Origin of the sequence: Staphylococcus sp. HMSC034C12 (genome assembly GCF_001835895.1) — a bacterium.
Lineage (GTDB): Bacteria > Bacillota > Bacilli > Staphylococcales > Staphylococcaceae > Staphylococcus > Staphylococcus hominis.
In genome coordinates this window covers 1-57671 of sequence record NZ_KV826323.1, presented here as the reverse complement: position 1 = coordinate 57671, position 57671 = coordinate 1, and the positions used below count along the sequence as shown (strand labels likewise).

Below are 57671 nucleotides of genomic sequence, written 5' to 3'. Positions count from 1 at the left end.
GCTCTAAAATTCAGTAACTTGGCACTTTAATTACAACTTATTCTTCACCTTCGCCTGTAGCTTCTGAATCAGTAGATTCTGTATCCACAGTGAAAGTGCTGATCGCATGTTTGTAAATCAAATGTTGTTTGCCTTGAGAAACTAAGCTAATCATGTATTTATCAAAGTCTTCAATAACACCTTTCATTTGAAAACCATTTAAGAAAAATACAGTAATTTCCGTTTGTTCTGCTTTAAAGTTCTCTAGTGCTTGATCTTGGATGTTTTGGTTTGCAATCATGTTTAGAACTCCTTTTATTTATTTGGGTTGTAATCTCATCTAACATCATTTGAAGTGACATTGTCTCTCTATCAAACCATTGAACATTCATTTTGTTTTTAAACCATGTGAGTTGTCTTTTCGCATATTGCCTTGAATGTTGTTTTAATAATTCTACAGCTGGTTCTAATTCCATTTCTCCTTTTATAACAGGGACAAGTTCTTTGTAACCAATTGCTTGCATACTCTGACTAGATTCAAAACCTTGTTCAACTAGTGCTTTCACTTCATTAAATAATCCGTGGCCCAACATAATATCAACACGTTTATTTATTCTTGTATATAATGTTTTGCGCGACATTTCAATCCCTACTAATAATGTATCATAATTTTCTGTAAATTGTTGAACTTTCTTTCGAGAACTTAAAAGTTTTTTTGTTTTTAAGTAATATTCAATCGCTCTAAGTACTCTTTTTCTATTATTTGGATGAATATCTTTAGCTGATGTTTCATCAAACGATGCTAAGTAACGATGTAAGTCATCATTATTCAATTGATTTAATGCATCTAATTTTTCTTTTACTCTTAATTCTTTTTCTACTGATACATTTTCATCATCAAATGGATAATCGTAAATTAAAGACTGAATATATAAACCTGTACCTCCTGCAATAATAGGTACTTTACCTCTTTTTGTAATATCTTCAATAAGCACTTCTGCTCTTTTTTTAAATTCGTATGCAGAAAATGATTCATCAGGATTTAAGATATCTATTAAATAATGGGGTATCCCTTCCATTTCTGTTTCTGTTACCTTTGCAGTACCTATATTCATTTGACGGTATACTTGCATCGAATCGCCACTAATGATTTCTCCATTCATTTTTTTAGCTAATTCGATACTCAATTCTGTTTTACCCGAAGCTGTCGGTCCTACAATAACTACTAGAAAAGGTTTTTTTGATGCTTGCAATGATTACGCCTCACTCTGATTATTTTTCAATACTTGTTTTTGAATCCAATCAAACATATGATTCCATATCATTTGTTGATCAACTTCAAATAATATTTCATGTCTTCTATTTGCATAAAGTTGTACCGTAATATGTTTAATACCAGCTTTTGTAAATTTTCTGGCCAAGGATTTAACACCTCTGCCATACTCTCCAAAAGGATCATTTTTTCCTGAAATCATCAATATTGGTAACTGTTTATTCATTTTTTTTAATTGAGTATAATTTGCAGTACGTGTCATATGTTTTACTGTTTCATAAATTAATTGGTTTGAAACTAAAAAGCCGGTATACTCATCGTTTACAAATTTATCAACTTCTGTAGATTGTGATGAAAGCCAGTCACTTTCAGTTCGTGGTTGATCAATCTTTTTGTTAAATGATTTGTAAACGAGTTGATTGACCCATTTTAAACGATTGCGCTTCCCAGTAAAAATAGAAATTAATTTCAAACTGATTCTTGCAGGAATTCCTTTCCATTTCGGATATTGTCCTGTTCCAGTTAATATCAATCCATTAGCAAAATTTGGATAAGTTTCAACAAATAAACGTGCAATAATAGATCCCATTGAATGGCCTAATACAATATAGGGTAATCCTTTCTCACTATCATATAATGTTTGTGCAATTTCAAACGCATCTTGAACAACTTGATTCATACTGTCGTAATGTCCACGTTCTTTCTCATCAATCTCTTTCCCATGTCCTCTATGATTATGTCTAATCACATCATAGCCTTGATGCGTTAAAGCATTAACAAGTGTTTCGTATCGATCCATATGTTCAGCCATACCATGAAATATATGTATAATACCATAAGTCGCTATGTTTGCTTTATCTACTTTAACTTCTAAAGTTGTTCCATCTTCTACAGTTATTTTATAAGCACTTTGCCCCATAGATATGCCTCCAATCTCTTTCTTTAATGGTATGTTAACAACGTACTATTCCTACTAATATACCTATACTCTTTAATGTTATCAAATAGTTTGTTACTTTTTAATAGGTTATATATACTTTAAATTTAAAAATTTTATCAAAATATAAAAAACTGAGATTGAGTACTTTTACCCAATCTCAGTTGCTATACTATTTTAACTATATTTATTTTTCTGCAGGTTGATGATTACCATGTGTTGCTTCTTCAATAGCTTCATCAACTTCTTTAGAAAATTCATTTTTCTGTTCAGCAGTATAATTTAATAATTTATCTAATTCATCAATAATTGCTTGTTTATATTGTTTAACTGTATTGATGTCAAAGTATAATTTACCAGTACGACGAATTAAGAAATCAGTTGGTTTATATACCATTTCGTTTTGTACACTATAAACTAATTGAACGTATAATTCTAATGGCATATTTAAATCTTTTTCATTCGTTAATTGTGCAATTGCGAATAATTTATCTACATTTGAACCGTATTTTGAAGCTAAATTATGTGCCACATCTGTGCTTAATCCAAGTGCTTTACCTTCTTGAACTTTACGATTTACGTAATTTTCAAAGTTTTTACTACCACCAACATCTCCACCAGAAATAGGTGTATTTTTAGTTTTGCTATCCGCAAATTTTAGACTATATTCTTGTTTTAAACGCTTAGCTAATAAATCAACAATTTCTAATGCCATATGACGATATCCAGTTAATTTACCACCAGCAATGGTTAATAATCCTGATTTACCTTCCCAAATTTCATCTTTACGTGAAATTTCTGAAGGATCTTTTCCATCTTCTAAAATTAATGGACGTACGCCAGCCCAAGTTGATTCAATATCAGCATCAGTAACATGTACATCAGGGAACATATAATTGATTGCATCAATTAAATAGTCTCTATCTTCTTGATTAGTTAAAGGTTTTGTTTTTTCATTATTATAGAATGTATCAGTAGTACCTACATATGCTTTACCTTCACGAGGAATAGCAAAAATCATACGACCATCTTTTTCAGTATCAAAGTAAACCGCTTGACGTAATGGGAATTTTGATTGATCGATAACTACGTGAACACCTTTTGTTAAACGTAATTGTTTATTGTTACGTGTATAATCTTTCTTTCTCACTTCGTCTACCCATGGACCAGCAGCATTGATTACTTTTTTAGCATTGATTTGATACTCTTCACCTGTAAGCATATCTTTTACTTTAATACCACTTACTTTATTTTTAGCATCGTATACGAAGTCAGTAGATTTAGTGTGATTAATGACTTCAGCGCCTTTTTCAGCAGCACGTTTCATCACTTCAATTGTTAAGCGAGCATCATCAGTACGATATTCTACGTAGTATCCGCCACCTTTTAAACCATCTTTTTTCACAAGAGGTTCTTTATTTAAAGTAGCTTGTTTTGATAACATTTTTTTACGTTCATGACGTTTAACGCCTGCTAAACGATCATACATTGTTAACCCGATGTTAGTTGTGAATTTACCAAATGTCCCCCCTTTATGCATCGGTAATAACATCCATTCAGGAGTTGTTACGTGGGGACCATTTTCATAAACTATTGCACGTTCTTTACCTGTTTCAGCAACAACTTTGATTTGTGCTTGTTTCAAGTAACGTAAACCACCATGTACTAATTTAGTTGAGCGAGAACTTGTACCTTGCGCAAAGTCTTGCATTTCTACTAAAGCTACTTTCATACCACGTTGTGTAGCATCTAATGCAATACCTGCACCAGTAATTCCTCCACCAATAACTACAACGTCAAATTCTTTATTTCTTAAATTCTTTTTAATTAAGTTCCTGTTAAAAGTAGATAATGCCATAATATACCCTCCAAAATTTATATTAAAAAAAGAGAGACCTATACACACAGAAGCATACTGCATGATAACAGGTCTCTCAAATCTCGACTAATGTATTAACTTAATTACATCATAACATATTCTTTGTAACTAAGCCATAATTAAAAATTAATCTTCTAATTTAAAGACTTGAGTAGCTTCTACTGCTTTCTTCCAACCTTTATATAACTTAGTTCTTGTTTCTTCAGACATTTCTGGATTAAATTCTGTTTCTAATTTCCATCTATCAGCAATGTCTTTTTTATCTTCCCAAAAGTCTACAGCCAAACCTGCTAGATAAGCAGCTCCAAGTGCTGTTGTTTCTTGAACTTCCGGACGTTCAACTGATGTATCAACAATATCTGCTTGGAATTGCATTATAAAGTTATTTTTTACTGCGCCACCATCAACACGTAAATTATTTACTTCAATTCCTGAATCTTTAGACATTGCTTCCATAACATCGCGTGTTTGATAACATAAAGATTCTAATGTTGCACGAATGAAATGTTCTTTTTCAGTACCACGAGTTAATCCGAAAATCGCACCACGTGCTTCAGAATCCCAATATGGTGTACCAAGTCCTACGAATGCAGGAACAAAGTAGACATTATCAGTAGAATTAACACGTGTTGCATAGTTTTCAGTTTGCGGTGCAGAATTAATAATTCTTAAACCGTCACGTAACCATTGAATTGCTGATCCAGATACGAAAATTGATCCTTCAAGTGCATAGTTTACTTTACCGTCAAGACCATAAGCAATTGTAGTTAACAATCCACTTTCAGACGTTACAGGTTCTTCACCAGTGTTCATTAACATGAATCCGCCAGTACCATACGTATTTTTCACATCACCACGTTCGAAACAAGCTTGACCAAACAATGCTGCTTGTTGGTCACCAGCAATACCAGCAATTGGTACTTCTTGACCAAAGAAATGATAATCTTTAGTATGTGCATAGATTTCACTAGATTCTTTAACTTCTGGAAGTATTGCTTTAGGAATGTCTAGTAATTCTAATAATTCATCATCCCATTTAAGTTCATGAATGTTATACATTAATGTACGACTGGCATTTGAATAGTCTGTAATATGTGCTTCTCCACCAGATAGTTTCCACACTAACCAAGTATCGATAGTTCCGAATAATAAATCCCCATTTTCGGCTTTCTCTCTTGCACCTTTAACATTATCTAATATCCATCTTACTTTTGTTCCAGAAAAGTAAGGGTCTAATAATAAACCTGTTTTATTACGAAATGTTTTTTCGTGGCCTTGTTCTTTTAATTCATTACAAATATGTTGTGTTTGACGAGATTGCCAAACAATTGCATGATAAATTGGGCGACCTGTTTTCTTATCCCAAATGACCGTAGTTTCACGTTGGTTAGTAATACCAATACCTTTAATTTGTTCAGGATCAATTTCATTTTCATTTATCACTTCAGCCATTACTGCTAATACTGATGTCCAAATTTCATTAGCGTCATGCTCTACCCAACCAGATTTAGGAAAATATTGTTTAAATTCTCTTTGCGCAACGCCTTGAATTTGTCCTTCTTTATCAAATAAAATTGCTCTAGAGCTAGTTGTGCCCTGGTCTATTGACATGATGTATTGTTCCATAATTTTTCTCCTTCTTTCATTCTGACTGTATGTGTTAAGTATCCTTTGAATCACATAGTCAATATATTATATGATTTAAAACTAAAATTTTTCTTTTAATAAATCGATTCAATATCTTTATGTTTATTTGATTTATTAAGCGCTAAACCAATCAGTAATGTAACAATCAAAACTACAATGCTAACACCACTCATAAAAGTAAATTCATTTTTATAAAAAACCTGATAAATCACAGCACCTAGCATACCGCCAGCAATTGGTCCTAGTACTGGTACAATAGCATACCACCAATTAGATCCTCCTTTACCAGCAATTGGTAAAATCGCATGTGCAATTCTTGGTCCTAAGTCACGAGCTGGATTAATGGCATAACCTGTAGGCCCACCTAAACTTAAACCTATTGCAATAATTAAACTACCCACAATTAATGGGTTTAATCCATCTGCAATTTTATTTACCCCAATAAATAAAATCCCTAAACTTAAAATAGCAGTTCCAATAATTTCACTTAAAAAGTTAGCAAAATAATTTTTAATAGCAGGTGCAGTAGAGAATACGCCTAATTTTGCACCTTGATCTTTAGTTGCTTTCCAATGTGGTAAATACATTAACCAAACAAGTGTAGCTCCTACAATTCCTCCTAACATTTGACAAACAATATATCCTGGTACTTTTATCCAACTAAAACTTCCCTCAACTGCTAAAGCAATTGACACAGCTGGATTTAAATGGGCTCCAGAAAATTGTCCTACTGCATAAACTCCCATAGTTACAGCTAAGCCCCATCCAGCGGCAATAACGATCCAATCAGATTCTTGTCCAGCGCTACGTTTTAAATTTACATTTGCACATACGCCTCCACCGAACAAAATAAGAATGGCCGTGCCTAAAAACTCTGCTAAATAAGCATTCATGTTTTAACCTCCTACAAGGCAAAGAGACTTCTACAAACTATATAATTAGGGTTGCAGAAATCTCTTCATCTCTCATTCAAATATTAACTTGTATAAATCATACAAAATAATTGTAAGCGTTGTCAATGATTTTTGTAAAAAAATTGTCACAATTTATTTTATAGATTAAAAGAGCGTATTATAATTATTTTTGATCAATACATAAAAAAACCTGAGACATCAATTTTGTCTCAGGTTAAAAATATAATTTCTACCATAATTTTCTGTTACTTGTGGTTACATAACTTGCACCACTATTAATTGCATCATTCACTTCTTTTTCTTCTTCGATTAGCCCACCTGCTATAATTTTAGCAGTCGTTGCTTCTCTTACATTTTCAACAATTTTATGAGCAATACCTGGTAGTACTTCAACATAATCTGGGTCCACTTTCTTTATGAGTTGTATACTACGATTGAGTGCTTGACTATCAATAATAAAAACTCTAAAAATAGTAAGTACATTTAATGATTTTGCTTTTTGAATAACTTTTGTTTTTGTTGAAACAATCCCTTTTGGTTTATAAGTTTGAATGATATATTCACATGCATATTCATCATGTGCCATTCCTTTAATTAAATCAATATGAATATATGCTTCAATGTCATGTTTTTTAAGTAACTCTATAATGCTTCTTAAATGACCTACATGCATATCTAAAAGGACACACACTTTATAATCCGTTTGAATTAATTTCTCTAAATCTTTCATATTTCGAATTGCTGGTAGTACGTGTTCTTTCATTTCTATGCATCCCTTCTACATTACTCGTTTAAATAATTTCTCTAATTCATAATTTGAAAAGTTAATAATAATTGGTCTACCATGAGGACAAGTAAATGGATCTTCCGCTTCTCTTAATTGATCAATTAAATCTGCCATTTCATTCTTTTTTAAATAATGATTTGCTTTAATTGACTTCTTACAACTCATCATAATAGCTGCGTCTTCACGCATTTTTTTAACGTCAATTTTTTTATGATTTAATACGAGTTCAATCATATCTTTAATAATTTCCTCTGCTTCCACTTTAGGAAACCATACTGGATAACTATTTACAATATAGTCATATCCACCAAAATGTTCTAAATGGACCCCTACTTTATCAAGTTCTTCTCGATATTGATCAATAATTAATTGCTCGTCTTTTGAGAAGTGAAATGTTAAAGGAATTAACAAATCTTGTACTTCATTTGATACTTCGCCTATCTTTTCTCTGAAATATTCGTATTTAATACGTTCTTGTGCAGCATGTTGATCTATCATAAACATTCCATTTTCATTTTGAGCAATAATATAGGTACCGTGTACTTGGCCAACTACTTCCATATATGGCACACGTCGAGACGGTGTTGAACTTACTTTACCTTTAATATCTTGTTCTTCTTGATTTGTAACATTCTCTTGAAAGTCATCATTTTCATCATAATTATAAATATTGGTTTCATCATGTCGAGTGTTATCGATTGAAGATTCGGCACGATCTAAACTATTTAAAATATCTTTTTGAATGTCGAAGTAATCTTTATCCATACTACGTTTATTATTATAGACACTAGAATTTTCGTTATCTTCTCTAGTGTAAGAATCATCAGAGGTATGTGCTTCATCATATTGATGACTTATTGTTGAAAAGGTATTGTTAGTCGAAATGTTGGGGTCATTTTTATTTTCTAATTGTTTTGTCTCATTTGAAATATTTTGTTGTTTTTGTTCAAAATCGATTTTTTGTTGTTCAAATGTATGCAATACTTTATTTTTTTTAGGTGTTCGATCTAAATCGTTTTTAGGAATTAATATTCTATCTTTAAATGCATGTCTAATTTTTTCAATAATTAAATTATAAAGTTGTTCTTCTTTTGAAAGTCTAACTTCAAGTTTCGTTGGATGCACATTGACATCTACTAAAATTGGATCCATTTCTATATTGATATAGCAAATAGGGTAACGACCTATGGTTAGAAGTGTATGATATCCTTCAGTAATAGCTTTATTTAAAGCGAAATTTTTGATATATCGACCATTAATAAAAATTGAAATATAATGTTTATTACTACGAGAATGTTCCGGTTTAGCAACAAATCCTTCTAAATGATAGTCACTAGTATCGCCAGAAATGTGAACTAAATCTTTTGCAACTTTAATACCATATATTTCAGCCATCACTTCATTTGTTCTTCCAGAACCATTCGTTTTTAACATCGTTTTTCCATCAGATATAAGTGAAAAGCGAATGTTTGGATGACTCATTGCCATTCGATTAACAATATCTGTAATTTTTCCTAATTCTGTATATAAACTTTTAATATATTTTAACCGAGCTGGCGTATTATAAAATAATGATTCTACTTTAATATCTGTTCCTTTTTTGGCTTTTGCTGGTTTTTGAGATAATATTTCACCATTTTCAGCATAAATTTCGTGACCATTTTCATTATCTGTACACGTTTTAAGTGTCACTTTAGCTACAGATGAAATACTGGCCAGTGCTTCACCTCGAAACCCTAATGTTCTGATATGAAACAAATCGTCATCATCATTTATTTTACTGGTAGCATGGCGATGAAAAACAAGTTGCAAATCATCTTGCTCAATTCCAGTTCCATTGTCGACTACACGAATTGAGGAAATACCTGATTGTTCTACTTCTATATTAATTTCAGTCGCCTTAGCATCAATTGCATTTTCAAGTAATTCTTTTACTACTGAACTAGGACGTTCAACCACTTCTCCTGCAGCAATTTTATTTGCTAAAGATGTTTGTAATTCTTTAATTTTACCCATGTATTAACACCTCTATCTTAACTGATTTTGTAATTCGCTTAACTTAAGTAATGCTTCAATAGGTGTCATATTTGAAATATTTAAATTTTTAATTTGTGCTTCTATTTCACTTTGTGTTTCATTCGAATTAAATAAGTCAAAACTTGTTTGTTCAAACACATCTGTTTGTTTAATAGTTGAGTGTTCTTCCTTATTATTTAAATGATTCTTATTTTCAATATCTTTAGAGTTGTCATTATAATGTTGACGATGGACATTCTCATCTAATACTCCATTTTGTTCAAACGCATTTAAAATAACTTGAGCTCTTTCAATTACTTTCTCAGGAAGATTTGCTAATTTAGCAACTTGAATACCATAACTATCATCAACGGCACCCTCTTTAACTTTATGAAGGAAAATAAGTTCACCTTGATACTCATCTGCTGCTACATGTACATTTTTTAAACTAGATAGCTGTTGATCTAATGTTGTTAATTCATGATAATGGGTTGAAAAAAGCGTCTTAGCATGTGATGTTTCAGATACATATTCAATCATAGCTTGCGCTAGAGATAAGCCATCATATGTTGACGTTCCTCGTCCGATTTCATCAAAGATGATTAAACTATCTGCTGTTGCGTATGTTAATGCTTTTTGTGCTTCTAACATTTCAACCATAAAGGTACTTTTACCGGATACTAAATCATCTGCTGCACCAATTCTTGTGAAAATTTGATCAAAAATCGGTAATATTGCATTATCACATGGTACATAAGCTCCCATTTGTGCCATGATACTAATGATTGCCACTTGTCGCATATAAGTTGATTTACCGGACATATTTGGGCCAGTAATCAAATAAATAAAGTTATTTTGATCAAGATAACAATCATTTGGTACATAATCATTATAATCCATCACACGTTCTACAACAGGATGTCTAGAATTTTCTAAGTTCAATGTTTTATCATCACTAAATTTTGGTCTAACATAGTTATATTTTTGTGCAATTTCTGCAAAACTTTGTAAACAATCAAGCTCTGATATCACTTTTGCTTGTCTTTGTAATCTTTCAGTATATGATTTAACATGCTCTCTCAATCGAATAAACAGTTGATATTCTAATTCAATTGCTTTATCTTCTGCACCTAAAATAATATCTTCTTTTTCTTTTAATTCGTCTGTAATAAATCTTTCTGCATTAGATAAAGTTTGTTTACGATGATAGCCATGCTCGCTTGGTTCGAATCCTTGAAGATTAGCACGTGTGATTTCAATAAAGTAACCAAAAACTTTATTGTAGCTAATTTTTAAAGATTTGATACCTGTTCTTTCACGTTCTTTCGCTTGAAGTTGTGCGAGCCAATCTTTTCCATTTTTAGATGCTTCTAAATACTCATCTAGTTGTTTACTGAATCCTTGTTTGAACAGCCCCCCATCTTTAACTGAAATAGGTGGTTCTTCTACTAAACTATCTTCCAAGACTGTCAGTAAATCTTCTAATGGTTCTAATGTGCTAAACTGCGTTGTTGTCACACTATTCATTTGTTCAAGAAGTGATTTAATATTTGGAATTTCAGAAATAGAATGTTTGAGTTGAATCAAATCACGAGCATTTACATTTCCATAACTTACTCGTCCTACTAATCTTTCAATATCATATACTTGATTAAGGTAACCTCTTAGAGTATCTCTTTCTATAAAATGATCAATAAATGATTCTACGATATCTAATCGTTGTTCAATATTGTCTTTATGAATAAGTGGGCGATCAATCCACTGTTTCAAGCGTCTTGCACCCATAGGTGTTTTTGTTTCATCCATTAACCATAACAATGTTCCTTTTTTACTTTTTAAACGTATGCTTTCAGTAAGCTCTAAATTGCGTTTTGCATAATAATCCATTTTCATAAAGTCAATCGCCGCATAGGTTATCACGTCTTCAATATGAGACAAATCTCTTTTTTGAGTATGATGAATATAATCTAACAATAATTGTGTTGTCAAAAACATTAAATTATTTTCTAATGTATTGACACTATATTCCATATCAGAAATTTCTTCTCTAACTGTAATCGTTTCTGTAGTAAGTGAAATTTGTTTTTTTAAATCTTCATTTATGTCTTCTCGTACTACAATTTCATTTGGGTTAATCGTAATGATTTCATTAATTAACGTGCTTTCATCTTCAAAATTGGTAGCTTTTAATTCACCAGTAGAAACATCACAATAACTTAATGCGTATCCATTTTCATTCTGAATGAAGCTAAGAATATAATTATTTTGATTTTCATCCATTCCGCCTTGTTCCATCATTGTTCCAGGTGTGACTACTTTAACTACTTCTCTTTTAACCATGCCTTTAGTTTGTTTTGGATCTTCCATCTGTTCACAAATAGCAACTTTATATCCATTGTTAATAAGTGTTTCAATATAGCTATTTGCTGAGTGATACGGAACACCACACATTGGAATTGGATTTTCTTTTTTAGCATCTCTTTTAGTTAAAGTAATTTCTAATACTCTAGATGCTTCTTTAGCATCTTCAAAGAACATTTCATAAAAATCACCTAATCTAAAAAACAATAAGCAATCTTGATATTGAGATTTTATTTTTAAATATTGTTGCATCATAGGTGTCACATTAGCCATATTTTTTTCACAACCTTACTGATATATACTTGTTTCTCACATTTTAACTTGTATATTTTAACATATGTCATACTGAAGCGCTCGTTATCTAAATTAGAATATTATTCTACAACTTAAAAATAAAAGATTATCATCTCTTTATTCCGCTTAATAAACACTAAACTTATTAAGCGTATGAAATGATAATCTTAAATAAAATATTTATTTGAATTTATCTAATAATCCACGTTTTTTTAACACTATAAGTAAGATATAACTAATCGCCGCACCAAGGAAACTTGAAACTAAAAATACAAGCATTAATGGTTTGATAAAGAAATGTTGCAAACCTAATATCCAAGATAGTGGAATGCACATTAAACTACCAATGATTCCAGTTCCAATCACTTCTCCAACTGCAGCCATAAATATGTGCTTTCTATACATATAGAAGATGCTAGCTAGAAACACACCAATCATACTACCAGGAAAGGCAAATGCACTGCCAGTTCCAAATATTATTCTTATTAAAGAAGAAATCAAAGCCTGTGCTAAACCATACCATGGTCCTACAAAAACAGCACATAGTACATTTACAAAATGTTGTACTGGGGCTGCTTTTACTGGACCTAAAGGTATAATAATAAAACTACTAAATACGACATTAAAAGCAATGAGTAAAGCTGTAATGGTAAGTTTTTTAGTTTTCATCTTTGAATATTCCCTTCTGTTTATGAGTCATGATGTGCTTTTTCATTATGCTTATTTAAACTTTGTTCCATAGTAGAAACCATCAATTGCAACAACTCATTTGCTTCAAATTGCGCTGACCGAAACTCTTCAACAATAGGTAATGCATTGATTTCTTTTTCAAGTTGAGAAATTTCTTTTTCAGATTTTTGATAAGCCTGATGCTTGCCATAATTTTGAAAATTTACTGACTGTTTTTGTTGCAATTTTAATTGTTTCATTTTTTGGTCAATTGATGAATTCTCATGAATTTGTTGCTCTACATTTTGATATTGTTTAATCAATTCTAGTCCCTTTATTTTGTTCGATACACTATCTGCTTGTTTTAGAATATCTTCTTTCTCATACATATTAATTAGTCACCATAACTTGATTATGAAAATGTAAAAATTCACCATTTAATGAGTATTGTTTTGCTTCTTTAACTTTAACATCAACAAGTTGACCAATGGCTTCACGTGGTCCTTTAAAGTTAACTAATTTATTTTTTTCAGTATAACCTGCTAGAACTGTTTCATCTTTTTTACTTGTTCCTTCACATAAAACAGTAACAACTTGTCCTTCATAATGTTGCATTGCTTTTTCTGAATATTGACCAACTTTTTTATTTAAACGTTGCAAGCGATCTTTTTTCACTTCAGTTGGAACATTATCTTTCATTTTAGCAGCAGGCGTACCATCTCTTTGTGAATACAAATACGTATAAGCATGTTCAAATTGAACTTCATCGTATAATGAAAGTGTTTCTTCAAATTGTTCTTCTGTTTCGTTAGGATATCCTACTATTATGTCAGTAGTAAGGGCGACATTAGGAATAGCTTCTTTAATTCTATCAACTAAATCCAAGTAACTTTCACGTGAATATTTACGTCCCATTATTTTTAATACAGCATTATTTCCAGATTGCACAGGTAAATGAATGTGAGGAACGATATTTCCACCTTTTGCAATCACTTCAATCATTCTATCTGTAAAATCCCAAGGATGACTCGTTGTAAAACGTACACGTGGAATGTCAATTTTAGAAATATTCTCTAATAAATCACCTAGACCATAATCTAAATCTTTAATATCTTTTCCATATGAATTAACGTTTTGTCCTAGAAGCGTAATTTCCTTATAACCTTCACGAGCGAGACCTCGAACTTCTTCAATGATATCTTGTGGTCTACGACTGCGTTCTTTTCCTCGTGTAAAAGGTACAATACAATATGTACAGAATTTATCACATCCATACATAATATTAACCCATGCTTTTGTACTTCCTTCACGCACTTTAGGTAGGTTTTCAATAACGTCGCCTTCTTTAGACCAAACCTCAACGACCATGGCTTTTGATAAATATGCTTCTTCTAAAATTTCAGGTAATTTATGGATATTATGCGTTCCAAAAATCATATCCACATTTTGATATGATTTTAAGATTTTATTTACAACAGATTCTTCTTGTGACATACAACCGCATACACCAATTAATGTTTCAGGTCTATTTTTCTTTAAATGTTTTAAATTACCTATTTCACTAAATACTTTATTTTCAGCATTTTCACGAATAGCACATGTATTAATTAATATAACATCCGCTTCATTAATATCATCAGTTGCTTGATAGTCTAAAGCTTGCAAAATTCCTGCCATTACTTCAGTATCATGTGCATTCATTTGACAACCATATGTTTTAATTAAAAATGTTCGTCCTTTCCCCATACCTTTATATTTATCTTCAATATGAAAATCTCGGTTATATTGAACATCTTGTTTACCACGCTTTTTTGCTTCTTTAAGATTAGGTGGTTGATAAACATGTTCGAAATATTTACTATAGTCTTTTTCTGCTTTTTTATTACGTTCGTTTAAAATATCTATCGTACCAGCTTTTCTTTGCTCTTCATTCACTTTACAAAAATCCTTTCTATATGCCCTAATATCATTAGTACATTATATTAAAATTAGCATTAAAGTGCAAAAAGAGTTTACAAATTAATATATTCTATTATTAAATATTGAATAAAAAAGTGGAATAGATGTCATCTTGAATCTTACTCCACTTTAACTAAACTTCATTTAACTTTAACATATGTTATGCTTCATCATATTTACCAGTTAGAGTTTCAATAGATATCCCTTCTGGCACATGATAAAACTTCACTTGGCTAATAATACTAGGACATTCTAATTCAACCATTCTTTCATTCAATTTTTGAATTAAAATTAAGCATTCACTCATATCACCTTGGACAGTCGTTTCAAGAGGACCTACTCTGTAATGTAGCCCCGACTGATCGATAATTTTAATAGCTTCATCTACATAAGGAATAACATCATCATTATTAGGTGTTTTAGGAACTATTTGTACACTCATTAACGTATCTTGCATAAATTTCACCTCTATGATTTATTTATAATTTTATTTTATCATGATTATCTTTATAAATCTGAGTTATTCTATATTTTCTATTGCAGATTTTATGGCTTTTGCAAAGTCGTACATTAATTTATCCCAATTTGACTGATTTTCTCTACTTTTTCGATTTATTTTATTATTTTTGAAAAAAGCCTTACGTAATGAGGTAGTTAACTCAATTTGTACACCTCTACCTCTAGTTGTACAATTAACAATATTATTATCCTGTTGACCTGAAATATGACTTGGTGCTTCTTTTGCTTTTATACCAATATGATTTAATTGTTCTTTGATGAGTGATTTTAGACGTTCATCTTTTCCACCAACATAAGCAATGCTCTCGTTCCCTTCACAACCATGAATAGCAATAGCTTGGTTACTTTCAGTTACCAGATTCATTGCATCTTTATTATCATAACGTGTAGAAGTTACGTGCAATTCTTTATTTCCTTTACTACGTAAACCTTCGAAAATAAAGTAATTATATCCTCCTTCATCAGCAATTATACTTGCTAATTCAGTTGTAGCAGGTTCAATGCCTCCACCATGAATTGCTAATATTGAAACACTACTATTTCGATTTCTAGTTATTATTTTCCAGTCTTCATTTTCTATCGTTTCTTTTTCCAATTCTTGCATTGATTTAAATTTGTCCAACATCCCCACTCCTTTTATTTACTATATTATTTTCTTCCCTAATAAAAATAAATAAATGAAGTTTAACAAGATTTTTATAAATTTAAACTTAAATTAAAAGACATTCTTGAAGTCATATGATACTTTCAAGAATGCCTTTAAAAAAATTATACAAATTGAGCAGTTAAGTCATTAAACTCTTGTTCAGAAAGATGGATATCTCTTTTAGTTAATGCACTTTCATCTAATTCTTCAATTTGTGATTCATATGAAGGTGTTGTTGTGTCTTGATATACAATACCTTTAACTAGTGATTCATGTTCTAATACAGTTTTCATCGCTAATTGTTTATCTGTTGGATCATAATTTTCAATATCTTCTATACTAGTTAAGTGTTCTTTAAACCAATCATACGTATTCACTTTATTATATGTTACACATGGAGAAAACACATTTACAAATGAAAAACCATCATGATTAATTGCATCTTCAATTAATTTCGTCAATGCTTTAATATCACTTGAAAAACCTTGTGCTACAAATGTAGCACCTGATGATAGTGCTAATTCTAATGGCGCAACATTTTTTTCTATATTTCCTTTAGGTGTTGATTTAGTTACAAATCCAACAGCAGAAGATGGGGACGTTTGACCTTTAGTTAGGCCATAAATTTGGTTATCCATAACAATATAAGTAATATTCATATTGCGACGTAATGCATGAATTGTATGACCCATGCCAATCGCATAACCATCTCCGTCGCCACCTGAAGCAATGACTGTTAAGTCTTTATTAGCCATTTTCACTCCCTGTGCAAGAGGTAATGCACGACCATGAATACCATGTACCCCATAAGAGTTAATATAACCTGATAAACGACCTGAACAACCTATTCCAGTAATTAATGCCACTTCTTCAGGTTCTAAACCTAAATTTGCTGCCGCTTTTTGGATTGCAGCTTGTACTGAAAAGTCTCCACACCCTGGGCACCAGTTTGGCTTCACACTGTTTCTAAAATCTTTAAATGTAGCCAATTACATCATCTCCTTCATATCTTTAGCTACTGAAAGTCCTTTTTCTTCTATTTCATGTGGTAAAAAAGGTGTACCATCATATTTAGTTTGATTAACTAATTTGTCTTGAATGGCAGTATTCATTTTTAAGATATTTGATAATTGGCCTTGATAGTTATGCTCAGCTACTATGACGCTTGAAGCTTTATCAATAGCTTGTTGAATAATATCTTTTGGTAATGGGTGAAGTTGGCGAATTTGCATCGTATTAACTTTAATACCATTATTATTTAATCGTTTACTTCCTTCTTCAATTGCACCTTTACTTGAAATAAATCCAATATATAAAATATCTGCTTTCTCATGTTTCTCATCATAATCAACAGGTGTTTCAATAAGTAAGTTCGCAGTTTTACTCATACGTTTTTCCATTTGTTCACGTCTGTTGTCAGCAGCTTCACTTGGCTTACCTTCTTGATTATGTTCAACACCAGTAACATGGTGAATACCACCTTTAACACCAGGGATTGGACGTTGTGAAATTCCAGATGTTGTAAGTGCATAACGTTTAAAGTATGATCTATCACCTTCATCACGTTCAATATCTGATTGAATAAGCTCTCCACGTTTAATTTGAATTCTATTGTAATCGAGTTGTTTTACTGTTTGTTTACCTAATGACAATTGCAAATCGCTTAATACGATAACTGGACATTGATATTCTTCAGCTAAATTAAAAGCTTCCATAGTTAAATAAAAAGCATCTTCAGCATCAGTTGGTGCTACTACTATCTTAGGAATATCTCCATGTGTTCCATATATCATTTGCATTAAATCTGACTGTTCTTGTTTTGTAGGTAATCCAGTTGAAGGGCCTCCACGTTGCGTATTAACAATAACTAGTGGTGTTTCAGTCATACCTGATAAACCAATGGCTTCCATCATTAAAGATAAACCTGGTCCCGCACTCGCAGTAAATGCTCTAACTCCTGCATAGTTCGCACCAATTGCCATATTCGCTGCAGCAATTTCATCTTCAGTTTGTACTACAGTTCCTCCTACTTTTGGAACATTTGCAATCATATACTCCATAATTTCTGAAGCGGGCGTAATTGGATAAGCTGCCATAAATCTTGAACCAGCCGAAATCGCGCCTAATCCAATTGCATCGTTACCAATCATGTATAAATGTGGTGTACCCTCACTATCTTCTAGTAAATAATCACCATTTACTGTATCTAATTTATCCTTCATCAACTCATAACCCTGATGAAGCGCTTCTATATTCATTTCAACAACTTTTTGACCTTTTTTAGTAAACATATTTGTAATTAACGTTTTGAAAGTTGTTGTATCTAATTTCATTACTGCGCAAGTTGCACCAATCGCTACCATATTTTTCATCAGTGCAGTACCTAATTCTTTAGCTGTTAATGTTAACGGTAATTCAATCAGTTGAGCGCGACAATGTTCTGGTTTAGAAGGTTTAGCTTTAGCATCTGCAATAATAATACTATCTTCTCTCATTTCATGATGATTTAATTCAATTGTCTCTTGATCAAATGCAACTAAAATATCTAAATCATCACTAATTGCATGAACTGGAGAAGTTGAGACTCTTATTTTATTATTTGTATGACCGCCTTTAATTCGGCTTGAGAAATGTCGATATCCATATAAATAATAACCTTTTCGATTCATTGCAGTAGCAAATATTTCTCCAGTTGACTCAATACCTTCACCTTGTTGTCCGCCCACTTTCCATGATATTTGTGGTTTCATATCATTAGCCTCCTGTGGAATTAATTCATACTAAATCATAACAAAAATAACCACCGTCTTACTATGTCAACAGTGGCTTTTATTTAAATTCATACTAATGGACTATACACTATTTATCAAAAGGATGATCCTCATTGATTAAAATGCGTTCTATGAGTTTGGTTCTTCCATTTTTATCTAAATCTATAATAACACCTGAAAGTACACTTCTACCATTATCAGGCACTACATGTCGTTGTGGCAAACTTGTAATAAAACGCTTAATAACTTCCTCGCGATTAATCCCTAGTATTCCATCATAATAACCAGTCATACCTACATCTGTAATATAGCCTGTACCATTGGGCAAAATACGCTCATCAGATGTTTGAATATGAGTATGTGTGCCTACAACAGCGCTGACTCTTCCATCTAAATACCAACCCATTGCATTTTTCTCTGAAGTAGTTTCTGCATGAAAATCTACAAAAATATAATTAGTTTCTTTTTTAGCTTCTTCAATCAATTGATCTGCTTTTTTAAATGGATCATCAATATCTTGCATAAATGAGCGTCCTTGCAAGTTAATGATGGCAACTTTAATATCATTAACCTGAATAAAACGCATACCAACACCTGGCGCTTCACTCGGAAAATTAGCAGGTCTTATCATTCTTTTAGCATCATCAATAAAGTCATAAATTTCTCTTTGACCATAAGTATGATTACCCATTGTCATAAAATCCACGCCATCTCTAAGCAATTGTTTATATAATTTTTCAGTTAAACCTTTTCCATGAGCAGCATTTTCTGCATTAACAATGCTCAACGTAGGCTTATAAGCTTGCTTTAATTTAGGCAAATATTCAGCAATGGTATTTCTCCCTACTTTTCCTACGATATCTCCAATAAATAAAATTCGCATTAATGTTCATCCTCTCACAATATAGTGTAATTGAAATAACTATATAATTAAAGGTAGAGTTTCATATTTTTTAAAATTACACAGTCTTAACTTTAGCATGCATACAGCATATGTTATTATAATATTATAAAAATTTAGGAGTTGTATAATTAAATGTCTATTAATATCGATCCAGAAAAATTTGCAGAACTAGTTGTAAAAGCAAACCCATCAAAATCAGAAGATGCAGAAGATATGGCCAAAGAAAGCTTAGAATTATATATTAACGCATACCGTTTAGCAGAAAGATATTCTAATATTGCTACAAATTGTTATGATACAGCTGAAATTCTTTCTGAAATCAAAAAAACTGATTTACAACTTAAATAATGAAAAACCTGAGACATTTTAAACATGTCTCAGGTTTTTTAGTACTCAGTGAGTCCCTATTTAATTTTAAAAATTACTTCGCATACTCTACTGCTCTAGTCTCTCTAACAACTGTCACTTTAATATGTCCTGGATATTGTAATTCTTCTTCAATTTGATTTTTTATATCTCTAGCTAATCGGTAAGATTTTAAATCATCTATTTCTTCAGGAGAAACAATAACTCTAATCTCTCTACCAGCTTGAATTGCGAACGCTTTTTCAACACCTTCATAACTTTCTGAAAGAGTTTCTAAGCGTTCTAATCTACGAATATAATTTTCAAGTGTTTCTTTACGTGCTCCTGGACGCGCGGCCGATAATGCATCTGCAGCAGCTACTAGAATTGAAATTATAGATGTTGGTTCAACATCTCCATGATGTGAATGAATCGCATTAATAACAGTTTCAACTTCACCGTATTTTTTAGCTAATTCAACACCAATTTCAACATGGCTACCTTCAACTTCATGATCAATTGCTTTACCTACATCATGTAGTAATCCAGCTCTTTTTGCTAAACTAACATCCTCGCCTAATTCAGCAGCTAACATTCCAGAAAGATGTGCGACTTCCATAGAATGTTTTAAGACATTTTGGCCGTAACTTGTTCTATAGTTTAAACGGCCTAAAATTTTCACTAAATCTGGATGCATATTGTGAACATTGATTTCAAATGTTGCTTGTTCACCTGCATCTCTAATGATGTCATCTACTTCTTTTCTAGCTTTATCTACCATTTCTTCGATACGACCTGGATGAATTCTTCCATCAGAGACCAAATTCACTAATGCAGTCCTAGCGATTTCACGTCTAATTGGATCAAATCCAGATAAAATCACTGCTTCAGGAGTATCATCAATAATCAAGTCGATACCTGTTAACGTTTCTAAAGTACGAATATTTCTACCTTCTCTACCAATAATTCGACCTTTCATCTCATCATTTGGTAAATTAACTACTGAAACAGTAGATTCCGTTGTATGATCAGCAGCTAATCTTTGTACAGTAGTAGCTAACAATTCTTTTGCTGATTTGTTAACTTTTTCTTTAGCTTCTCTTTCTTTTTCCTTAACAAGCACTGCAATATCTTGTGACAGTTCTTCTTCCACTCTATGAAGTTGTTCATTAACTGCTTCCTCTTGAGTGAGACCGGAGATGCGTTCTAATTCTTGTTCATGCTTCATTATTAACGTCTGAACACTACTCTCTTTTGCATCTACTTGTTGTTGTCTTTCTTCAATTTTGGATTCTTTTTGATCTAAAATCTCATCTTTTTTATCCAATAATTCTGATTTACGATCTAAATTTTCCTCTTTTTGAAGATTTCGGGCTTCTTGTCTTTGAAGCTCACTACGTCTTTCACGTAGCTCTGTTTCAACTTGTTCTCTAATGATTTGATTTTCTTCTTTTGCCTCTAATAATTTCTCTTTTTTGATATTATCTGCTTCTTTTTGTCCTTGTTTGATAATATCATTAGCAGTTTGTCTAGCTTGAATTTGCTTTTGATGTAATATATTTCGGGCTAAAAAATACCCTACAACAACCCCTAGAATAATCCCCAGCAAAATGAGTAGGAGGTCTAATAAATTCACATAAACACCTCCTTTTTCTAGGTATTTGCTTGTATATTAAAATCTCTATGATTTTTTATAAATTGTATAAATAATATACATATTAATTGTACGTTTATGTACTCAGTAGTGTCAAGATATGAAATTTCACTTCAATTTCACTACACATACTTATAAAAGAAAGAGAGTGACATTGAATTCATTTCGAACTCATCATTCACTCTCACACAAAATAATTTTAATATTTTTAAGTATATTCTAGTTAAAGCATTAAAAATTTAACATTATTCTTCATCGAATAATGTTTGTGATGATTTATCTTCATTTTCTTCAACATCACCATCGAAAATGCCTAATTTTTCACGTAATTTGCGATCGATTTCATCTTTAATTTGAGGGTTTTCTTTAAGATATGTTTTAACATTTTCCTTACCTTGACCCATTCTCTCACCATTATATGAGTACCAAGCACCAGATTTATCGACAATATCATTTTCTACACCTAAGTCAATTAATTCGCCCTCTTTTGAAATACCTTGACCATACATGATATCTACTTCAGCAATTCTAAATGGTGGTGCTACTTTATTTTTAACAACTTTAATTTTAGTTCTGTTACCTACAATATCTTGACCTTGTTTTAATTGTTCTGCACGACGCACTTCTAAACGTACTGAGCTATAGAATTTTAATGCTCTACCACCTGGTGTAGTTTCTGGATTACCAAACATTACTCCAACTTTTTCACGAATTTGGTTAATAAATATAGCTGTAGTATTTGATTTTGAAATTGCACCTGAAAGTTTACGCAAAGCCTGAGACATTAAACGTGCTTGAAGACCAACATGTGTATCTCCCATTTCACCTTCAATTTCAGCTTTAGGAGTCAAAGCAGCAACTGAGTCTACAACAACAATGTCAACTGCTCCACTTCTTACGAAAGCTTCTGCTATTTCTAAACCTTGTTCACCATGGTCGGGTTGAGAAAGATATAAATTATCTATATCAACACCTAATGCTTCAGCATATACTGGATCAAGTGCATGTTCAGCATCGATAAACGCAGCAACGCCTCCATTTTTTTGTACTTCAGCAATGGCATGAAGTGCTACTGTTGTTTTACCGGAACTTTCAGGACCATATATTTCAATAATTCTTCCTTTAGGATAACCACCTACACCTAGTGCATTATCTAAAGTAACTGAACCACTTGATACACTAGATACACGACGACCTTTATTATCGCCTAATTTCATTACTGCACCCTTACCAAAGGATTTTTCCATATTTTTTATAACTGTATCTAAAGCTTTTTGACGATCATTATCCAAAGCGAAACCTCCTATATGAGATAGTTATCTATTTAATATTATATATATATTATACTCTTAACCATATTCAAACACAAGTATTTTGCGAATATTTGTTCGTATAAAAAAGAACAATGAATACAAAATCGAACAAATGTGCCCGAAAATTATAACCATTTTTTAATTTAAGTACATTTTAGTGCCAATTTAATAATCTTATTAATACATAATTTTGACTTCTGTTGGGCAGTATATTTCTTGATTGTGTTATCTTAAATGTAGTCATTTTAAAATCATCTTTTGTATTAATTGCTAGATAAACTTCCTCTTTCTCATGTAATATTGCTATACCCATTTCAGTTTTATATAAATCTTTTACATATGAAGAGGCGTCTCTTAATTGCATTTCAATACTTGAATGATGATTTAAAAATATATCATTATCTGGTAATATTCCTTTTAATATATTTTGTTTATCAAAGCGTTTTAAACGAGTATAAATCGCTCCATCCGTTACCCCGTCATATATACTTACTGTAGAATTCATTTGTTCCATTACAGATTGTTCTAACAATGTGTCATCTGAACCATAATAAAATTGACCAATTCGTTCTAGTATTTCTTCTTTTATAGGTTGAATCAATGTTTTACATTCACTTTGTGTAGAAGCATTTGCTGTTAATCTAATATATACTTCATGTTTCCCTGCTAACGGAGCTATCGTAGGATTAGTTTGTTTTTCAATTAAATCCATAAGTTCTGTTTCAACTTTCGATTCTCCAATTCCTGCAAATCTCAGTTGCTCTGAAAAAATAGTATTGTCATTATCTATAAGTAATGGAAGCAACTCATTTTTAGCCATAGGTTGCATTTCACTCGGAGGACCAGGTAACAGAATTACTTTTTTATTATCCATTTCAATAAACATACCTGGAGCCATACCATAATGATTTTTTAATACTTTCGCTCCCTCTACTACAAGTGCTTGTTGTTTATTATTAGGTGTCATTTCTTGCCCTTGTTCTTTGAAAAAATCTTCAATATAATTTAATGCTTCTTCATTAGTCACTAAGTTTTTATTTAATACTTTTGCTACTGTCTGTTTAGTTAAATCGTCTTTAGTTGGGCCCAATCCACCAGTGAGCACTAATGTGTCAAATCTTTTTAGTCCTTCTCTAATAATAAATTCTAAACGATCAGGATTATCACCGATAACTGTATGTTCAACTATATTCTTTCCAATTTGATTGAAAAGTTTTGATAAATATTGGCCATTTGTATTTGCTATTTGACCTAATAATAATTCTGAACCTACTGCTATGATAGATATATTCATATGTCCCTCTCCCTTATATAGTCTTAATTCATATTTTATACTTAATCTATTATATAATCTAAAAAATAACTCAAAAAAATGAGAGTCATTTTATGCGACTCTCATTACATTTCACTTTATTTGATTATACTTTTATTGCTTAAACACATCTCTACCTTTATAGAAATATTCAATTCCTGATAATATTGTAAAGAATACGCCAATGTATAATAATACTTGTCCTAATTGGAATCCAATCCAGTTTGAGAATAAATCACCAAGTAAAATCCAAATAATTGCTACCATTGTAACAGCTGTTTTAATTTTACCTAATTGGCCTGCTGCACTCACAAATCCTTGTTCAATTTGAAGTAAACGTAAACCTGTAACCGCAAACTCACGAGCAATGATAATAATTGCTACAACTGAATTAGTTAGCCCTAATTGAACCATAACAATAAGAGCACTAGAAACTAATAATTTATCCGCTAATGGATCTAAAAACTTACCCATATTTGTCACAAGTTGCCATTTTCTTGCTAAATAACCATCTAAAAAATCACTTAAAGAAGCTACAATAAAAATAATAGCAGCAATAAGTTGTTCTATTCTTATGTCATATCCACCTAATACAGATACACTTCCAAAACCAAAGTTTACTAGAGCAAATAATATAAATACTGGAATCAAAATCACTCTAAAAACTGTAATCTGGTTAGGTATATTCATTTTAATACCTCATTTCTTAATTTATATGTATATTATATTAATAATACTGCTAATACCCACATAATAAAAGTAATAATTATAACAATACTAATCATAATCAATAATTGAATAGGTTCTTTATTTTTAGTACGATATTCGGGCACTTCGTTGTGTCGATAATGATGTAAAAGTGTATCGAGTTGATTATGTTGATTAGGAATTTCTTCATGATGCACTTTAATGAGTTGATTTACATCCATATTAACTACACTTGCATAACGTCTAATAAAACCTTCAGCGTAATCCACTTTGGCAAGTTGATCAAATTTATTCTCTTCAATATATTTTAACGTTTCTCGCTTTAATTGTGTACGTTGTTCTAATTCTGTTAATGTCATTCCTAATCTTTCTCTTCTACCTTTTAAGGTTTCACCAATTGTTTTCACTTTTGACGCCTCCACCTTCATTACTCAAAAAAACCGAAGCCACCGCCAAACACATCTTCTCCAAAATCTAATGTGTTTTTGCTTTTAATTGCTTGTTGTTTAACTTGTTGTTTCATGTGATCATATTCAATTTTTTGATTCTCATGTTCACGTAGCTCGATAATATAATCAAAATCATCGATGCTATATTGATTTGTTTCTATAAATAAATCTGGATGCTCAACTACTTTTATTGACGGTAAAGTCATCACTTCTTCAACTAACTGTTGATGTTTAGGATTTGTTTCTCTAGCAGTTACCGCACCATCAATAATATAAACATGATTAGCATCATATTCACCTTTTATAAGAGAACTACGAACTGTCTGTTTAATTAATGTTGAACTTATAAATAGCCATCGTTTATGCGCACAGACACTACCTGCGACAATCGATTCTGTTTTTCCAACACGAGGCATCCCTCTAATACCTATTAATTTATGACCATCTTCTTTAAATAATTCTGCTAAAAAGTCGACAAGTAAACCTAAATCTTCACGTTCAAAACGAAATGTTTTTTTGTCACCAGCATCTTGTTCAATATAGCGACCATGACGCACTGCTAAACGATCACGTAACTCTGGAATTCTTAACTTTGTTATTTCTATTTCTTTCAATTCATGAATGATATTTTCAAAACGTGTGACTTTTTCAAGACTATCTGTCTTAATAAGTAATCCACGACGCCCTTGATCAACACCATTTATAGTAATAATACTAATTCCTAACATACCAAGTAAACTCGATACGTCGCCTAAAAGTCCAGCCCGATTAACAATTATCTCGTATTCTAAATACCATTCCTTTTTTTTAGCAACAGTCATCTAACCAACCCCTTGTTTAAATACAATTTGAAATATTCCCCTTATATAATTAAATTTATTATATCATTGATTATAAAAAACGAATCGTCAAATCTGCATTTAAAATTTAGGATACTTTTTAAATATACCAACCACCATTAACCTTTTGGACTGTTCCTGTAATACTCTTAGCATTAGGATGGCATAAATAAGCACACACATGTGCTACTTCTTGTGGAGCTATCATTCTTTGTTGTGGTAGTTCAGATAAGATAACTGCTTTGTCTTCATCACTGAATGCTTTAGCCATACGTCCTGAAACAAAACCAGGTGCTATAGCATTCACAGTGACATTCGTCAATGCTAGCTCTTGACTGAGGGCCTTTACAAATCCAATTTGAGCACTTTTCATTGCTGAATAAATAGTTTCCATACTTGCTCCCGTCTCGCCCCAAATTGATGAGATAACAATAATTCTACCATTTGTACTTTTTCTCAATAGGTCTATGAAATATCGACAGCATCGAATCAACTGTTTGACATGAATATGATAACATTCATCTATCTCTTTATCTTTCATATCTTGTAGCATGCCATATAATGATGTACCACTACTATAAATTAAACAGTCTAACTGTTTTATATGACTAAATATATCATTTAAATCAATATCATGAGTCAAATCCATTTGAATGAATTCTACGGCTTCACCTTTATACTTTTTTTCTAAGGATGAGATATCAGATTGATAATATTGAAGTACTACTTCATATCCCTCTTTTAATAAACGATCTACAATCGCACTACCAATACTACCAGAACCACCAAATACTAATGCCTTCATATTTAATCTATCTCCAAGCGACTATCAACAAGACGGTCAATATTTAGATATTGTTTGGCAGTTTCATTAATACTATCTAAAGTAATATTTTCTACAATATCTAACATATCAAATACACTTACACCCTCAAAATATAATTTTGCATATTGATTTGCAATATATTCTGGGGAATTCAAACTAGAGATAAATTCACCAATAAACTGCTTCTTCAATAATTCAAATGCTTCTGAATCTTTTAAGTTTCCTCTATATTTCTTTAATTCAGTAAGTAACCTATCCTTTAATTGATCCGGTTCATGAGTAGCACTTGTAATAATTGAGAAACTATAAGTAGGTTCAAGAACAAATTGATATCCAAATGAATCATCAATTAAATCATCATTAAGAAGAGATTGATAGAAATCTGTTTCTTCACCGAATACGAGTTCAAAAAATAAAGTCATTTCTAAATCTCTTTGAACATATTTCTCAGGGGCTTCATCCAAAGGTTCATTTTTAAACCCTAGCATTAAACGTGGAGACTGTAATTTCATTTTTTCAGATACAAATGATTGAACTACTTCATTTGGTTCTTTTATTGCTCCTCTTTGAATAGAAGGTTGATTTGTTTTATGACGACGATTTTCATGTTCTTCAATAACATTACAAATACGTTTAGGATCCACATCTCCTACGACAAATAATACCATATTGGATGGATGATAAAACGTTTCATAACATAAGTATAAATCATCTTTAGTGATACTATAAATACTCTCAACACTACCTGCAATATCTACTTTAATTGGATGATGATGATACATTGCGCGTAATGTATTGAACATAATTTTATATCCTGGTTGTTCTTGATACATTTTAATTTCTTCAGCAATAATCCCTTTTTCTTTGTCTACTGTTTCTTTTGAAAAATAGGGTGTTTCCACCATATCAAGTAAACGTAGAATATTTCGTTCAACTTGATCAGTTGCACTAAACAAATAACTCGTACGATCAAAACTTGTAAATGCATTGACTTGAGCATTATCATTGGCAAAAGCAGTAAATAAATCTTCATCATCGTCTTTTTCAAATAACTTATGCTCTAAAAAATGTGCTACTCCATCTGGTACAGTCACATATTGATCTTTATGATGAGGTTTAAATGTATTATCCAACGAACCGAATTGAGTTGTATAGGTCACATATGTTTTTTGAAATCCTTTTTTAGGAATTACAAATAAGCGTAATCCATTATTTAGTTCATGTTTATAGACGCGTTCATCAATTAATTCATAATATTGTTCTTGCACTATGATTGACCTCCCTTCGTTAATACATATATCGTATCTAAATAGGCTTGATTTGCCATTTTAACGACATCTTCTTTAGTCACTTTATTAATTAATTCCATGTATTCTTTATCTGATTGAGGCTGATTTAAAAGTAGTTGATTTTGCATGACTTCAATAATACCTTTAGGTCTATCTGCAATTTCTTGTCGTTGTGAAATGATAATTTTTTTAGCTAATGCTAATTTTTCTTCAGAGAAATCTCCTACTTTAAACTTCTCGAATTCTTCAATAATTGTAGTTTTTGCAATATCGTATTTTTCAACAGATACACCACTTAATACAAATAAATAGCCATTTTTTCCATCTAATTGCGAATGAATAGAATAAGCTAGACTTTGTTTTTCACGTACTTCATTAAATAGTACTGAAGAAGGATCACCGCCAAACATAGTATTTAATACGACAAGTGCATAGTAATCTTCGTTTCCATAATGAGTTGGAAAACGATAACCTAAATTTAATTTAGCTTGGTCAACGGTATCTTTTTCAATGATTGTTTCAGTAGATTGGTCGGTACAGTCAGTATTTACATTATGATTAAAGTCAAACGTCGTTGAGCTAAGACTAAATGAATTTTCTATGAGTGATGTAACTTCTTTTTCATTTACATTTCCCACTACATACACTGAACACATGTCATTATTTATCATAGATTTATATGTATCATACAAACTTTCATTTGTAATACGCGCAATATTTTCTATTTGACCTATAGCTAAATAACGATAAGCTTCATTTTTGAACATATATTTTAATAAATTAATAAATGAATATTGCGCTTTATTGTCAATCATCGCTTCTATTTTTTTATGTAATAATGATTTTTCTTGAGTAACAAATGTAGAGTTGAATGAATTATTCTCAACAAGTGGATTCATGATGACTTCTTTTAATAAATTCAAACCTTTTTCAAATAATGGTGTAGTATCTTTAAGATAACGTTCATTTACAATTTCTAAAGAAATAGTAATGACATGTTTATCTTTAAATTTAGAAACAAAGCTATTAATATAAGCTCCATAAAGCTCTGATAATTGTTTATTAAATGATTTATCTGTTGGCCATTTTTTTGTGGCACGAACCAATACTTTACTTAGTAATGAACGAGCAGTAATTGTTTCGTAATCAAGTGGTGCCATAAATTTAAATGTGATCATCGTTGTTTTAAATTTCTCAGTTGGAAGAATATCAATATGTATTTGATGATTAGTATATTGTTTCAAAATAATCAATCACTCCTTTACCTGTTATTAAATTTTTGTGCGTGTTAATTTAAACTTCACTAGGCTACTTTTTATATAATTTAATGAGTATAAAATAGGTTTACCCATTTCATCATAATGGACAACCTTTAATAACATTAATCCCTCATGTGGTTCAGCATTCAATATGCTAGAAATATGAGGTTCATAACTGATTGCTTCAATTTCAGTTTCAGCAGAAGCTACCTTATGCCCAGTATTAAGTTCAATTGCATTAAGCATCGATCCATCACTTTCTTGATATTCGGTACAAGTTAAATGATGTTCAGCAATCTTATCTAAACAATAAATAACTGGATGATGATTCGCAGTACGTAGTCTTTCAATAATTGTTATAGGCTGCTTATCTTCAATATCTAACATTTTTGCATCTAATAAAGAAGCGGGTTGCTGCTCTAAACTCAAATATTCTGTACTTGCTTCATATCCCGCTTTTTTAATCATTTCACTAATACTAAATAATTTATTTAAAGGATAATAAAAGGGCTGTAGAGCCTTTATACTTGTTCCTTCTTCAAAATTATCAGTTAAAACTTGTTCAATAATAAGTTCTCCAATCGCTTCATAGACATCATCTGTTTTAACGTTAACTTCTCTAGCAATAGATAAATTGCTAGGAAGTTTATCACCAGGTTTTAAAGAATGATTTTTTATTTTTTTAAAAATATATTCTTTTACTTTAAAAACTGAGTTCAATTCAGTCATACTCACACCTCTTCATTCTCAAAATCTATTAAAACTTGTCTTGGTTTACTGCCTTTTTGTGGACCAATAACATTATTTCTCTCTAAATCGTCCATTAATCTTGATGCACGATTATATCCAATTCTGAATTGTCTTTGTAAAAGCGACGTACTTGCTTTTTGTTTCTCAATTACAAAAGCGTATGCATCATCATATAGTGCATCTTCACTTTTCATTTCTGATTTCTCTACAGGAGCATCAGGTTCCATTTCTTTTACGTAATTTGCTTTTTGTTGTTCAACTACATAATTTACAACTTCTTGTACTTCTTGATCACTTAAAAATGCACCTTGAACACGTGTCTGTGTGGATTCACCATTACCAACATAAAGCATGTCGCCTTTGCCTAATAATTTCTCTGCTCCTCCAGAGCCTATGATTGTTCTAGAGTCTGTTTGTGAACTTACAGCAAATGCAATTCTTGAAGGGATATTATTTTTAATAATCCCCGTGATAACATCTACAGAAGGACGTTGTGTTGCTACAATTAAATGTATACCGGCTGCACGGGCCATTTGTGTGATACGCTGTATTGCATTTTCAACTTCTTTTCCTGCCACCATCATTAAATCTGCTAATTCATCAACAATGACAACGATATAAGGAAGTTCTGATTGCTTTTCATCAAGTTCTTCATTTTGACGTCTTATAAATTGATTGTATCCTTCAATGTTTCTAGTAGACGAATGTTGAAATAAATCGTAACGACGTTCCATTTCAGCTACAATTTTCTCTAATGCCTGTGATGCTTTATGAGGATTTGTTACTACAGGTATTAATAAATGTGGAACACCATTATATACATTTAATTCTACCATTTTAGGATCAATTAACATTAATTTTACCTCGTGTGGCTTAGCGTTTAATAAAATGCTCGTAATAATACCGTTGATACATACTGACTTACCACTACCTGTAGAACCAGCCACTAATAAGTGAGGTGTTTCATTCAATTCAATAGTCATTGGTTCTCCGGAGATGTCTCGTCCTAAACCGACTTCTAATTTATTTTTTGCTGGAAACTTAGATTCTAAAACTTCTTTTAGCGTAACTAAAGAAATTTTATCATTTGGAACCTCAATGCCTACAGCTGAACGTCCAGGTATAGGCGCTTCAATACGAATGTCCTTCGCAGCAAGTGCTAAAGCTATATCATTATGTAAATTAACGATTTTATTTACTTTAACACCTTGAGCTGGTTGAACTTCATATTGAGTGACAGCCGGTCCAATTTTAATTTGAGTCACTTTAGCATTAACTCCAAAATTTTTCATGGTTGATTCTAATATTTGACCTTTACGTTGTACTTCAGCTCTTGAAGTTGTCGTTTGTTTTGTTGGCTGTTTAAGTAATGATAAAGGAGGAATGTGATAGGCTACATTGCCAACTTCTCCTGCTTCTATGATCGAACTATTATTCGTATCGTCATCATTAGAAACGTGTTTTATTTTATCTTTTTTCATAGAATTTGACGCAGACACATGCGTAGGTTCTTTATCTTGATGGTCTATGTCAAATTGACGTTTTTTACGTTTAGATCGTACTTTTTCTTCATCCGTTGCTGCATGATGGCTATATATAGGAATATCTTCATGTTGCTGTTTCACTTCTGGGAAGTCACTCACATCTTTCATGACTTCATCTTTCCTTTGTTGTTCTTCTAATTCTCTTTGGTGTGCCAATGCTTGACGCTGTTCTTCTTTTTCACGTAATCGTTCTTCTCTTCTAATTTTATTTGCTTCTCTTTTTTCTTTTAAAGTAGATGAGGCACTCTGAGTAGAACGTTTAAAATAATCAATTGTGTTTCTCGCCACATCTCTATGATGTAATTTTAGTAATAGGATAAAGCTCGATATCAGTAAAATCAAAGTCACAATGATAATCCCAGCAATAGAGATTAAAGGTACAAATAATTTTAATAAATAAAAGCCTATAATACCTCCACCGAAATTTGGAAAATGAGTATGTTCATAAGATTTATAGACGTAAGACAATACCGGTTCTCTTTTCGCAACTTCTCCTTTAGAAAAATAATAAATGAGTTGAGAAACAATCAGTAATACAAATTGTAATAAAATGAGACCGAATGTACGACGTGTTTTTGGAAAATGTCTTTGCATTGCAATATAAATCGTAATTAAACTTACTAAAATATATGTAAGGTAACGACTTGCGCCAAATAAATAATTGAAAAAGCTATCAATCATTCTACCAACAAGCCCTAATTGAAATATTCCTAAAATAGATATAATCACAATTACAATAGCAATAATATACCTTATAGAACTATCTGTTTTTTGTTGCTTTTTCTTTTTAGTTTGGCGTGCTTTCGTTTTCGTCTTTGAATTGGTTTTTCTAGTCGTTGTTTTTTTCTTAGTTCGTGGCAAATGTTACACCTTCTTTTATTTTTAATTATAATAATGACATTTTCAAAAATATAAAAAAATGTAAGTTATGTTTTAGAGTTAAAAGTATGAAAGAGGTTGAGACAATATGTATCACATAGACTCTTAAGCCCATTTTTAAATAATTAAAAATAAATGAGTCAAATCATCTTTTAAAATTATAGAGTTCACTATAAAAGTTAGGGTAAATGTCTTATCTTTTATATACTTTCAATTTAATACATCAATGAATCTATAAATAAGAATGATAAACGTTTATATTTTTAATTATTTTATAAAAGTGATATTGTCCCGACCTCTTTATTAAATGTATATCTTTTAAATTTCAGAAATAACTGGAATAATCATTGGGCGACGTTTTGTACTTTCGAATAAAAGCTTGCTAATTTGGTCGCGCATATTTTGTTTAATTTCAGACCACTCTATACGTTTTTCTTGTAGTCCAGCTTCCACAATTTCTCGAACTTTATCTTCCGCTTCTTGCATTAATTCTTCACTTTCACGTACGTAAACGAATCCGCGTGATTGAATTTCAGGTCCAGCAGCTATACGTCTATTTTTAGGGTCTAATGTTACTACTGCAATAAAGATACCATCTTCTGCAAGAAGATGACGATCTCTTAACACAATATTTCCAACGTCTCCTACACCTATGCCATCGATGAGAATATTACCTGAATTTACTTTTTCATTTAATACCATGTGTGAGCCATCGAAATGAATCACATCCCCTTTTTCGACAAGGAAAATCTTTTCAGGTGCAACGCCTGCTTCATTTGCTAATTTTGCATGCGCAATTTGCATTTTAAATTCACCTTGAACAGGAATAAAGTATTCAGGTTTCATAATATTAATCATCATTTTTAATTCTTCCATACAACCATGACTAGAGGCATGAATTTTTTTATTATTTGGAATAATATGTGCACCTGCTCGAACAAGTTCATTTAACGTATTGGCTATAATAACTTCCATATTTGCTGAAGCAGTGATGGCTAAGTAAACTGAATCGCCCTCTTCAATATTTAAAATCTTATGTTTATGTTGGGCCATTTGACTCAACGCTTCAATAGGTTCGCCTTCCATACCTGTTGCTATAATAACGACTTCATTTTTAGGATAGTTTTCAACTTCATTGATTGGAAGCAATAAATCTTTAGGAATATCAAAATATCCCATTTTGCGTGCAGTATTAAATGAACTTTCAAGAGATTTTCCTAAGAAAGATACTTTACGATTTAATTTACTAGCAACATTCAATACTTGTTGAATTCTAATAAAATTCGATGCATAGCATGAAACAATTAAGCGTCCTTTTATTTTAGCAAATGCATCATAAATATGCGATTCTATGACATTTTCTGGAGTATTATAACCAGGTTTTTCTGCTTCAGTTGAATCACTAATCAAAGCAAAAACACCTTCTTCTCCAATTTCAGCCATGCGTTTCATATCAGGAGCATAATGCCCTTGTAAACTTTGGTCAAATTTAAATTCACCTGTATATACAATTGAACCGTGTGAAGTATGAATACAGATACCTAAACTATCTGGAATACTATGTGATGTATTAAAGAAAGTAATATTGACGTTTTTAAATCTCATCACTGAATCATGATTTACAGTATAATATCGTACTTTTTTCTTTATATTTCTTTCTTTGATACTTTCTTTAACTAAAGCTAAAGTAAGTTTTGATCCATAAATTGGTGCATCAACTTGCTCTAAAATATAACTCACTGCACCAATTGCATGTTCATGACCATGACTTAAAAATATCCCTTTTAATTTATCTTTGTTTTCTACTACATATTGGATGTCAGGAATAACAATATCTACTCCTAACATTTCATCTTCAGGAAACATTAATCCTGCATCTAACATAAACATCTCATCGTCTACTTCGACGATATACATATTTTTAGCGATTTCGCCTACGCCCCCAAGTGGAATAATGCGAATATCGTCATTCTTTTTCTTTACTAAACTCAAAATGTTACCTCCTATAATTAATTCCCGTCCATATAAACTCATAATTTATTATAATTTAATTTACGAAGGATGTACACTATTAAAGTGTGTTGTAACTAAGGAGTAAAAGACCTTTAATAAAAAAATATATACTTTCATAAAATCATTCTTTATATATATAAAGAAGGTTAGGACTTCATTTTGTCCTAACCTTAACTTCATTCATTTATTCATCTAAAACTTTATGAGACGCATTTACACGGCCTTGTTTATCAATTTCTGTAATTTTAACTTCAATCGTATCACCGATTTTTAAAACGTCTTCAACTTTATTTATTCTATCTTTAGAAATTTGAGAAATGTGTAATAAAGCATCTTTACCTGGGAATAATTCTACAAAAGCACCATATTTTTCAATACGCTTAACTTTTGCATGGTATACCTGGCCAACTTCAGCTTCGCGGGTAATTTCATTAATAATTTCTCGAGCTCTATTTATCATTTCTTGATCAACAGCGCCAATAAAGATAGTGCCATCTTGTTCAATATCTAACTTAACGCCAGTTTCGTCAATAATTTCATTAATTTTTTTACCACCTGGACCAATGACATCACGAATTTTTTCAGGTTTGATATGCATAATTTCTACCTTAGGTGCATATGCACTTAATTCACTACGTGGTTGATCGATTGTTTGTAACATATGATCCATAATTGCTAAACGACCTTGACGAGCTTGTTCAAGAGCTTCTTCAATCACTTCACGTGTTAAACCATCAATTTTGATATCCATTTGAATCGCAGTAATTCCCTCTTTAGTTCCAGCAACTTTGAAGTCCATATCACCTAAAGCATCTTCCATACCTTGAATATCAGTTAAAATTGTATAACTATCTTCACGAGTGACAAGACCCATAGCAATACCAGCTACTGGAGCTTTAATAGGCACACCAGCATCCATTAACGCTAATGTTGATCCACAAATTGAAGCTTGTGAAGATGAGCCATTTGACTCTAATACTTCACTCACAATACGAATTGTGTAAGGGAACTCTGTAGTGTCAGGAATGATATATCTAAGCGCTCTTTCACCTAGTGCACCATGACCAATTTCACGACGACCTGGCGCTCTCACTGGACCCGTTTCACCTACTGAGAAATTAGGGAAATTATAGTGGTGCATAAAACGTTTTTCAATTTCAGGTCCTAATCCATCAATAAGTTGATAGTCTCCTAATGCTCCTAAAGTAAGTACAGATAATACTTGAGTTTGTCCACGGGTAAACAATCCAGAACCATGTGCACGTGGTAATAAACCAACTTCTGATTCAAGCGGACGAATTTCATCTGGTTTACGTCCATCAGGTCTAATTTTTTCATCTGCAATTAATCGACGAACTTCTTCTTTTACTAAATCATTTAAAATCGCATATACTTCATCGATAAGCAACTCATTTTCTGGATCCGCTTCGTCTACAAATTCAGTAGCGATTTCTGCTTTAAGTGCATCTAAATTTTCATCACGTTGTTGTTTGTCAAATGTTAATACAGTTTCTTTTAATCCTTTTTCTTCCGTTAAAGATTTTACTCGTTGTACTAATTCTTCATCACGTTCAACAGGAATAAATTCTTTTTTTACAGGTTGAATATGCTCAACAACTTCTTCTTGGAAAGCAACTAAGCGTTTTATCTCTTCATGACCAAAGAAAATCGCTTCAAGCATTTCTTGTTCTGTAATTTCACTCGCACCTGCTTCAACCATATTTACAGCATCTTTATGACCAGCAACTTCTAAATCTAAACGAGATACTTCTTTTTGTTCAAGTGTTGGATTAATCACGTATTTTCCATCAATATATCCTACATTTACACCGGCAATTGGTCCTTGGAATGGAATATCAGACACGCTCAATGCCATTGACGATCCAATCATTGCTGCCATTTCTGGGGAGCAGTCTGGATCCGCACTTAATACAGTATTCATAATTTGAACGTCATGTCGATAACCTTTAGGGAATAATGGTCTAATTGGTCTATCAATTAAACGTGCAGTAAGTGTCGCTTCATCTCCAGGACGACCTTCGCGTTTTTTAAATCCACCTGGAATTTTACCAGCCGCATACATTTTTTCTTCATAGTTAACTGTTAAGGGGAAAAAATCACCATCACGTGGCTCTTTAGAAGCAACTGCTGTAGATAATACAACAGTATCACCATAACGTACTAAAACTGCACCATTAGCTTGTTTCGCTAATTGACCTGTCTCAATCGTTAACGATCTTCCAGCCCATTCAGTTTTGAACACTTTCTTTTCTTGAGACATTATGAATCTCCTCTCTGAAATCTAATACTTACATCATATCATTTATTTATATATTTTTATATTAGTGTTTATGATAAAAATACAAAAAAAGGAAAGTACCAATCTAAATGGTGCTTTCCCTTCAATATATTTAAAATTAACGACGAATACCTAATGATTTAATTAATTCACGGTAACGTTGAATATCTTTACTACGTAAGTAGTTTAATAAGTGTCTACGACGACCAACCATTTTTAATAATCCACGACGTGAATGGTGATCTTTTTTGTGTTCACGTAAGTGTTCGTTTAATGCAGAGATTTCTGCAGTTAAAACAGCGATTTGTACTTCTGGTGAACCAGTATCTGTTTCGTGTACACGATATTCTTTAATAATTTCATTTTTACGTTCTTGAGTAATAGCCATAATTAAATTCCTCCTAATTTTTGTTTACACCTTAATCTGAGCAAGGCGTCGGAGTTTCAACCTGCCAAGATAAAGGATTCAATAGTAATAAGTTTTTCGAAAACTCAACTTTAGATATTATACGATACATCATCACCAAAATCAACTGCTAAAAGATATTTTGCACGTTCTTTATCGTCATTCATTTGACTTACTAAAGCATCTATACCATCAAATTTTACCTCTGGTCTTAAATAATGGTGCCAATATACGATTACACGTTCTCCATAAATATTTTCTTCAAAATCAAAAATATTTACTTCTATCACCACTTCTGCTTTAGATGGATCGTGAAATGTCGGCTTAACACCTACGTTAGCTACCCCACGATATATTTTGTGTTCGGCACCTATTTCAATACTTACCGCATATACCCCTTTTTTAGGAAGGACATAATCATCGCTAGGTTGGACATTAGCTGTTGGAAAACCGATTGTTCGACCTCTTTTTTCTCCTTGAACAACTGTGCCTTTAATTCGATATAAATACCCTAATTCATCATTAGCTTTTTGTAGATTGCCTTCATGTAACGCTTGTCTAATTGATGTTGTTGAAATTTTTTCAGAATCTAAATCTAATTTACCGACTATTGTAGTATTAAATTCATCTATTTCATTTAACACGGCCATATTTCCTTTACCAAATTTACCAAATGTAAAATCAAATCCTGCAACAACTTCTTTAACATGATTATTAATAATATAGTCTTTGATAAACTCTTCAGCTGTGACGTTAGCGAAACGTGATGAGAAATTGATAACAATACAATAATCAATATCATGCTGTTCTATCATTTCTAATTTATCAGATAGTGGCGTTAAGTAATCTGTACGTTTACGTTCAGGATTTAATACTACTGATGGATGCGGATCAAATGTTGTTACTGCCTTTTTTAAATTTTTTTCTTTTGCACGTATATCTAATGCTTCAAATACTTTACTGTGACCACGATGCATACCATCAAAAAAACCAAATGCCATTGCAACATCTTCTTTTATGAGTTGTTCATTTTGTATTGGATGTGTTATTTCTATCACTTTCATATCAATCAAAGGCTCCTTTAATTAAATACTTTTTTAGGTTTTATTTCGTTAATTTTGTCAGGATGATGTTCATAAATGGCTAATGCTTTTTCACTTATCTTATCAATAAACACAAATTGCTTTTCTAATGATAGAGTAAAATCTTTTTTTAGGAGTTTTTGACCATTTAAGATTCTATACTTTAAAGTGTCATCATCAATGACTACATATTGTAAACTTTTCAAACCATATTCTATAGGAAATAGATAATGTTGTAATGTTTCATGCTCATGTAATTCAGAAATTTTTTCAAGTGATAAACTTTCATTTATATTAAATCCACCCGAATTTATACGAGTTAACAACGACATATGAGCAGGATAGCCTAAAGCTTTGCCAATATCTGTTGCTAACGTTCTGATATAGGTACCTTTTCCACACGTTACTTTTATATCAAAATGACATGTTTGTTCTATAAATGTTAAATCAGATATTCGTTCAATTTCATCAATTTTAACTTGTCGTTTTGGCCGTTCAATAGTTTCTCCTTTTCTAGCATATTCATATAATTTTTTTCCATTTACTTTTACAGAGGAATACATTGGAGGAATCTGCTCTATTACTCCTTTAAATTCTTCTAAAACACGATCAACTTCTATAGAAGTAATCGTATTCGATGATATATTTACTTTTTCTATTACTTCTCCAGTTTGATCTTCAGTTGTCGTACTTTCACCTAATGTAATGGTTGCTTGATAAGATTTTCCCATATCCATGACATAGTCGCTCACCTTAGTTGCTGTCCCTATACAGATAGGTAGTACACCTGAAACTTCAGGATCTAATGTTCCAGTATGACCTATCTTTTTAGTTTTTAAGATTTTTCTAAGTTTAAATACAACATCATGACTGGTCAAACCACGTTCTTTATACACTGGTAATATACCGTTGTACATTTTTTCACACCCTTTAGTTTATTATGTCTCACTATGTATTATTAAATCATTTAATGTCTTATCCATATTTTATCAGTATTAATCATATAAAAAGGAGTAGGACTGAATTCATGTAAATGTTATCGTCCTACCCCCATTATATGTTGCATCTAAACTTCTTTTTCTGAAGTTATTTGATTGAATGTCACTGATTAATAACAATGATAAAGTATTATTTATCTTGTTTGTGTAAATCTTGAATCATTTTTTCAATTTTATTACCGTATTCAATTGATTCATCATATTCAAAGAATAACTCTGGTACTATACGTAATCTCATTCTTGAACCTAGCTCAGATTTAATGAATCCTTTTGCTTTATCTAAAGCTTTAAACGTATCATTAACTTCCTTCTTATTGCCAAGCACTGTTAAGAAAACTTTGGCTTGTAATAAATCATTTGTTAATTCAACGTCAGTAATAGTAATAAATCCTACTCTTGGATCTTTTACTTTATTATTAATGATATCCATAACTTCTTTTTTCATTTGTTCGCCAACACGTTCAGCTCTCATATTACTCATGGATATGTCACCTCTTTATTATTTAACATATGATTAGAAGAGAATGCTAAAGTGCCTACCTATATCATATACACTTTAGCCTCTTACAAATTAGTTATCTTTCAATTTCTACCATTTCGAATGCTTCAATAATGTCGCCTTCTTTAATGTCATTAAAGTTTGCAATTGTAATACCACATTCGTAACCTTGTGATACTTCTTTAGCGTCATCTTTAAATCGTTTTAACGTATCAAGTTCACCTTCGAATTGAACAATACCATCACGAATGACACGTACGCCTGCGTTACGAGTGATTTTACCTTCAGTCACGTAACTACCAGCAATGGTTCCAACTTTTGAAACTTTGAATGTTTGACGTACTTCAGCTTGTCCGATAACTTGTTCTTCAAATTCAGGATCTAATAAACCTTTCATCGCTGATTCAATTTCTTCTATAACATTATAGATGACTCTATGAAGACGCATATCAACATTTTCAGCTTCTGCTGCACGTTTCGCACCTGCATCAGGACGTACGTTAAATCCAACAATAATACCATTTGAAGCATTAGCTAATGTAACATCTGATTCATTGATTGCTCCTACAGCTGTATGAATAATACGAACATTTACGCCTTCAACATCAATTTTCATAAGAGATGCAGCTAAAGCTTCTACAGAACCTTGTACATCACCTTTAATAATGACATTAAGATCTTTCATTTCTCCTTGTTTCATTTGTTCGAATAAATTGTCTAATGAAACATTTTTGCTTTCTTGACGTTGTTGAATCACACTTGCTTCATGACGAGCTTCACCAATACGACGCGCTTGTTTTTCATCTTTGAAAATAACGAAGCGATCACCTGCTTGAGGTACATCGTTAATACCAGTAATTTCAACCGGTGTAGAAGGCCCAGCTGTTTTAATTCTTTGACCCAAATCATTTACCATAGCTCTTACGCGACCATACGTATTACCAACTACAATTGAATCACCTACATGCAACGTACCATTTTGAACTAATAATGACGCAGCTGGTCCACGTGATTTATCTAATTCTGCTTCAATAACAGTACCTACTGCTTGCTTATCAGGATTAGCTTTTAATTCTTGTACTTCGGCAACTAAACCAATCATTTCTAATAAGTCATCAATACCATCACCATTTAATGCTGAAAGTGGTACAAAGATTGTGTCGCCACCCCAATCTTCTGGAATTAAACCATATTCAGTTAACTCTTGCATCACTCGGTCTGGATTTGCAGTTGGTTTATCAACTTTGTTGACCGCAACAATTGTTGGTACATCCGCTTCTTTAGCATGGTTAATTGCTTCAATTGTTTGAGGCATAACGCCATCATCTGCTGCTACTACTAAAATAGTGATATCTGTTACTTGAGCACCACGTGCACGCATTGTTGTGAAAGCTGCATGTCCAGGTGTATCTAAGAAAGTAATTTTTTTACCATTATTTTCAATTTGATATGCACCAATGTGTTGTGTGATACCGCCTGCTTCTCCTGCTGTGACTTTAGTATTTCTAATTGAGTCTAGTAATGTTGTTTTACCATGGTCAACGTGTCCCATAATTGTTACAACTGCTGGTCGTTCAATTGCATCTGGATCGTCTTCTTCATCATCAAAATAAGTTGTTAGGTCTTCTTCATTAACAACAACTTCTTTTTCAATTTCAACACCATAATCATCTGCGATAAGTTCTAATGTTTCTTCATCTAATGATTGGTTAATATTAGCAACAATACCTAACAAGAATAATTTTTTAATAATGCCAGATGATTCGATATTTAATTTATCAGCAAGTTCTCCTACTGTAATACCTTCCTCATACGTGATTTTTGAAGGCATTTCTTTAGGTTCAGCAGCAGATTTGTTATTCTTACCTTTATTATTATTTTTGTTGTTTTTATTGTTTTTGCTATTTTTATTGTTTTTTTTCTTTGAATTAGATTTGTTTTGATTATTATCTTTTTTACTTTGTTGTTTTTGGTGATTATTTTGAGTGTTTTGTTTTTTATTTTCTTCATTTTGTGATGATTTGAACTTTTTATCAAGCATCTTAATTTGGCCATCTTCTAATGCTTGCATGTGATTGGATACTTCAACGTCCATTTTCTTTAACTCATCTATAATCTCTTTACTTTTAACATTTAATTCTTTCGCATATTCGTAAATTCTCTTTTTACTCATATAATCACTCCTTACAATATTCATCAATCATCGACATAAGTTTTTTAGCAAAACCTGAATCTGTCACGCCAACATTTACACGTTCTTCTTTGCCCAATGATTGTCCTAATTCTACTCTCGTACCGAAAACTCTAAACGGAACATGATATGTGTCACATTTATTCTTTATATTCTTTTTAGCGTTATCTGAAGCATCAGTAGATAAAATCACAAGTTTAATATTACGTTTTTTTATCTCAGATATGAGTACTGATTCTCCAACTTTAACTTTTCTAGCTCTCATCGCTAAGCCTAAAAAATTAAATATCTGTTCTTTTATCATTTAGGAATCTCTTCTCTATAAATTAATCGAATTACTTCTTTATATACAGGATCTAATTTTTCAGGACTTTCATTAAAGTACTTCTCGAGTACACCATTTTTTTGAGCATCTTCTACGCTTTTAACATCTTTTGAAACATATGCACCTCTACCTTGTTGTTTTCCAGTACCATCAGCGAAAATTTCGCCTTCTTTATTAATTACTACTCGAATCATGTCTTTTTTAGGACGCATTTCATTCGTGATGATGCATTTGCGCATTGGAATTTTCTTCTTCTTCATTTACTACTCACCCCATATGCTTAAACGTATTAATGTTCTTCTTTATTATCTGAAGCGTCTTGTGCTTCATTTGAAGTTTCATCAACTTCCGCTGATAATTCAGCTGTTGTTAAGTTTGTTTCTTCTAAATTGATGTCATCAATTTCAATATCTTTATCTTCAGAAAATACTATTTCATCAGCTTTTTCTTCAGATTCAATTACAGGATAAATCCCTGCTTCGCGAGCATCTGTTTCAGATTTAATATCAATTTTCCATCCTGTAAGTTTGGCAGCTAAGCGCGCATTTTGTCCACGTTTACCAATAGCTAATGATAATTGATAATCAGGTACTACCACTACAGTAGATTGGTTATCTTCATCAACAATAACTTCTAAAACTTGTGATGGGCTTAAAGCATTACGTACAAAAACGTTTGGATCTTCATCCCATTGAACAATATCGATTTTTTCTCCACCTAATTCTTCAACAACCGCTTCAACACGTGAACCTTTTGCACCTACACAAGCTCCCACTGCATCTATATCTGGATTTTCAGAGTATACACTAATTTTAGAACGATCTCCTGCTTCACGTGCAACTGATTTCACAATAACAGTTCCATCATAAATTTCTGGAACTTCTTGTTCAAATAAACGTTTTAATAAACCCGGATGACTTCTTGACACATAAATTTGTGGACCTTTTGTTGTTTGCTCTACTTTATTAACATAGACTTTAATTCTTTCATTTGGAATGTATGTCTCATTAGGACTTCTTTCAGCTTCAGATAAAACCGCTTCGATTCTACCTAAATTAACATACACATATCGATGATCAACACGATCAATCACACCTGTTAAAATATCTTCTTCTTTATCAATAAACTCAGAGTATAAAATTTCTCTTTCAGCATCTCTTAGACGTTGCATTACTGCTTGTTTAGCAGCCTGTGCGCCCACACGACCAAAGTCTTTAGGTGTGACATCTTCTTCGTAAATATCACCTATTTCATAAGCAGGATTTTTAACTAAAGCTGTGCTTAAATCAACTTCTTCACGATCATCAAATACTTCTTCTACAACTTCTTTACGTGCGATGACTTTAAATGTGCCTTCATCCATATTTAATTCTACACGGACGTTTCTAGCACTATCATAATTTTTCTTATATGCAGTAATTAAAGCTGCTTCAATTGCATCAATCAAAACTTCTCTTGGAATTTTCTTTTCCTTTTCTAAGTATTCAGTTGCTAATAATAATTCATTACTTGCCACAATTATTCCTCCTCATCACGTTAAATCATTACAGCGTGACGTGCTTTTGCAATTTTATTTCTTGGTATCTCAATTGTTTTTTTCTTTGCTTTTTCTTTAACTTCCATAGTTATTGTGTCATCATCGACAGACTTCAGAATGCCTAACCATTCTTTATCACCTTCAATTGGCGCATAAAGAGATACAAATATAGGTTGCTCTATCGCATTTTGATAATCTTTTTCTTTTTTTAGTGGACGTTCAGCTCCAGGTGAAGCTACATCAAGATAATACATTTCAGGAATAGGATCATTTTGATCCATTGCTTCACTTATTTTTTCAGAAGCAAGCGTACAATCATTTAAATCCACGCCACCTTCTTTATCAATAGAGATTCTCAAAAAACGATCTTTGCCTTCTTTTGCATATTCAACATCAACTAATTCAAAGTTTAAATCATCTAAAATGGGAGTAATGATAGTTTCTACTTCTTCAGTAATTTTACTCATACAGGCCTCCTTTTTTGGCAAATAGAAAAGAGCGGGTATATGCCCACTCTTTCTGCCTGAGTCTAAATTTTTACACAAACTAATTATAACATACTTTATATGCTTAAACAAATGAAGCTACTATTAATACTTCTAAGTTGTCCATTTACATATCAAAAATGGACAATTGTGCTTTATCTGGTAAATCTGGTAATGAACCCAAATCATCAAGGTATTCAATAATTTTTTGAGATAAACCTGCTTTTTTATTAAGGTCTTCTTTGGATAAAAATGGACCGTCTTCACGTGCCTCAACAATACGTTTAGCTACGTTTTCACCTAATCCTGGCACAGCAATAAATGGTGGGATCAATGTATCATCTTCAATAATGAAATCAAAAGCTTGACTTTTTTCTAAGCTAATCGGCTGCATTTTAAATCCACGATGTGCCATTTCATTCATTATTTCTAATACTGTTAATACATCTTTTTCTTTTTTTCCTAAATCCATATAACGAGAATACATATCTTTAACTGTGTTCTTAATACTTTCTTTATCTTTAATCATTGTAATTAAATCAAAGTCTGATGCACGAATTGTAAAATATGCTGCATAATAGTATAACGGATGATGCACTTTAAAGTATGCAATACGTACAGCCATAAGTACGTAAGCAGCTGCGTGAGCTTTAGGGAACATGTATTTAATTTTTAAGCATGAATCTAAATACCAATCAGGTACATCATTCGCTTTCATCGCATCTATCATTTCATCCGTAAGTCCTTTACCTTTACGCACAGACTCCATTGTTTTGAAGGCCATTGATGGTTCAAGCCCAGCATACATAAGATATACCATAATATCGTCACGACAACCAATTACACTGGATAAATCGCAGATGCCTGAGCGAATTAACTCTTGTGCATTACCAAGCCACACATCGGTACCATGTGATAAACCTGAAATTTGTACAAGTTCAGAAAATGTTGTTGGCTTAGTGTCTTCTAACATTTGACGAACGAAACCTGTACCAAATTCAGGTACACCAAATGTGCCTGTCTTACATAAAATATCCTCTTCTGTTACACCTAAAGAAGCCGGACTACTAAATATTTGCATTGTCTCCTTATCATCAACAGGAATCGTTTTAGGATCGATACCCGATAAATCCTGTAACATCCGTATCATTGTAGGATCATCGTGTCCAAGTATATCGAGTTTTAACACATTATCATGAATCGAGTGGAAATCAAAGTGTGTGGTCATCCAAGATGCACTTTGATCATCTGCTGGATATTGTATCGGTGTAAAATCGTAAATATCCATATAATCAGGAACTACAATAATTCCTCCTGGATGCTGTCCAGTTGTACGTTTAACACCTGTACATCCTTTGACAAGTCTATCGATTTCCGCACCACGTTTATGAATACCTTGATCATTTAGATATCCTTTAACGAAGCCAAATGCCGTTTTTTCAGCCACTGTACCAATTGTACCTGCTCGGAATACTTTATCTTCTCCAAAAAGTACTTTCGTATAGTTATGGGCATGCGGTTGATATTCACCACTAAAGTTCAAGTCAATATCTGGTACTTTATCTCCTTTAAATCCTAAGAAAGTCTCAAATGGAATATCTTGACCTTCTTTAATTAATTCGCCACCACATGTTTCACATGTTTTATCAGGTAAGTCGAATCCTGAACCTACCGACCCATCATCAAAAAATTCACTCGTCTTACAATGTGGACATATATAGTGTGGAGGGAGCGGATTCACTTCTGTTATCTCTGTCATCGTTGCAACAAAGCTCGAACCTACAGAACCACGTGACCCTACCAAATATCCATCATCTAATGACTTTTTAACTAACCGTTGTGATATGAGATAGATAACTGAAAAGCCATTACCAATAATACTATCTAATTCTTTTTCGAGACGATCAATGACAATTTGCGGTAAGTCATCACCATACAATTTTTTCGCATTTGTATAGCTTAATTCACGTATTTCTTCGTTAGCGCCCTCCATACGTGGCGTAAATAATTGATCTTTAATTGGAATTACTTTCTCAATTCGGTCTGCTAATTCATTCGTATTTTTAACAACAATATCATAGGCTTTATCTTCTCCTAAGAAATGAAATTCATCTAACATTTCATCTGTTGTTCTAAAATGTGCTTCTGGAAGTGTGGAACGATTTAATGGATTACCTGGTTGTGATGCAATTAAAATTTTACGAGCAATAGCATCATGCTCAAATAAGTAATGAGCATTACCAGTAGCTATCACAGGTATTCCTGTACTTTCTCCTGCTTTTAAAATACGATCATATATTTCATACAATGTTTCAGTATCACGAATTAATTCACGATCAATTAAATCTTGATAAAGTTTAGGTGGTTGTACTTCTATAAAATCATAATACTTTGCTATTTTTTCAACTTCAGATTGATCACGTTGCATCACAGCTGTAAATAATTCCCCTTCATCACAAGCTGTACCTACTAGAATGCCTTCTCGATATTCATTTAATAATGTTCGTGGAATTCTAGGTGTTCTATAATAATATTTTACTAAAGAAGCACTTACGATTTTAAATAAATTCTTGAGTCCATCTTGATTTTGAACTATGAGTGTGACATGGGTTGGTCGTGCACGTTTATAGGCATCTTCATTTGATAACTTTTTATTAATATCTTTATGATTAGTCACACCTAGTTCTTTCATCTGTTGAACCATTTTAATGAAAATATAAGCCGTTGCTTCAGTATCATAAATCGCTCTATGGTGTTGAGTAAGTTCAACGCCATATTTTTTAGCTAAGAAATTTAATCCATGTTTACCATATTCAGTGTTAATGGTACGTGATAATTCAAGAGTATCAATCACTCCATTAGTTGATGGACCGAAACCTAATCGTTCGTACCCTGTATCAATAAAGCCCATATCGAATGAAGCATTATGCGCTACAAAAATGGCATCTCCTACCCATTCCTTAAATTCTGTTAGTACTTCTTCAATTTCTGGTGCATCCACTAGCATGTCATCTGTAATGTGTGTCAGATTAATTATTGTTTCTGATAATTTTTCATGTGGATTACTAAATCTTTCAAATTTATCTATAATTTCGCCGTCTTTAACTTTGACAGCAGCAAGTTCGATAATTTGATCATATTGATTAGATAAACCTGTTGTTTCGACGTCAAACACTACATATGTAGCTTCTTTTAAATCTCTATCAGTAGGTTTATAGGCAATAGGCACACCATCATCGACTAACATGCCTTCCATCCCGTAAATCATTTTAATTCCATTTTTTTCCGCTGCACTATGAGCATCAGGAAAAGCTTGAACCACATTATGATCAGTAACAGCTATTGCTTTATGTCCCCATGCTGCAGCCTGATTAACGTACGCACTGATGTTTGGAATACCATCCATTTGACTCATTGATGAATGTAAATGAAATTCGACACGTTTCTCTTCTGCTTTATCTTGTTTAGGTGTCTTTTTGATTTCTTCAATATCTGACATCATCATGACTAAATCACGTACAAACGTATCTTCTTCTATACGACCTTGTGCACGTACCCATTTACCTACACTTAAGGCTTTAAAGTGATTTAAATCATCCTTATTTTTTCTAGTAAACATTTTTAATACTAAAGAATCTGTATAGTCTGTCACTTTAAGTTCAACAATGTGACGTCCACTTTTTAGTTCTTTAATGTTAATATCAAAGATAACCCCTTCAATGGCTACTTTAAATTCTTCTTCAATAATTGTTTCAATAGGTTTAATATTTTCAACGTGAATTGGCTTTCCTATTTGACATTTTTCAACACTACTGCCGTTATTATCTTGTTGTTTTGCTTTTTCAGCTTTTATTTTTTCAATTTTTTCTGTAGCTTCTTTAGCACTTTGTTGATCTTCTTCTTGAATATGTGCCTCTAATGAAGCAAGATCTTCATCTCTATTCGAATCATCAGTTTCAAATATTACTTTATCTATATCAAAGCCACATTTTTGAAATGCTTTTACTAAACTACCATTACATACTTTATCAAAATGATTTCTTTCAATATCATTTGAAGTCATTACTTTTAAAACATTACCTGACATAATTAAACGTTTTTGTTTAAGTTGACCCTTCACTTTTGGTGATAAAGCTGTGTGTTCAATACAATGTCCAAAATATTTAATCACATGTTCATCTTGATTCGATGTATTTTGAATTGTAAAATGCCAGTCCACATGTGCAATATCTTTAAACTCTTCTTTAATTGCATGAGTAAAGATTAAATAATCTTCATTTGAAAGAAAATAAGGTAACGTAATCTGAAATTCCCAACTTCTATTTTTATTTGATACATCTATTCGTGTGAGTTCACCTTTTTCAAGTATTTCTTTATCCAATTGATTTGAAATCTTAATTTGATCGGCAAGTACTCTAAATTTTTCCTGACTTGTCATTGCCACAAAGAATAACCACCTTATTTCGAACTTATCATTTACTTTAAAAAACTTGATTTATATTATACTACTTTCACATTTATTTTTCATGATTACAGTTTAACTAATAAAAACAATAAAAGAGGTTGGAAACAACAAAATGTTCCAACCATTTTTATTCATGTGCACCTATAGTTTTTCATAGAGTGAAGCAATGTGATTGTCTAATTCATTAACATGAACTTCTTCACTTTCACCCGTTTGACGCACTTTAACTTCAACAATACCTTCACTTGCATTTTTACCTACAACAATTCTTATCGGTAAACCAATTAAATCAGCGTCATTAAATTTAACGCCTGCACGCTCTTTACGATCATCATAAAGTACATCATATTTAGATTGTAATTCTGAGTATAATTTATCTCCTAATTCAAGTTGTTCTTCTTTTTTAGGATTGATTGTAATTAAATGTAAATCAAATGGAGTGACTGACTTTGGCCAAATAATACCATTTTCATCATTATTTTGCTCAACAATCGCACTTAATGTTCTAGACACTCCGATACCATAGCAACCCATAATTAAAGGTTGCGCTTTACCTTGATTATCTAAAAATTTAGCATTCATTGCTTCAGAATATTTCGTTCCCAGTTTAAATACTTGTCCAACTTCAATACCTTCTGCAAATTTTGCATTTCCAGAACCATCACTTAACGGTTCACCTTCTAAAATAAATCTAAAGTCTCCGTATTCATCGATATTAAAATCACGCTCAACATTTGCATTAATATAGTGATAGCCATCTTCATTAGCACCTACCACTATGTTATTTAAATCTTTAACAAAATTATCAGCAATAATTTTAATGTCTTTATTATGAATAGGTCCTAATGAACCAGGATTTGCTCCAAGTAAATTTACAATTTCATCTTGAGTCGCCATTTCCACATTATCAGTTTCAAAGTATGCTTTCACCTTCACATCATTGAGCTCGTGATGGCCTCTTACTAAAAACATCATGAATTCTCCATCCACTTTGAAAATCATTGTTTTTACAATTTCATCAATTGGACGATTTAAAAAGTCAGCCAATTCTTGAGCTGTTTTAATATTTGGCGTTTCTATTTTTTCTAGTGATTTAATGTCTGTATGTTTCTCATTTGGATAATACTTAACTTCAGCTTTTTCAATATTTGCTGCATAATCACTATTTTCACTATACACAATCGTATCTTCACCAATTTCACTTAAAGCCATAAATTCATGTGTATGATTACCGCCAATAGCACCTGAATCAGCTACTACTGGACGCGCATTAATTCCAACACGTTTAAAAATACGACTATAAGCATTGTACATCTCTTGATATGTTTGATCTAATGATGCTTCATCAGCATGGAAAGAATAAGCATCTTTCATGATGAACTCTCTTCCACGTAATAAACCAAAACGTGGACGTTTTTCATCACGGAACTTAGATTGAATTTGGAATAATGTTAATGGTAATTGTTTATAAGACTTTAATTCGTCTCTAACGATAGAAGTCACTACTTCTTCGTGAGTAGGTCCTAAAGCAAATTCTCTTCCATTACGGTCTTTTAATCGCATTAATTCAGGACCATAAGCGCCCCAACGTCCCGACTCTTCCCAAAGTTCTGCTTGCTGCAATGCTGGCATTAAAATCTCAACTGCATCAATATTTTCCATTTCTTCACGAATGATTTTAGAAATATGATTTAGTACACGTGTTGCTAAGGGTAAATAACTATAAATACCACTTGTGCTTTGTTTAATTAAACCTGCTTTTAATAACAACTGATGACTTAAAGCCTCAGCTTCAGAAGGGACTTCTCTCATTGTTGGTATAAAGACTTTCGATTGTTTCATTTTTTATCCTCCTAAATTATAAGAAATAACGTTGTATATCATTCCAAGTGACTAAGACCATAATAATCACTACAAATATAGCTCCAACAGCAATAATTGCAGTTTCAGCTTTTTTGTTTACTGGTCTTCTAAATATCGCTTCATAAATAACAAATAAAATTCTACCACCATCTAAAGCTGGAATAGGTAATAAGTTCATAATCCCTAAGTTAACACTCAGCAATGCCGTATAGTATGTTAATGCAATAATACCTTGTTTTACTACAGAATCTACATTGTGATAAATACCCACTGGACCATTTAACATATCAAAAGTAAAGCCACCTGTGAAAATACTTCCAATCATTGTTCCAACTGCTTTAAAAATAAGTACACTTGCATCTAAAAATTGTTGTACGCCTAATGCTAATGGCTTAAATAGTGAATGTTCATTCGCAGGTTGAAAACCTAATACATAAGAAGTTTTAGAATTTAATTTTGTCTGTTTAATCACTTGTTTTTTAGGTGTAACATCTAGTGATTTGGTGTGACCATCTCGTACAATTTTAATTGTTGTTTGATGGTCTTTCGTTTTATTAAGTGCACTTTGAATATCGCTAAAATCGTTAATTTTATAGTGTCCAACTTGAACAATTTTATCTCCAGCTTTTAATCCAGCTTCTTGTGCTGGATAATTGTCTGCTAATTGTTTTACTGTAGGGGTAGGCGTACCTTGATAATAAGCTAAGCCAATAAATAGTACGAGAGCTAAAATAAAGTTAAATAATGGGCCCGCAAATAAAGTTAAAAACTTAGGTAATGGTTTTTTATGTGTAAATTGACGATGCCTTGGTGCAATTTGAATTAAACTACCATTTTCAACAAAGTAAGCTTTTTTAGCAATATTAAAATGATGTCTTTCATTATCATATGCTGTAATACCTTCAATATATAAATCATCTTTAAAATCACATCGTTTAACTTCAATCGCTTCAATTTTTTGGAATTTATGTTGATCATCTAAAATAATATGTGTAATTTCATCTTGTTCATTTAGTTTTATTTTAACATTCATTCCTGGCTGAACGGGTGGTTCTTCTAATCCATCTCCTGCCATTCTTACATACCCACCAACTGGAAGTAAACGTATTGTATATAACGTTTCATCTTTACGGAAACTGAAAATTTTGGGTCCCATTCCAATCGCAAATTCTGGACACATAATACCTGCACGTTTTGCAAAAAACATATGTCCATATTCATGTACTGTAACGAGTACACCAAATACGATAATAAATGAGACGATTGTGATTAAATAACTCACTTACAACACCTCAATTAATTTTAATATTTAAATTATCTAGAATATAAGATTTTAGATTTTAAATTTTATAATAATTTCTAGTATAAAAAAACAGTTTTAAAAAAAGAGCTATAAAGTACACGATTATATAATATTAATCAAATGTGAACTCAATAACTCCTCAATTATATCATTATATGCTTTTCATAAATAAAAAAAACGTTAATTTTTTATTACATTTGTAGTAATAGAATGTTTAACAGTGGTAAAACAAACATAAAGCTATCAAATCTATCTAAAATACCGCCATGTCCTGGCAAGATTCTGCCTGAATCTTTAACACCAAAATGACGTTTAAAACCAGATTCTACTAAGTCACCTAATTGACCAAATACACTTAAAATAATTGTAATTAATAATAACAGCCAAATATTTAGATGAAAATCTACAAAAAACATCATTACAAGTGGAACAATTAAACTACAAATGAGTCCTCCAATAAAACCTTCAATCGTTTTGTTTGGACTAATAACTGGCCATAGTTTGTGTTTCCCCATTAATCGTCCAAATATATATGCGCCAGTATCTGTTAACCATACGATTAAAAATGCAAAAAGTATATAATGTAAACCATAAGAACGTGTAGCATAAAAATACATAAATCCTATTCCAACGTATGCTACAGACATTAAACAAAATGCAGCGTCCATAAAGCTAAATCTGTTTTTCGAAAGTACAGTATAACTTAATAGTATGAAGCTCATTGCAATTAAACTTTTTAATTGAACATCACTCACCCAATCTCCGGCAGACTGAGGAAGCATAATAATAATAAGCGCTATAGCACTGAAAATACCTGGAATTGATAAAAATTTAATCATATTCATATTTAACAATTCTTTTAAAGCAATGAGCGCCAGCAAATAAGCAAAAAGCATTAAAATAGTTCCACCTTTTAATAATATAGGTAGAAAAATAAGCAATGCTATAATCGCGGTCAATGTTCTTACTTTCATAATTTACTCCTCACTTAATCCTCCAAAACGTCTTTGGCGAGATTGATATATTTTTATACATTGTTTTAATTCTTCACCATCAAAGTCTGGCCATAACTTCTCATTAAAAATAAATTCACTATACGAAGCCTGCCAAATTAAGAAGTTACTAAGGCGTTGTTCTCCAGATGTACGTATTAATAAATCTGGATCTGGATCTGGATGGGTCATTAAATGTTTGGAAATCATCAATTCATCAATATCATCACTGTTTTGACCATTACGTTGAAGTTCATCATAAATTGATTTCATACTTTGAACAAGTTCAGCTCGTCCACCATAATTAATGGCAAATACTAATTTCAAGCCTGTATTATTTTTGGTTTTTTCTTTAGCATAATTAATCGCCTCAATTGTTGATTGGGGTACTGCATCTAAAAAACCAATAGTTTCTATCTTAACATTTTTCTCTATAAGTTCTGGTAGAAATGTTTTTAAAAAATTCACAGGTAAATTCATGATATAATTAACTTCACTTTCAGGTCTTGACCAATTTTCCGTTGAAAAAGCGTATAAAGTTAAATATTTAATACCTAAATGACTTGCTTCACGTGTCACTTTTTTTATGGTTTGCATACCTTCATAGTGACCTTTAATTCTAGGCATTTTACGCTTTTTTGCCCAACGACCATTTCCGTCCATGATAATTGCTATATGTTCAGGTAAATTATGTATATCTAAATCATCATTTTGATTGATTTTAGTCTTATTTCTTTTTATTAGCTTTCTAAACATGGTCTTTCCTCCGAGCCTGATCATTTCTGTTATATTATATAGGTTATTTAAGAAATCATCTATCATTTTATCATACTAAATAATGGCATTGAATAAGCAAATTAAAAAACTGTACCAAAGTCTGACTTGGCACAGTTTAGACTAAAACAATTTATAATCTTGTCATAGAAGAGTATGATGAAATATTAAACAGACATAATATCTTTTTCTTTTTCATCAACTAAATTATCAATTTCTTTAATTGAATTGTCTGTTACTTTTTGAACATCTTCTGTTTGGCTTCTTAAATCATCTTCAGTAATGTCTCCATTTTTTTCGTCTTTTTTCAATTGATCATTGATATCACGACGAATATTACGGATTGAAACTTTTGAATCTTCACCGATTTTTTTAACATTTTTAACTAATTCTTTACGACGTTCTTCAGTTAAAGCAGGAACAGTGATACGAATAACTTCACCGTCACTAGTAGGGTTCACACCTAGGTTAGCAGCAATAATCGCTTTTTCAATATCAGCTACAGATGATTTATCATATGGAGAAATGACAAGTAAGCGTGCTTCAGGCACGTTTATACTCGCTAACTGTTGAACTGGTGTTGGGGCACCATAATAATCAACATTTACTCCGTTTAATAAATTAGAATTCGCTCTACCCGCACTAATATTAGCTAATTCACGTGATAAATTTTCAATTGATTTTTTCATTCTAGATTTTGTATCTTGAATTATCTCACTCATACATTTACACCTCTAATTATTTAGTAATTAATGTACCAATTTTTTCGCCCATAACGGCACGTTTAATATTGCCTTCTTCCATAATAGAGAATACATTTAATGGAATGTTATTATCCATACAGAATGAAGAAGCAGTTGAATCCATAACTTGTAGGCCTTCTTGTAACATTTGAATATGTGTTAGATGATCATATTTTACAGCATTTTTATCAATTTTTGGGTCGGCAGAATACACACCATCAACATTATTTTTACCCATTAAAATGACATCGGCCTCTACTTCAGCTGCACGTAGTGCTGCAGTTGTGTCAGTAGAGAAGTATGGATTACCAATACCAGCTGCAAAAATAACTACGCGTTTTTTCTCTAAATGTCTAATTGCGCGACGACGAATATAAGGCTCAGCAACCTGTTTCATTTCAATTGAAGTTAATACTCGTGTATCACAATCTAATTGCTCTAAACTATCTTGTAATGCCAATGCATTCATTACAGTAGCAAGCATGCCCATATAATCAGCTGTACCACGGTCCATGCCTAAATCGCTACCTGTTTTACCTCTCCAAATATTACCGCCACCAACGATAACAGCTATTTCACAATCCATTTTAGCTACTTCAGCGACTTGTTTTGCTACACTTTTAATGATGATAGGATTGATACCAAAACCTTTTTCACCTGCAAGTGCTTCACCACTAAGTTTCAGTACTACACGTTTATATTTAGAAGTCTGCGCCATTATTTTTTCCTCTCTATGATTAATGATATGTAATATATACAAGTAAAGAAGACACTAATGGTCTTCTATAATAAAAGAATTTTATTATATAGAATTCCTTAAAGGTGTCTTCTTTCTTGTTAGAATAATGTGAACAAATTATTTCATTTGACCTTTAACTTCATCAGCAAAGTTTTCTTCGCGTTTTTCCATACCTTCGCCTACTTCATAACGTACGAAGTCAGCTAATTTACCGCCTTTAGATTTTAAGAAAGCTTCAACTGTTTGATCTGGGTCTTTAACGAAGTTTTGGTCAACAGCACAAATTTCTTGAAGATATTTACGTAAACGACCTTCAACCATTTTTTCAACGATATTTTCAGGTTTACCTTCATTTAATGCTTGTTGTTTTAATACTTCTCTTTCGTGATTAATTTCTTCGTCACTTACTTGGTCTGAAGAAACATATTTAGGATTAATTGCAGCGATGTGCATTGCTACATCTTTAGCTGCTTCTTCATCAGTAGAACCTTCAACAACAGTCAATACACCGATACGTCCACCCATGTGTAAGTATGCACCAAAAGCATCGTTATCAGATTTAGTTCTAATAGCAAAACGACGGATGCTTAATTTTTCACCGATTGTTGAGATAGCCTCTTTCATTCTTTCATCAACTGTTTGACCACTTGCTAATTTAGTTTCTAATAAAGCTTCTACTGTTTCAGCTTTACTTTCAAGGATTTGATTAGCAATTTCTTTAACTAATTCTTGGAATCCTTCGTTTCGAGCAACGAAATCAGTTTCAGAGTTAATTTCAACGATTGCTGCTTCATTACCTTTTACTTCTACATGTACTAAACCTTCAGCAGCGATTCGATCAGCTTTTTTAGCTGCTTTAGCAATACCTTTTTCACGTAAGTAGTCGATTGCTTTATCGATATCTCCATCAGTTTCAGTTAGCGCTTTTTTACAATCCATCATACCTGCGCCAGTTCTTTCACGTAATTCTTTAACAAGTTTTGCTGAAATTGCCATTAATTATTCCTCCAATATGTCTAATTGTAATAATAGATGATATTTAAATATTACCATTAAAGGTACTATTATTTCCAATACTCTATTACGATTTATTAATAATTTTTTAAATTAAGGTTATTTTAAAAATAAAATCTGATTTAAAAGTATAATTGAATATTTATCTTTTATATTTATACCCAATTTACTATCCATTTTAAATAAATATTTTAAAAAAAGGGCGATAAGCATTACATCTTATCACCCATTTAAACTATATCTTAGTTTGATTCAACAGTAGTATTTTCTTCAGTTGATTCTGCTTTTTGAGTTTCTTCACTTTCATCTAAATCGATGTTTTGTTCTGCAGCTACTTCATCGTTTGAAATACCTTGTTGACCTTCTAAGACAGCGTCAGCCATTTTACCAGTTAATAATTTAACGGCACGAATAGCATCATCATTCGCTGGGATAACATAGTCGATTTCATCAGGATCACAGTTAGTGTCAACGATACCAACGATAGGGATATTTAATTTACGTGCTTCAGCAATCGCATTGCGCTCTTTACGAGGGTCAACTACGAATAATGCTTGAGGCATAGATTTCATATCACGAATACCGCCTAAGAATTTGATTAAACGGTCATATTCTTTTTTAAGTTCAACAACTTCTTTTTTAGGTAAAACGTCAAATAAACCGTCTTCTTCCATTTTTTCAATTTCAGAAATACGTTTAATACGTTTTGAGATTGTTTTATAATTAGTTAAGATTCCACCTAACCATCTTTGGTTAACGTAGAATTGACCAGCACGTTCTGCTTCAGCTTTAACTGATTCTTGTGCTTGTTTTTTAGTACCTACGAATAAGACTTTACCGCCATCTTCAGATACTTGTTTTAAGAAGTTATAAGCTTCTTCAACTTTTTTTACTGTTTTTTGTAAGTCAATGATATAAATACCATTTCTTTCAGTAAAGATATATTTTTTCATTTTTGGGTTCCAACGGCGTGTTTGGTGACCGAAGTGAACACCGGCTTCTAGTAATTGTTTCATTGAAATTACTGCCATGTTAAATTCCTCCTATTGGTTAATTACCTCCATAGTAAACTAATATAAAGACAATACTTAAGACTGCACCCTTTATATTTACATTCACTACGTGTGTATTGGCTTTATAGCCGTCAATAATAATATCATATCTAGAATCATTACGCAACATTTTTTGGCTCTATAATAAATTGGACTGATGACTAAAAAT

49 protein-coding genes and 2 pseudogenes are annotated in these 57671 nt (G+C 31.9%); 1 reads left to right on the top strand and 50 read right to left on the bottom strand.

The genetic code is table 11. From position 1 onward, the window contains the following. Positions 1-37: 37 nt before the first annotated feature. From hfq to HMPREF2629_RS05450, 17 genes are all read right to left on the bottom strand, one after another. A complete protein-coding gene (gene hfq, locus HMPREF2629_RS05530; protein WP_002448741.1) occupies positions 38-280 on the bottom strand; it encodes an RNA chaperone Hfq in 243 nt (80 codons plus the stop codon). Then, positions 234-1232, bottom strand: coding sequence for a tRNA (adenosine(37)-N6)-dimethylallyltransferase MiaA (miaA, locus tag HMPREF2629_RS05525; protein WP_037541000.1), 999 nt, complete (start codon positions 1230-1232; stop codon positions 234-236). The genes hfq and miaA overlap by 47 nt, the downstream gene beginning before the upstream one ends. A 3-nt stretch (positions 1233-1235) precedes the next feature. After that, a complete protein-coding gene (locus HMPREF2629_RS05520; protein ID WP_061815407.1) occupies positions 1236-2171 on the bottom strand; it encodes an alpha/beta hydrolase in 936 nt (311 codons plus the stop codon). Positions 2172-2376: 205 nt separating this feature from the next. After that, positions 2377-4047 (bottom strand): glycerol-3-phosphate dehydrogenase/oxidase, encoded by a 1671-nt coding sequence (locus HMPREF2629_RS05515; RefSeq protein ID WP_017174637.1) that lies wholly within the window; start codon positions 4045-4047, stop codon positions 2377-2379. A 147-nt stretch (positions 4048-4194) separates the two neighbouring features. Beyond that, positions 4195-5694 (bottom strand): glycerol kinase GlpK, encoded by a 1500-nt coding sequence (glpK, locus tag HMPREF2629_RS05510; protein WP_061815408.1) that lies wholly within the window; start codon positions 5692-5694, stop codon positions 4195-4197. A 95-nt stretch (positions 5695-5789) separates the two neighbouring features. Beyond that, positions 5790-6608, bottom strand: coding sequence for an MIP/aquaporin family protein (locus tag HMPREF2629_RS05505; RefSeq protein WP_048682785.1), 819 nt, complete (start codon positions 6606-6608; stop codon positions 5790-5792). Positions 6609-6858: 250 nt separating this feature from the next. After that, positions 6859-7392 (bottom strand): glycerol-3-phosphate responsive antiterminator, encoded by a 534-nt coding sequence (locus HMPREF2629_RS05500; protein ID WP_017174634.1) that lies wholly within the window; start codon positions 7390-7392, stop codon positions 6859-6861. A gap of 15 nt (positions 7393-7407) precedes the next feature. After that, complete coding sequence (mutL, locus tag HMPREF2629_RS05495) at positions 7408-9432, bottom strand: DNA mismatch repair endonuclease MutL (protein ID WP_037540998.1); 2025 nt, start codon at positions 9430-9432, stop codon at positions 7408-7410. Between the two features lie 12 nt (positions 9433-9444). After that, positions 9445-12066, bottom strand: a complete 2622-nt coding sequence (gene mutS / locus HMPREF2629_RS05490) for a DNA mismatch repair protein MutS (RefSeq protein ID WP_017174632.1) — start codon at positions 12064-12066, stop codon at positions 9445-9447. 201 nt (positions 12067-12267) lie between these two features. Further along, a complete protein-coding gene (thiW, locus tag HMPREF2629_RS05485) occupies positions 12268-12756 on the bottom strand; it encodes an energy coupling factor transporter S component ThiW (protein ID WP_017174631.1) in 489 nt (162 codons plus the stop codon). A gap of 20 nt (positions 12757-12776) precedes the next feature. Beyond that, positions 12777-13145, bottom strand: coding sequence for a YlbF/YmcA family competence regulator (locus HMPREF2629_RS05480; protein WP_017174630.1), 369 nt, complete (start codon positions 13143-13145; stop codon positions 12777-12779). A gap of 1 nt (position 13146) precedes the next feature. Then, positions 13147-14691, bottom strand: coding sequence for a tRNA (N6-isopentenyl adenosine(37)-C2)-methylthiotransferase MiaB (miaB, locus tag HMPREF2629_RS05475; RefSeq protein ID WP_070813195.1), 1545 nt, complete (start codon positions 14689-14691; stop codon positions 13147-13149). A 184-nt stretch (positions 14692-14875) separates the two neighbouring features. After that, positions 14876-15172, bottom strand: coding sequence for a thiamine-binding protein (locus HMPREF2629_RS05470; protein ID WP_002448768.1), 297 nt, complete (start codon positions 15170-15172; stop codon positions 14876-14878). 63 nt (positions 15173-15235) lie between these two features. Continuing rightward, positions 15236-15856: a poly-gamma-glutamate hydrolase family protein gene (locus tag HMPREF2629_RS05465; protein WP_017174628.1), complete on the bottom strand. Its 621-nt coding sequence runs from the start codon at positions 15854-15856 to the stop codon at positions 15236-15238. A 146-nt stretch (positions 15857-16002) separates the two neighbouring features. Continuing rightward, on the bottom strand, positions 16003-16869 hold the full coding sequence (locus tag HMPREF2629_RS05460; RefSeq protein ID WP_002448821.1) for a 2-oxoacid:ferredoxin oxidoreductase subunit beta: 867 nt from the start codon (positions 16867-16869) through the stop codon (positions 16003-16005). Next, positions 16870-18630, bottom strand: a complete 1761-nt coding sequence (locus tag HMPREF2629_RS05455; RefSeq protein WP_070436714.1) for a 2-oxoacid:acceptor oxidoreductase subunit alpha — start codon at positions 18628-18630, stop codon at positions 16870-16872. A 109-nt stretch (positions 18631-18739) separates the two neighbouring features. Then, on the bottom strand, positions 18740-19534 hold the full coding sequence (locus HMPREF2629_RS05450; protein WP_017174625.1) for a TIGR00282 family metallophosphoesterase: 795 nt from the start codon (positions 19532-19534) through the stop codon (positions 18740-18742). Between the two features lie 153 nt (positions 19535-19687). Between HMPREF2629_RS05450 and HMPREF2629_RS05445 the strand changes: the two genes are divergently transcribed. Next, positions 19688-19903, top strand: a complete 216-nt coding sequence (locus HMPREF2629_RS05445) for a hypothetical protein (RefSeq protein WP_002448781.1) — start codon at positions 19688-19690, stop codon at positions 19901-19903. A gap of 73 nt (positions 19904-19976) precedes the next feature. Here HMPREF2629_RS05445 and rny read toward each other — a convergent pair whose 3' ends face one another. The 33 genes and pseudogenes from rny to HMPREF2629_RS11285 all read right to left on the bottom strand — a co-directional run bounded on the left by rny (position 19977) and on the right by HMPREF2629_RS11285 (position 57632). Then, positions 19977-21536 (bottom strand): ribonuclease Y, encoded by a 1560-nt coding sequence (rny, locus tag HMPREF2629_RS05440; RefSeq protein WP_070436712.1) that lies wholly within the window; start codon positions 21534-21536, stop codon positions 19977-19979. A gap of 263 nt (positions 21537-21799) precedes the next feature. Next, complete coding sequence (gene recA / locus HMPREF2629_RS05435) at positions 21800-22846, bottom strand: recombinase RecA (protein ID WP_002448773.1); 1047 nt, start codon at positions 22844-22846, stop codon at positions 21800-21802. A 175-nt stretch (positions 22847-23021) separates the two neighbouring features. Continuing rightward, the gene (locus HMPREF2629_RS05430) at positions 23022-24161 is read right to left on the bottom strand and encodes a CinA family nicotinamide mononucleotide deamidase-related protein (protein ID WP_019835105.1); all 1140 of its coding nucleotides are present in this window, start codon (positions 24159-24161) and stop codon (positions 23022-23024) included. 132 nt (positions 24162-24293) lie between these two features. Continuing rightward, a complete protein-coding gene (gene pgsA / locus HMPREF2629_RS05425; RefSeq protein WP_017174623.1) occupies positions 24294-24869 on the bottom strand; it encodes a CDP-diacylglycerol--glycerol-3-phosphate 3-phosphatidyltransferase in 576 nt (191 codons plus the stop codon). 32 nt (positions 24870-24901) lie between these two features. After that, entirely contained in the window at positions 24902-25294 is a 393-nt protein-coding gene (locus HMPREF2629_RS05420; RefSeq protein WP_017174622.1) for a helix-turn-helix domain-containing protein, read from the bottom strand. Between the two features lie 20 nt (positions 25295-25314). Next, a complete protein-coding gene (locus tag HMPREF2629_RS05415; protein ID WP_002448864.1) occupies positions 25315-26157 on the bottom strand; it encodes a DUF3388 domain-containing protein in 843 nt (280 codons plus the stop codon). A 118-nt stretch (positions 26158-26275) separates the two neighbouring features. Then, complete coding sequence (gene ymfI, locus HMPREF2629_RS05410) at positions 26276-26980, bottom strand: elongation factor P 5-aminopentanone reductase (protein WP_019835106.1); 705 nt, start codon at positions 26978-26980, stop codon at positions 26276-26278. 2 nt (positions 26981-26982) lie between these two features. Further along, on the bottom strand, positions 26983-28269 hold the full coding sequence (yfmH, locus tag HMPREF2629_RS05405; protein ID WP_048679827.1) for an EF-P 5-aminopentanol modification-associated protein YfmH: 1287 nt from the start codon (positions 28267-28269) through the stop codon (positions 26983-26985). Next, positions 28269-29468 carry an EF-P 5-aminopentanol modification-associated protein YfmF gene (gene yfmF, locus HMPREF2629_RS05400; RefSeq protein ID WP_371089566.1) on the bottom strand — a complete coding sequence of 400 codons (1200 nt, stop codon included), beginning with the start codon at positions 29466-29468 and terminating at the stop codon, positions 28269-28271. Before yfmF ends, yfmH begins: the two co-directional genes overlap by 1 nt. Positions 29469-29561: 93 nt before the next feature. Beyond that, the gene (locus HMPREF2629_RS05395; RefSeq protein WP_048762400.1) at positions 29562-30278 is read right to left on the bottom strand and encodes a GntR family transcriptional regulator; all 717 of its coding nucleotides are present in this window, start codon (positions 30276-30278) and stop codon (positions 29562-29564) included. Between the two features lie 2 nt (positions 30279-30280). After that, positions 30281-31726 (bottom strand): annotated as a pseudogene (locus tag HMPREF2629_RS11355) (DNA translocase FtsK); the annotation flags it as partial. Between the two features lie 104 nt (positions 31727-31830). After that, positions 31831-32704, bottom strand: a pseudogene (locus HMPREF2629_RS11350) (cell division protein FtsK); the annotation flags it as partial. A gap of 336 nt (positions 32705-33040) precedes the next feature. Beyond that, positions 33041-34714, bottom strand: a complete 1674-nt coding sequence (gene rnjB, locus HMPREF2629_RS05385; RefSeq protein ID WP_070813194.1) for a ribonuclease J2 — start codon at positions 34712-34714, stop codon at positions 33041-33043. Between the two features lie 205 nt (positions 34715-34919). Next, a complete protein-coding gene (gene pnp, locus HMPREF2629_RS05380; protein WP_048762396.1) occupies positions 34920-37016 on the bottom strand; it encodes a polyribonucleotide nucleotidyltransferase in 2097 nt (698 codons plus the stop codon). 136 nt (positions 37017-37152) lie between these two features. Next, the gene (gene rpsO, locus HMPREF2629_RS05375) at positions 37153-37422 is read right to left on the bottom strand and encodes a 30S ribosomal protein S15 (RefSeq protein ID WP_017174614.1); all 270 of its coding nucleotides are present in this window, start codon (positions 37420-37422) and stop codon (positions 37153-37155) included. A gap of 110 nt (positions 37423-37532) precedes the next feature. Beyond that, on the bottom strand, positions 37533-38504 hold the full coding sequence (ribF, locus tag HMPREF2629_RS05370; RefSeq protein WP_002448787.1) for a riboflavin biosynthesis protein RibF: 972 nt from the start codon (positions 38502-38504) through the stop codon (positions 37533-37535). Between the two features lie 17 nt (positions 38505-38521). Next, the gene (gene truB, locus HMPREF2629_RS05365) at positions 38522-39439 is read right to left on the bottom strand and encodes a tRNA pseudouridine(55) synthase TruB (protein ID WP_048762395.1); all 918 of its coding nucleotides are present in this window, start codon (positions 39437-39439) and stop codon (positions 38522-38524) included. 211 nt (positions 39440-39650) lie between these two features. Continuing rightward, positions 39651-40001 carry a 30S ribosome-binding factor RbfA gene (rbfA, locus tag HMPREF2629_RS05360; RefSeq protein WP_019835112.1) on the bottom strand — a complete coding sequence of 117 codons (351 nt, stop codon included), beginning with the start codon at positions 39999-40001 and terminating at the stop codon, positions 39651-39653. 94 nt (positions 40002-40095) lie between these two features. Next, the gene (gene infB / locus HMPREF2629_RS05355) at positions 40096-42192 is read right to left on the bottom strand and encodes a translation initiation factor IF-2 (protein WP_019835113.1); all 2097 of its coding nucleotides are present in this window, start codon (positions 42190-42192) and stop codon (positions 40096-40098) included. Between the two features lie 4 nt (positions 42193-42196). Then, positions 42197-42514, bottom strand: coding sequence for a YlxQ family RNA-binding protein (locus HMPREF2629_RS05350; protein WP_017174611.1), 318 nt, complete (start codon positions 42512-42514; stop codon positions 42197-42199). Further along, a complete protein-coding gene (gene rnpM / locus HMPREF2629_RS05345) occupies positions 42511-42795 on the bottom strand; it encodes an RNase P modulator RnpM (RefSeq protein ID WP_002448835.1) in 285 nt (94 codons plus the stop codon). The genes HMPREF2629_RS05350 and rnpM overlap by 4 nt, the downstream gene beginning before the upstream one ends. A 29-nt stretch (positions 42796-42824) precedes the next feature. Beyond that, a complete protein-coding gene (nusA, locus tag HMPREF2629_RS05340; RefSeq protein ID WP_019835114.1) occupies positions 42825-44051 on the bottom strand; it encodes a transcription termination factor NusA in 1227 nt (408 codons plus the stop codon). Between the two features lie 20 nt (positions 44052-44071). Beyond that, positions 44072-44539, bottom strand: a complete 468-nt coding sequence (gene rimP / locus HMPREF2629_RS05335; protein WP_017174609.1) for a ribosome maturation factor RimP — start codon at positions 44537-44539, stop codon at positions 44072-44074. 145 nt (positions 44540-44684) lie between these two features. Continuing rightward, positions 44685-48995, bottom strand: coding sequence for a PolC-type DNA polymerase III (locus HMPREF2629_RS05330; RefSeq protein ID WP_141708538.1), 4311 nt, complete (start codon positions 48993-48995; stop codon positions 44685-44687). A gap of 168 nt (positions 48996-49163) precedes the next feature. Continuing rightward, on the bottom strand, positions 49164-50864 hold the full coding sequence (locus HMPREF2629_RS05325; RefSeq protein ID WP_017174607.1) for a proline--tRNA ligase: 1701 nt from the start codon (positions 50862-50864) through the stop codon (positions 49164-49166). A 16-nt stretch (positions 50865-50880) separates the two neighbouring features. Further along, positions 50881-52167 (bottom strand): RIP metalloprotease RseP, encoded by a 1287-nt coding sequence (rseP, locus tag HMPREF2629_RS05320; protein ID WP_017174606.1) that lies wholly within the window; start codon positions 52165-52167, stop codon positions 50881-50883. A 212-nt stretch (positions 52168-52379) separates the two neighbouring features. After that, positions 52380-53162: a phosphatidate cytidylyltransferase gene (locus tag HMPREF2629_RS05315; RefSeq protein WP_017174605.1), complete on the bottom strand. Its 783-nt coding sequence runs from the start codon at positions 53160-53162 to the stop codon at positions 52380-52382. Between the two features lie 3 nt (positions 53163-53165). After that, entirely contained in the window at positions 53166-53936 is a 771-nt protein-coding gene (locus tag HMPREF2629_RS05310) for an isoprenyl transferase (RefSeq protein WP_017174604.1), read from the bottom strand. 185 nt (positions 53937-54121) lie between these two features. After that, positions 54122-54676, bottom strand: coding sequence for a ribosome recycling factor (gene frr, locus HMPREF2629_RS05305; protein ID WP_017174603.1), 555 nt, complete (start codon positions 54674-54676; stop codon positions 54122-54124). Between the two features lie 16 nt (positions 54677-54692). After that, complete coding sequence (pyrH, locus tag HMPREF2629_RS05300; RefSeq protein WP_017174602.1) at positions 54693-55415, bottom strand: UMP kinase; 723 nt, start codon at positions 55413-55415, stop codon at positions 54693-54695. A gap of 138 nt (positions 55416-55553) precedes the next feature. Then, positions 55554-56432: a translation elongation factor Ts gene (gene tsf / locus HMPREF2629_RS05295; RefSeq protein ID WP_017174601.1), complete on the bottom strand. Its 879-nt coding sequence runs from the start codon at positions 56430-56432 to the stop codon at positions 55554-55556. Positions 56433-56692: 260 nt separating this feature from the next. Beyond that, a complete protein-coding gene (gene rpsB / locus HMPREF2629_RS05290; protein WP_002448842.1) occupies positions 56693-57481 on the bottom strand; it encodes a 30S ribosomal protein S2 in 789 nt (262 codons plus the stop codon). A gap of 19 nt (positions 57482-57500) precedes the next feature. Beyond that, positions 57501-57632: a hypothetical protein gene (locus HMPREF2629_RS11285; RefSeq protein ID WP_256096029.1), complete on the bottom strand. Its 132-nt coding sequence runs from the start codon at positions 57630-57632 to the stop codon at positions 57501-57503. Positions 57633-57671: the final 39 nt, after the last annotated feature.

Bases quoted from the DNA above. Each gene is read 5' to 3' on its own strand.
- ribF (WP_002448787.1), bottom strand. From the start codon at position 38,504: ATGAAAGTGATAGAAATAACACATCCAATACAAAATGAACAACTCATA.
- HMPREF2629_RS05315 (WP_017174605.1), bottom strand. From the start codon at position 53,162: ATGAAAGTAAGAACATTGACCGCGATTATAGCATTGCTTATTTTTCTA.
- yfmF (WP_371089566.1), bottom strand. From the start codon at position 29,468: ATGATCACATTTAAATTTATGGCACCACTTGATTACGAAACAATTACT.
- HMPREF2629_RS05470 (WP_002448768.1), bottom strand. From the start codon at position 15,172: ATGCAAGATACGTTAATGAGTGTACAAATAGTTCCTAAAACACCTAAT.
- mutS (WP_017174632.1), bottom strand. From the start codon at position 12,066: ATGGCTAATGTGACACCTATGATGCAACAATATTTAAAAATAAAATCT.
- HMPREF2629_RS05450 (WP_017174625.1), bottom strand. From the start codon at position 19,534: ATGCGAATTTTATTTATTGGAGATATCGTAGGAAAAGTAGGGAGAAAT.
- pgsA (WP_017174623.1), bottom strand. From the start codon at position 24,869: ATGAATATACCTAACCAGATTACAGTTTTTAGAGTGATTTTGATTCCA.
- HMPREF2629_RS05500 (WP_017174634.1), bottom strand. From the start codon at position 7,392: ATGAAAGAACACGTACTACCAGCAATTCGAAATATGAAAGATTTAGAG.
- infB (WP_019835113.1), bottom strand. From the start codon at position 42,192: ATGAGTAAAAAGAGAATTTACGAATATGCGAAAGAATTAAATGTTAAA.
- HMPREF2629_RS05515 (WP_017174637.1), bottom strand. From the start codon at position 4,047: ATGGCATTATCTACTTTTAACAGGAACTTAATTAAAAAGAATTTAAGA.
- HMPREF2629_RS05325 (WP_017174607.1), bottom strand. From the start codon at position 50,864: ATGAAACAATCGAAAGTCTTTATACCAACAATGAGAGAAGTCCCTTCT.
- rpsO (WP_017174614.1), bottom strand. From the start codon at position 37,422: ATGGCTATTACTCAAGAACGTAAAAATGAAATTATTAAAGAATATCGT.
- HMPREF2629_RS05395 (WP_048762400.1), bottom strand. From the start codon at position 30,278: ATGACTGAATTGAACTCAGTTTTTAAAGTAAAAGAATATATTTTTAAA.
- frr (WP_017174603.1), bottom strand. From the start codon at position 54,676: ATGAGTGAGATAATTCAAGATACAAAATCTAGAATGAAAAAATCAATT.
- HMPREF2629_RS11285 (WP_256096029.1), bottom strand. From the start codon at position 57,632: ATGTTGCGTAATGATTCTAGATATGATATTATTATTGACGGCTATAAA.
- pnp (WP_048762396.1), bottom strand. From the start codon at position 37,016: ATGTCTCAAGAAAAGAAAGTGTTCAAAACTGAATGGGCTGGAAGATCG.
- HMPREF2629_RS05445 (WP_002448781.1), top strand. From the start codon at position 19,688: ATGTCTATTAATATCGATCCAGAAAAATTTGCAGAACTAGTTGTAAAA.
- ymfI (WP_019835106.1), bottom strand. From the start codon at position 26,980: ATGAAGGCATTAGTATTTGGTGGTTCTGGTAGTATTGGTAGTGCGATT.
- HMPREF2629_RS05330 (WP_141708538.1), bottom strand. From the start codon at position 48,995: ATGACAAGTCAGGAAAAATTTAGAGTACTTGCCGATCAAATTAAGATT.
- thiW (WP_017174631.1), bottom strand. From the start codon at position 12,756: ATGAAAACTAAAAAACTTACCATTACAGCTTTACTCATTGCTTTTAAT.
- HMPREF2629_RS05520 (WP_061815407.1), bottom strand. From the start codon at position 2,171: ATGGGGCAAAGTGCTTATAAAATAACTGTAGAAGATGGAACAACTTTA.
- HMPREF2629_RS05350 (WP_017174611.1), bottom strand. From the start codon at position 42,514: ATGATAAAAGAACAGATATTTAATTTTTTAGGCTTAGCGATGAGAGCT.
- HMPREF2629_RS05480 (WP_017174630.1), bottom strand. From the start codon at position 13,145: ATGTATGAGAAAGAAGATATTCTAAAACAAGCAGATAGTGTATCGAAC.
- mutL (WP_037540998.1), bottom strand. From the start codon at position 9,432: ATGGGTAAAATTAAAGAATTACAAACATCTTTAGCAAATAAAATTGCT.
- rnpM (WP_002448835.1), bottom strand. From the start codon at position 42,795: ATGAAGAAGAAGAAAATTCCAATGCGCAAATGCATCATCACGAATGAA.
- tsf (WP_017174601.1), bottom strand. From the start codon at position 56,432: ATGGCAATTTCAGCAAAACTTGTTAAAGAATTACGTGAAAGAACTGGC.
- HMPREF2629_RS05415 (WP_002448864.1), bottom strand. From the start codon at position 26,157: ATGACTGTTGCTAAAAAAAAGGAATGGTATTTAGAATACGAGATAATT.
- rpsB (WP_002448842.1), bottom strand. From the start codon at position 57,481: ATGGCAGTAATTTCAATGAAACAATTACTAGAAGCCGGTGTTCACTTC.
- HMPREF2629_RS05505 (WP_048682785.1), bottom strand. From the start codon at position 6,608: ATGAATGCTTATTTAGCAGAGTTTTTAGGCACGGCCATTCTTATTTTG.
- HMPREF2629_RS05455 (WP_070436714.1), bottom strand. From the start codon at position 18,630: ATGAAACCACAAATATCATGGAAAGTGGGCGGACAACAAGGTGAAGGT.
- HMPREF2629_RS05430 (WP_019835105.1), bottom strand. From the start codon at position 24,161: ATGAATATATCTATCATAGCAGTAGGTTCAGAATTATTATTAGGTCAA.
- hfq (WP_002448741.1), bottom strand. From the start codon at position 280: ATGATTGCAAACCAAAACATCCAAGATCAAGCACTAGAGAACTTTAAA.
- rimP (WP_017174609.1), bottom strand. From the start codon at position 44,539: ATGAGTAAAATTACTGAAGAAGTAGAAACTATCATTACTCCCATTTTA.
- pyrH (WP_017174602.1), bottom strand. From the start codon at position 55,415: ATGGCGCAGACTTCTAAATATAAACGTGTAGTACTGAAACTTAGTGGT.
- HMPREF2629_RS05310 (WP_017174604.1), bottom strand. From the start codon at position 53,936: ATGTTTAGAAAGCTAATAAAAAGAAATAAGACTAAAATCAATCAAAAT.
- truB (WP_048762395.1), bottom strand. From the start codon at position 39,439: ATGTACAACGGTATATTACCAGTGTATAAAGAACGTGGTTTGACCAGT.
- rbfA (WP_019835112.1), bottom strand. From the start codon at position 40,001: ATGAGTAATATGAGAGCTGAACGTGTTGGCGAACAAATGAAAAAAGAA.
- glpK (WP_061815408.1), bottom strand. From the start codon at position 5,694: ATGGAACAATACATCATGTCAATAGACCAGGGCACAACTAGCTCTAGA.